This window comes from Phenylobacterium sp. Root700 (genome assembly GCF_001429025.1).
Taxonomy (GTDB): Bacteria; Pseudomonadota; Alphaproteobacteria; order Caulobacterales; family Caulobacteraceae; genus Phenylobacterium.
The window spans coordinates 105151-160429 of record NZ_LMHT01000009.1 but is presented as its reverse complement, the minus strand read 5'-3'; the positions used below and the strand labels follow the sequence as shown (position 1 = coordinate 160429).

Below are 55279 nucleotides of genomic sequence, written 5' to 3'. Positions count from 1 at the left end.
TGCGTCGAGGCCGCCGGCCCGGTCACCCATGTGGTGCGGATCAAGGGCGACTCGCCGTTCGTCGATCCGGCCGTCATCGACGCCGCCGTCCAACTGGCCCTGACCACCGGCGCGGCCTACGCCTCCAACCGGGTGCGGCGCTCCTATCCGAAAGGCCTGGAGGTCGAGGTGGTCACGGCGGCGGCGCTGAGTTCGTCGACGGCGCAGGCCGATCCCCAGGTCGCGGCCACCACCTCGCCGTTGGCCCAGATCCGCGCCCAGCCCGACCGCTACAGCCAGGCTCACTGCCTGGCCCCGCGCGACCTTTCTGGCCTGGACTGGCGGGTGAAAACGCCTGCCGACTACGCCTTCGTCAAGGCCGTCTACGCCGCCCTGCATACTGCCGATCCGGGCTTCAGCATGCAGGACGTGCTGGACATCATGCAGGGCCGCCAGGACCTGGCCCGCTGGGCGGCGTGACCTAGGCTCGTCATCCTCGCCCGCTGTCATCCCGGTTTGCGAAGCAAGACCGGGACCCATTGACGCCGCTTTAGCTGGCCCGCGCGCAGCGTGGCCGCACCCCGTTCTGCACGATCAGGTGTTCATGGGTCCCGGACAAGCGCTTCGCGCTTTCCGGGATGACACGGCGTATCACCGCTTCGCCCAGACGCCGAAGACGTCGACGAAGTCCTTGCCCAGCGCCTCGGCCACGGCCGGGTGGGTCACCTCGCCCTTCAGCACGTTGAGGCCCTTGGCCAGGTGCGGGTTGTCGCGCAGCGCTTCCAGGCCCCGGTCGGCGATGGCCAGCCCGAACGGCAGGGTGGCGTGGACCAGGGCCTCCGACGAGGTGCGCGGCGCGGCGCCGGGCATGTTGGCCACGCAGTAGTGCACCACCCCGTCGACCACATAGGTCGGGTCGGCGTGGGTGGTCGGATGCGAGGTCTCGAAGCAGCCGCCCTGGTCGATCGAGACGTCGACCAGCACCGAGCCGGGCTTCATGCGCTTCAATTGATCGCGGCGGACCAGTTTCGGCGCCGAACCGCCCGGCGTCAGCACCGCGCCGATCACCACGTCGGCCTTCAGCACCTCCTCCTCCACCGCGTCGAGCGTGGAGTAGCGGGTGAGGATGCGGCCCAGGAACATGTCGTCGAGCTGGCGCATGCGCGGGATCGAGCGTTCCAGCACCACGACCTCGGCGCCCAGCCCCGCGGCCATCCGTGCAGCGTTCATGCCGACCACCCCGCCGCCCAGCACGCAGACCCGCGCCGGGGGTACCCCCGGCACGCCGGAGATCAGCAGGCCCATGCCGCCGTTGTGCTTGAGCAGGGTCTCCCCGGCCGAGAACACCGCGATCCGGCCGGCCACCTCCGACATCGGAGCCAGCAGCGGCAGGCCCCCGGCGGCGTCGGTCACCGTCTCATAGGCGATGCCCGCGCAGCCCGAGGCCAGCAGGCCGTTCGCCTGGTCGGGATCGGGGGCCAGGTGCAGATAGGTGAAGAGGATGTGCTGGTCGGTCAGCCGGACCCACTCGGAGCTTTGCGGCTCCTTCACCTTCACGATCAGCTTGCTGTCCCTGAAGATGGCCTCGGCGTCGAGCGTCATCCTGGCCCCGGCCCGCATATAGGCCTCGTCGGCGTAGCCGGCGCCGGCCCCGGCCCCGGACTGCACCAGGACCTCGTGGCCGTGGGTGACGTATTCGCGCACCGCGGTCGGGGTGAGCCCGACCCTATGCTCGTTCGGCTTGATCTCGCTGGGAACGCCGACTTTCATGGGGCCGCCTCCTTGAAGAACGTTCTCAAGCTTGCCGCCATATGAGGGCGTTCGGTCAACCCAGGACGCAGGCCGCCATGCCCTCGCGATTGATGGTCCCGGCCGCCCGGGTGATCTTGCCCGAGCGCCGCTTCACATAGGGGCCCGGCTTGGCCGCGCGCCACTTCAGGGGGCTGGGCAAGATCGCCGCCAGCCGTGCGGCCTGGGCGGGGCTGAGCTGGCTGGCGCTGACCCCGAAGTTCTTCCGCGCGGCGGCTTCGGCGCCATAGACGCCCGGACCCCACTCGATGGAGTTCAGATAGACCTCCATGATCCTTTGCTTGCCCCAGATCACCTCGATCAGGACGGTGAAATAGGCCTCCAGCCCCTTGCGGACATAGGAGCGGCCCGGCCACAGGAAGACGTTCTTGGCGGTCTGCTGGCTGATGGTCGAGCCGCCGCGCAGGGTCCGCCCCTTGGCGTTGCTGGCGTAGGCCTTCTCCATGGCGGCGAAGTCGAAACCGTTGTGGTCGCAGAACTTGGCGTCCTCGGCGGCGATCACCGCGCGCACCAGGCGGGGCGACATGTCGTCGAGCGAGCGCCAGCGCCGATCGAAGCCCTTGCCCTCGAACACCCGCTGAATCATCAGCCAGGTCACCGGCGGCGGCACGAAGCGGTAGATCGCCGTGGTCAGCACCGGGCCGATCAGGCCGAACACCAGGACCAGCATCAACACTCCTCGGACCAGCCGTCCGAAGAAACCTTTTCCAGAAGACGCCTTACCCAAAGCTCTTGCCCTTACCCCACGGCGAGATGGTAGCGATGCGTCGAGCCAGGGCCATGGTCAAGCCGCCGCAAGGACGCAATCTCTTGAACGTCACCCAAGCCGTCGCACGCCGCACCTCGATCCGCGCCTTCAAGCCGGAAACCCCGCCCGCGGCGGTCGTCCGCGAAATCCTCGAAGCCGCCGCCCGCGCCCCATCCGGCGGCAACCTGCAGCCCTGGCGAGTCTACGCCCTGGCCGGCGAGGCGCTGGCCGGGCTGAAGGCCAAGGTGGCGGCCAATCCGTTCGGCGAGGAACCAGAATACGACGTCTATCCGCCCAACCTCTGGGACCCGTTCCGCACGCGGCGCTTCCAGAACGGCGAGGACCTCTATCGGACCATCGATATCCCGCGTGAGGACAAGCCCGCCCGCCTGCGGCAGCTGGCCAAGAACGGCGAACTATTCGGCGCCCCGGTCGGCCTGTTCTTCTGCCTCGACCGCAAGCTGGGGCCGCCGCAATGGTCGGACCTGGGCATGTACATGCAGACGGTGATGCTGCTGGCCGTCGAGCGCGGCCTCGACACCTGCGCCCAGGAATACTGGGCGCGCTATCCCAAGACCCTGGCCGAGGTGCTCGGCCTGCCAGGCGACCACATGGTGTTCTCCGGCATGGCGCTGGGCTGGCGCGACGAAACCGCGCCGATCAACACCCTGCGCTCCAGCCGCGACCCCTTCGAGGTCTGGGCCGAACTTCAGGGGTTTGAGTAGGTTTCAGATCCTCCCCCGCTGGGGGAGGTGGCGCGCAAAGCGCGACGGAGCGGGCGGCGGCCTTTAAGCGTGAGCTCCCCCTCAGCCGGCTGCGCCGACAGCTCCCCCAGCGGGGGAGCATCTACTCAGAATTAGACCTCGACCACGCCGGCGCCGCCGTCCTCGTCGCCCCAGGCCACCCGCTTGCCGTCGGCGCTCATGGTCAGGGCGCTGATCGCCGCGCCCTTCTCGGCCTTCAGGGGCGTGATCCCCGAGGCCGCCAGGTCGCAGACCCAGACCCGGCCGTCGTCCAGGCCCGCGGCCACCAGCTGACCGCCGGGCATGCCGGACACCCGGACCACCATGGCGCTCTCGTCGAAACCGATCTCGGCGGCCTGCTTGCCCATCGGCCCGGTGGCGCCGGCGAACGGCCAGACCACCACGCCGTTGGCGCCGGAGGTGGCCAGCAGCTGGCCCTTGGCCAGGAAGGCCATGCTCTTCACCTTGGCCGGATAGCCGCCCATCTTCAGGTTCTTGTCGTCGGCGACCCGCCAGCCGTGCAGCTGGTTTTCCTGCATGGCCGACATCAGGAACTTGCCGTCGGCGCTCCAGGCCAGGCCCACATGGCTGCCGGCCCACTTCAGAATGTAGGGCTTCTGCTCGGCGATCTTGGCGTACCAGAGCCAGGCGCCGTTATAGGTGGCGACCGCGATCCGCCGCCCCTTGGGGTCGAAGGCGACGTCGGCCACCGACTTCTCATGGACGAAGACTCGGGAAAACTTCGGATCGGTGGTGTCGCGCACGTGCAGTTCGCGGCCCGCCCCGAAGGCGATCAGCTTGGATTCAGCCGAGGCGGCGACCGCGTCGATCCAGCGGCCGGGGATCTTGGCGATCTCCTCGGCGCCCGAGACCCGCGACCAGACGACGCGGCCGTCGTCGCCGCCGGTGACCACGCCATCGCCGCTCGGATGGGTGCAGGCCGACAAAATCGCCCCGTCATGGGCTTCGATGACCTCGCCGGTCTCGAATCGAACTGTGCCGTCCCCGAGGGTGAAAGCGGCCTTTCCGGCCTTTCCGAAAAGGGCCGAGGTGACATAGGCGTCGTATTGGAAGGTCATAACGCGGTCTTACCTGCCTAACGTTGGTTTTGGCGAGAGCCGGATTCGACGCAAAAAGCGCCCTTCAGACAGGCGCCGTGAAAACCCTGACCCTCGGCGGGCGTCGCTTTGAAGGTTCGGGCTTTACAATCGCTTTCTGTTTAGCGATGGGTGTCGGTGACTTTACGGCGGCCCTGATCAAGGGGCCCTCAGGGGAAGAAATATCTATGGGTGCGAAGCTGGGTGGCGGAGGCGGCGGCAAGTTCGACCTCGGCCAGAACAACGACATCAACGTCACGCCGTTCGTGGACGTGATGCTGGTGCTCCTCATCATCTTCATGGTGTCGATCCCCGCGGCGACAGTGTCGATCAAACTCGACCTGCCTCCGGCGATCCCGCCGCCCCCCGGCTCCAAGGTTGAAGAGCCCACGCTCATCAACATTCAGCAGGGTGGCAAGGTCTTCATCGGTGAAACCCCGACCAGCCTGGGCACTCTCCCGGCCGACCTGACCCGCATCCTGAACAAGCCCGAGCCGACCGAAGAGCGCGTCTACATCCGCGCCGACCGGACCGTGCGCTACGGCGACTTCATGGCTGTGATGAACATCTTGCAGGGCAACGGCTTCTTCCAAGTCGCCCTGATCAACGAAGAGCTCTAAGCCGAGCCCCTTCGACCGATACGAAAAGGCCCGCCCAGGGAAACCCGGGCGGGCCTTTTTCGTTGGGCGTTTGCAAACCCGCTTCGTCATCCTCCGGTCAGCCGCAGGCTGATCCGGGGATGACGAGCGTGGAGCGGCCTTATGCCGCGCAGGCCTCGAAGCCTTCGCGCAGCTTGGCCTCGTCGAGATTGCGGCCGATGAACACCAGGCGGCTGTAGCGGTTGTCGCCTTCCTTCCAGTCGCCCTGGAAGTCGCCCTCGAGGATCATGTGCACGGCCTGGAACACCAGGCGGCGGTTCTCGCCGGCCACATCCAGGATGCCCTTGGCGCGCAGGATGTCGGGCCCCTGCTCTTCCAGCACCTTGTTCAGCCAGGCGGTGACGCGCTGACCGTGGATCGGCTTGTTCAGCGTGAGCGAGATGCCGCGTATACCCGCCGCAGCCGCATGGTCTTCGTGATCATGATGATCGTGGCCGTGGTGATCGTGGTCGCCGTGATGATGATGGTCGTGATCATGGTCGTGGTCGCAATCCTCATCGTGGACATGCCCCGGCTCGCCATGAACCGGATTCAGGAACTCGGGCTGCACCTCGACGATGCGGGCCAGATCAAAGCCCCCACGGCCAAGGATGGCGTCCAGCGGGACGTTCGAGCGCTGGGCGCGGTGAATGGGGGCCAGCGGGTTCAGCCGGCGGATCGCGGCCTCGACGCTCTTCAGCTCGGCCTCGGTGACCAGGTCGGTCTTGTTCAGCACGATCTGGTCGGCGAAGGCGATCTGCTCGACCGCCTCGCGGGAATCGGCGAGCCGCAGCGGCAGGTGCTTGGCGTCGACCACGGTGGTGACGCTGTCGAGCACGGTGCGGGCCTTGACGTCGTCGTCGACGAAGAAGGTCTGGGCCACCGGGCCGGGATCGGCCAGGCCCGTGGTCTCGATGATGATGGCGTCGAACTTGCCCTTGCGCTTCATCAGGCCCGACAGAACCCGGATCAGGTCGCCGCGCACCGTGCAGCAGACGCAGCCGTTGTTCATCTCGAACACTTCTTCGTCGGCCCCGACGATCAGGTCGTTGTCGATGCCCACCTCGCCGAACTCGTTGACGATCACGGCGTACTTCTTGCCGTGGTCCTCGGTGAGGATCCGGTTGAGGAGCGTGGTCTTGCCTGCGCCGAGGTAGCCGGTGAGGACGGTGACGGGTGTCTTGTCGGTCATGGACGTCATCTAGTCATTGAAAGGGAACAAGCCAACAGGCTGGGAAAGGGAACAAGCCAACAGGCTGGGAAAGGGAACAAGCCAACAGCCTGGCGCCTTCGATCGCTTGACCGCAGCATACTGTTATCGAATAACACTGAACCACGGCTGCCGCCGCCATACATAAAGAGACCTTGTGACCGCCTCCGCGCCCGAACGACAAGGACAGATGGACGCCTTCCGGGCCGACCGGGTCTATCTGGGCGCCGACCATGCGCATAATGAGCGGCGCACCTGGATCGTCACCGGGATCTGCGTCCTCACCCTGGCCGCGCAGTTGGCCGGCGGGCTGGCCTTCAATTCCATGGCGCTGATCGCCAACGGCCTGCACATGGGCGCCCACGTGGCGGCCCTGGTGGTCGCCGCCGCGGCCTACCGGCTGGCGCGCAAGTTCGCCGACGATCCCCGCTTCTCCTTCGGCACCGGCAAGCTCGGCTACCTGGCGGGCTTCGCCAACGCCGCGGTGCTGGCGGTCAGCGCCGTGCTGATCGCTATAGAGAGCGGCCATCGCCTGCTGGCCCCGGCCGAAGTCGCCTATGACGGCGCCCTGGCCCTGGCGGTCGGAGGCCTGGTGGTCAATCTGATCTGCGTCTGGCTGCTGCGGCCCATTCACAAACACGCCCACGATCGCGACGGCGACCTGAACCTCTCGGCCGCCCACCTGCACCTGGCCGGCGACGCCGTGGTCTCGGCCCTCGCCATCCTGGGGCTGGGGCTCGGGCGGATGTTCGGCTGGGCCTGGGCCGACAGCCTGGCGGGCCTGGCCGGCGCGATCCTGCTCGCCCACTTCGCCTGGCGGCTGTTGCGCCGAACCGGCGCGGTGCTGCTGGACATCAATCCCTCGCCCGAGCTGACCGCCGAAATCCGCGAGCGGCTGCAGTCCGAAGGCGAGCGCCTGCTGGATCTGCACCTCTGGCGCCTGGGCCCTGGCCATCACGCCGCGATCGTCGTGGTGGCGTCCGCCAACCCCCAACCGGCCGAAATCTACCGCGCCCGTTTGGCTGGATTACCCGGATTGAGTCATGTAACCGTTGAAACACGGCAGGCGCGTTGACTCCTACGGGTCCCTCTGTATAAGTCCGCGCCTCTCGCCCGCGGGCTATCTCGCGGGCGCAATCCATTTTGCTACAGTCTCAAGGCGCTAACCATGTACGCGGTGATCAAAACCGGCGGAAAGCAGTACCGGGTCCAGGCCGGCGACCTGCTGGTTGTCGAAAAGCTCGACGGTGAACCCGGTGCGGAGGTCGCCTTCGGCGACGTCCTGATGCTGGGTGATGGCGAGGCCATCACGCTGGGCGCTCCGCTCGTGGACGGCGCTCAAGTGTCGGCGACCCTGATCGAAACCCGCAAGGGCGAGAAGGTGAAGATCTTCAAGAAGATCCGCCGTCAGGGCTATCGTCGCACGAAGGGCCACCGTCAGCACGAGACGGTCCTGCGCGTCACCTCGGTCGCCGGCGCTGGCAAGACCGACAAGTGGGACGGCACCGTCGACCTCACCCCGAAGGCCCTGCTGGACGCTCGCGCCCGCAACCTGAAGCACGTGATCGCCGAACTGGAAGCCGCCGCCCCGGCTGCTCCGGCCAAGGCGAAAGCCAAGGTTGCTCCGAAGGCCGCTGCCGCGACCGACGAAGCGCCGGCCAAGAAGGCTGCGCCTAAGAAGGCCGCCGCCAAGTCGTCCGACGACGCCGCCGAATAAGCAGCGTCTAGAGAGTTAGGAGAGAGCTATGGCTCACAAGAAATCTGGCGGCTCTTCGCGCAACGGTCGCGACTCAGCTGGCCGCCGCCTCGGCGTGAAAAAATTCGGTGGTGAAGCTGTCGTCGGCGGCAACATCATCGTGCGCCAACGCGGCACCAAGTTCTTCCCGGGCGACAATGTCGGCATCGGCAAGGACCACACCCTCTTCGCGACCGCCGCCGGCGCCGTGAAATTCATCACCAAGCGCGACGACCGCACCTACGTAAACGTGGTCGTGGCTCAAGCGAACTAAGGCGAGCCTCATCACCCGGGCTCGCCGTTAGGCGGACCGGGCAGAGAACTTCCGAGGGGGAGTCCGGTCGCCGGACTCCCCCTTGTCGTTTTCTAAGGGCCCCGAGAGAGGGCCGGGAGGTAGACCATGTGCGCTATCGACTTCGAGCCGGTCATCGCGACCGAGCGTCTTCGGCTACGCAAGCCCCGCAAGGCCGACACCGCACGGCTGGCCCAGCACGCCAACGACTTCGACGTGGCGCGCATGACCACCGGCATGCCCTATCCCTACGGTCTCGAACACGCCGAGGGCTTCCTCGCCCAGGTGAGCGAGCAGGACCCGGGCCGCGAGGCGGTCTTCGTCATCGAGCACCCTGAGCACGGGGCCATCGGCGTCATGGGCTTCGACGGCGCCAAGACCGACGAGACCGAAATCGGCTACTGGCTGGGCCGGCCCTATTGGGGCCTTGGCTACGCCACCGAGGCCGCGCGCGGCGCGTTGATCTGGGCCCACAAGACCTGGGGCCGGCGCTACCTGCGCGCGGGCCACTTCGCCGACAACCCCGCCTCGGGCCAGGTGCTGACCAAGGCCGGCTTTCTCTATACCGGCGAGGTCCGGCAACGCCCCTCGGTCGCCCGCGGCGGTCGCCCGGCCCCAACCCGCATGATGGTTTGGCTGGCTTGAAGTTCACGGCGTCATCCCGGCCGGCCCGCCAGGCCGGGCCTGGGATGACGTGCGCGAAACCCTCACCTGCGCGGGAATCGACGCCACTACGCTCGACCTACGCCACTCTGTGCTACAAAAGGCCCCGATGAAGTTTCTCGACCAGTGCAAAATCTACATCCGCTCCGGTAACGGCGGCGGCGGCGCTGTGTCGTTCCGTCGGGAGAAGTACATTGAGTACGGCGGTCCCGACGGCGGCGACGGCGGGCGCGGCGGCGATGTCTGGGTCGAGGCCATGGACGGCCTCAACACCCTGATCGACTTCCGCTACGCCCAGCACTTCCGCGCCGAGACCGGCATCCACGGCATGGGTCGCAACCGTCACGGCGCCGCCGGCGCCGATGTCGTGCTGTACGTCCCGGTCGGCACCCAGGTGCTGGACGAGGACAAGGAAACCCTGATCGCCGACATGGACAAGCCCGGCAAGCGCGTCCAGCTGCTGAAGGGCGGCAACGGCGGCTGGGGCAACGACCGTTTCAAGGGTCCGATCAACCAGGCGCCCAAGCACGCCAATCCTGGCCAGGACGGCGAAGAGCGCTGGATCTGGCTGCGACTGAAGCTGATCGCCGACGTCGGCCTGGTCGGCCTGCCCAACGCCGGCAAGTCGACCTTCCTGGCCGCCGCCAGCGCCGCCAAGCCGAAGATCGCCGACTATCCGTTCACGACCATCGCCCCGAACCTGGGCGTGGTGGATCTGTCCGCCAACGAGCGCTTCGTGATCGCCGACATCCCCGGCCTGATCGAGGGCGCCTCCGACGGCGCGGGTCTGGGCACCCGCTTCCTTGGCCACGTGGAACGCACCGCCACCCTGATCCACCTGGTCGACGCCACCCAGACCGACGTGGTCGAGGCGTGGAAGACCGTGCGGATCGAACTGGAAGCCTATGCCGACGAGCTGGGCGACAAGGTCGAGATCCTGGCGCTGAACAAGATCGACGCCCTGGACGAAAGCACCGTCGAGATGCAGCGCGAGGCGCTGGCCGAGGCTTCGGGCGCCGAAGTGCGGCTGGTCTCCGGCGTCTCTGGCAAGGGCGTGACCGAACTGCTGCGCGAGGCCTACGCCCTGGTGCGCGAACGCAAGTCCGCCGCCGCCCAGGCCGACCCGGAGGACGAAACCAACACCGGCTGGATCCCCTGATGAGCGGCCTAGCCACCGCCAAGCGGATCGTCGTCAAGCTCGGCTCGGCCCTGGTCGCCGGCGAGAACGGTCCTGATTCAGCCTGGCTGGCGGCTTTCGCCACCGACCTCGCGCGCCTGCGGGCGAGAGGCCAGCAGGTGCTGGTGGTCTCCTCGGGCGCCGTGGCGCTCGGCCGCCGCCGCCTGAAGATGGGCCGCCGCGCCCTGACCCTGCCCGAGAAACAGGCCTGCGCCGCGGCCGGGCAGTCGGCCCTGATGCGGGCCTGGGAAGAGGCGCTGGAGCCGCACGAGATTTCGGCCGCCCAGGTGCTGCTGACCCGCGACGACACCGAGATCCGCCGACGCTGGCTGAACGCCCACGCCACGCTCTCGACCCTGCTCGACCTGGGCGTCGTGCCGGTGGTCAACGAGAACGACACGGTCGTCACCGAGGAAATCCGCTACGGCGACAATGATCGGCTGGCGGCCCGCGTCGCCCAGATGATCGGCGCCGACGTGCTGGTGCTGCTGTCGGACATCGACGGCCTCTACACCGCCGATCCGCGTCATGACCCCGCCGCCCAGCACATGCCGCGCATCAGCCAGCTGACGCCGCAGATCGAGGCCATGGCCGGCGGCGCCAACGCCAGCGCCGGGGTCGGCACCGGCGGCATGGCCACCAAGATCGCCGCCGCGCGCATCGCCCAGTCGGCCGGCTGCACCACGGTGATCACCCTGGGTCGCCGCCCCGCCCCGCTCGCCGCCATCGAGGCCGGCGAACTGGCCACGGTGATCGAACCCTCGGTCTCGGTCGCGGCCGCCTACAAGGCCTGGATCGCCGGCTCGCTGGCGCCGTCCGGCGCCCTGGTCGTCGATGACGGCGCGGCCCGCGCGCTCGCCACCGGCAAGAGCCTGCTGGCCGCCGGCGTGCGCGCCGTCGAGGGCCGGTTCGGCAAGGGCGACGCCGTCGTGGTCGCCGACCAGACCGGCCGGGAGATCGGCCGCGGCATCGCCCGCTACGACTCCAGCGACGCCGAACGCATCCGCGGCCTGAAGTCCGACGCCATCGAGGCGGTGCTGGGCTTCACCTCCGGCCCGCTGATCCACGCCGACGACCTGGCCCTGAGCCCGGTGGTCGCGCCGGCCTGATCGGCGATTTGCGAGCCGGCCCAAAGGGGCCTACTAAACCTCAAACTGAGCATTAGGGCGCAATGGACGACGCGACGGCGAGAACCAAGGTTGAGGCGGGCGCAAGGACGGCGCGGCTGGAGGCGCTGGTCCCCGGCATGCCGATTCCGTTCGGCGGCGACCGCGTGGCCTTGGTGTCCGAAACCCTTGCCGCCGCCTTCAAGTCCGGCGACCGCCTGGTGGTCGTGCAGGAAACCGGCGACCTGCTGCACATCCCCGCCGCGGTCCAGGCGATAGCCGACGACGCGGTCGGCCGCGCCCACGCCGCCTTCGACGGGCTGGCCAAGGTTTCCGACGCCGCCATCACCCAATTCTTCGAGGCCTTCGCCGCCAATCTGGCCGACGACGCGGTCTGGAGCGCGATCGCCCAGGCCAACGCCCAGGACGTCGCCCGCGCCCAGGCGCGAGGCCGCTCCACCACCCGCCTGATGGTCAGCGACGCCATGCGCGCCGACATGATCGCCGGCCTGCAGGTCTGGCGCGACGCCAAGGCCGCGCGGGGCCGGGTGGTCGAGCGTGTGGACCATGCCGGCTGGAGCGTCGAACAGGTCGCCGCCCCGCTCGGCGTGGTCGGCTTCATCTTCGAGGGCCGCCCCAACGTCTTCGCCGACGCCACCGGCGTGCTGCGCACCGGCAACACCGTGGTGTTCCGCATCGGGTCGGACGCGCTGGGCACCGCCCGCGCCATCGTCACCTACGCCTTGGATCCAGCCCTGAAGACCGCCGGCCTGCCTGAAGGCGCCGCGGCCCTGGTCGACAGCCCCGAGCACGCCGCCGGCTGGGCGATGTTCTCCGACAAGCGGCTGGCGCTCGCCGTCGCGCGCGGTTCGGGCCCCGCCGTCGCCCAGTTGGGCGCCATCGCCCGCCAGGCCGGCGCCCCGGTCAGCCTGCACGGCACCGGCGGCGCCTGGATGGTCGCCGATGTCACCGCCGACGCCGCGCGCTTCAAGGCCGCCGTCTATCACTCGCTGGACCGCAAGGTCTGCAACACGCTCAATGTCTGCGCCATCGTCCGTGAACGGGCCGCTGACCTGGTTCCCGCCTTCCTTCAAGCCCTGACCGCCGCCGGCCAGCGCCGCAGCGGCGTGAAGCTGCATGTGGTCGAAGGCTCCGAGGCCGTCCTGCCCGAGGCCTGGCGCTCGGCCCGGGTCACGGTCGGCCGCGCCGAAGGGCCGGTCGAGGAGCCCCAGGTCGAACTGTTGCCGGAAACCCAGCTTGGCCATGAGTGGGAGTGGGAGGAAACGCCCGAACTCACCCTGGTGGTGGTCGAGACCGCCGCGCAGGCCGTGGCCCTGTTCAACCGCTACAGCCCGCAGTTCGCCGCCAGCCTAATCGCCGAAGATCCGGCGGCGCACGAGGCGTTCTACGCCGCGGTCAACGCCCCCTTCGTCGGCGATGGCTTCACCCGCTGGGTGGACGGCCAGTTCGCCCTGAACCGCCCCGAACTTGGCCTCTCCAACTGGGAACATGGCCGGCTGTTCGCGCGCGCCGGGGTGCTGTCAGGCGACGGCGTCTTCACCGTGCGCGCCAAGGTGCGCCAGACCGATCTCGATCTCGACCGTAATCCTGGCACGGCCAGGCCGCTTTGAGCCCACGAGGACCCCGTGTGGTTCGCCGGCGCGGCTAGGCGCCGGCCAATGGCGGGCCGTCCGGCGGCCCTGCAGCTCGGCTTCGATTTGCAGCCGGGCATGCGCGTGGGCCTTTATGGGGGCTCGTTCAACCCCGCCCATGAGGGCCACGCCCACGTGGCCGAGACCGCGCGACGACGGCTGGGCCTGGACCGGGTTGTCTGGCTGGTCTCGCCGCAGAACCCGCTGAAGTCATCGCGTGAGACCGCCGGCCTGGCTGAGCGCATGGCGGGCGTGCGCCGCGTGGTCAGCGGCCGCAGCATGATCGTCAGCGACGCCGAGACCCGCTTTGGCTCGCAATACACCGTCGACACCCTGCGGGCGCTGAAGGCGCGGTTCCCGGGCGTCCATTTCGTCTGGATCATGGGCGCCGACAGCCTTGCGACATTCCACCGCTGGCGTGGCTGGACCCAGATCATGGCCGAGGTTCCGGTGGCCGTCGTTTCGCGTCCCTGGATCTCGCTGAAGAGCCGGTTCTCGCCGGCCGCGCGGCGGTTCGCCCATGCCCGCGTACCGTCCCAGCAGGCCATGCTGCTGCCCGGCGCCGACCCGCCCCGTTGGGTGTTCCTGACCGGACCGCTTAATTATCAATCCTCTACCGCACTGCGGGAACGGATGCGCCAAGGCGGCGCTTAAGAGCCATTTCAGCGACTTTGCGAGGTTGGGCTGACCGATCCGTCTTCTTGTGATATGTCTCCTCTAGCGAGGCAACAAAGGAGCGACCCCGCTGAGCCCTGACCCCGCGCCTAGTGCGCACGAAGCCCCGTTTAAACCGGCTTCTCCCGAAACCGAGGCGAAGATCGTCGCCCTCGGAGATCTCATTCTGGCGCGTCTCGATGACGACAAAGCCCAGGATGTCGTTTTCATCGACCTGAAAGGCAAGAGCGCCGTAGCTGACGGACTTATCGTCGCGTCGGGCCGCTCGCATCGTCACGTCGGCGCGCTGGCTGATCACCTGCTGCGCGCCCTCAAGGAAGCCGGATACGGCAAGGCTCGCGTTGAGGGTCTGCCGCACTGTGACTGGGTGCTGATCGATACGGGTGACATCATCATCCATCTGTTCCGCCCCGAAGTGCGCCAGTTCTACAACATCGAGAAAATCTGGTCGGTCGACGCCCCGCACCGGACGCAGGCCTCCTGAAGATAGCCATTCTGGCCGTCGGGCGGCTGCCACGCTCGCCCGAGGTCGACCTCGTCAAACTCTACGTGGATCGCGCGACCGCTGCTGGCCGCTCGCTGGGCCTCGGCCCGGTCGAGGTCATCGAGGTCGAGGCGAAGAAGCCGGGCAAGGCCCCGGAAGCCGAGGTGCTGCGTCCACACCTCGAAGGCGCTTACGTCATCGCCTGCGACGAACACGGAACGGCGAGGGCTTCACGCGCCTTCGCCGCCGAAATCGCACGCCTGCGCGACGACGGGGTGCGCAAGATGGTGTTCGTGATCGGGGGCGCGGACGGGCTGGACCCGTCCCTGCTGGCGCAGGCCAAGGGCAAGCTGGCCTTTGGGCCGCAGACCTGGCCGCACGCCATGGCCCGCGCCATGCTGGCCGAACAGGTCTATCGCGCCGTCACCATCCTGGCCGGCGGCCCCTATCACCGCGATTGAGGGCGATGGCCGCAAGGTCTATCCCAGAACAATGATGCTCCGCCGCGGCCTGGCCCTTCCGGTGACCTGCGCGCTCGCCCTCAGCCTGGGCGCGGCGGCGATCGCCTATGCGGCGGCCGACGACCGGATGCGGCTGGAGCGGCTGAACGTCCGCGAGACGGTGCTGAACGCCGAGCAGGGCCGCAATCTGAACCGCATGGCGCGGCTGCTGACGGCCTTGGCGCAGTTCCGGCGCGATCCACCGCCGGCCCTGCTGGTGAGCCCCCAGGACGCCACGGAGGCCGTCCGCGCGGCCATCCTGGTCAAGGCCATCACCCCTGAACTGCAGCGCCGCGCCAAGGTCTATGCCGGCGAGGCCGTCGAGATCGCCCGCCAGCGCCGGCTGGCCGCCGTGGCCAGCGAGGCGCTGTTCACCAACGACTCCCAACTGGCCGAGCACCGCGAACGCCTGGAAGCGACGCCGCCGGGCGCCGCCCCGCTCGATTTTGGGCCGATCACCCCGCCCATCGCCCTGCTCGCCCCGGCCAAGGGTCCGATCACACATGGTTTCGGCGAGGCCCTGACCGGCGGCGGCGAATCCACCGGGATCATCATCGCCGCCGAGAAGGGCGCCAGCGTCACCGCCCCGGACGCCGGGCTGGTCCAGTATGTAGGCCCCGTTAAGGGCTGGGGGGTCATATTGATCTTGCGGCTGCCCGGTGGCTACCATCTGGTCCTGGCTGGACTGGACCGAGCTACCGTGGGTATCGGACAATCGGTCGCGGCCGGAACGCCTGTCGGGTGGATGACGGATGGACGACAGTCCCCATCTGAACTCTATCTAGAGGTCCGCGAACGCGGTGTTCCCGTCGACCCCGCCAGATGGCTGGGCGGCAAGACGGGGTAGAGCGAACCAATTCCGCCGGAATTGGTATGGAACGTGGGACTTCGAACGCTGTGCGGCGCAGTTCCGCCGCAAGGGAGGCTTAAGGGCCTGATATGCGAAAGTACCTTCTGATCGGGGCGACCGCCTTTGTGCTGGGCGCCGGTTCCATGGCCTATGTGAGCCAGCAGGCCTACGCCTCGGCCCAGCCCAAGGCCAAGACCTACAAGATGCTGGAGCTGTTCGGCGACGTGCTCGACACAGTCGAGCGCCAGTACGTCACCGAGGTCGATGACAAGAAACTGATCGAGGCGGCCATCGACGGCATGCTGACCTCGCTCGACCCGCATTCCGGCTATCTGAATCCCGACAGCTTCGACGACATGCGCGATCAGACGCGCGGCGAATATGGCGGGCTGGGCCTTGAGGTCACCAGCGAAGAAGGCGTGGTCAAGGTCATCTCGCCCATGGACGACACGCCCGCCTTCAAGGCCGGCGTGAAGGCCGGCGACTTCATCACCGCGGTGAACGGCGAAAGCGTGCTCGGCCTGTCGGTCAACGACGCCGTCAAGCAGATGCGCGGCAAGCCCGGCGAGCCGGTCACCCTGACCATCGCCCGCGAAAAGACCGATCCCTTCGACGTGAAGATCGTCCGCGAGATCATCAAGACCAAGTCGGCCAGCGCCAAGATGGAGGGCGACTACGGCTATCTGCGGGTCTCGGCCTTCAACGAGAAGACCACCGACGAGGCCCAGGCGGCCCTGGCCGCCCTGCGCGCCAAGAACCCGAAAATGAAGGGTCTAATCCTCGACCTGCGGAACAATCCGGGCGGCCTGCTCGACCAGGCGGTCGGCATTTCCGACATGTTCCTGGAAGGCGGCGAGGTCGTCTCCCAGCGCGGTCGCGATCCGCGCGATATCGAACGCTATAACGCCAAGCCCGGCGACGACGCCGGCGGCCTGCCGATGGTCGTGCTGGTCAATTCCGGCTCGGCCTCCGCCGCCGAGATCGTGGCCGGCGCCCTGCAGGACCGCAAACGCGCCGAGGTCGTGGGCCTGACCACCTTCGGCAAGGGCTCGGTGCAGACCGTGATCCCGCTGCGCGGCGGCATGGACGGCGCGCTGAAACTGACTACGGCGCGCTACTACACGCCCTCGGGCCGCTCGATCCAGAAGACCGGCATCGAACCCGACCTCGAGGTCGCCGAGAACGGTGAGCAGGCTCAGCGGATCGCCAACAAGGCGTTCCAGTTCTCCGAGGCTTCGTTCCGCAACGCGCTGAACGCCGAGGAAGGCAAGGCCCGCCGCGGGGCCCACGTCCCCGCCGAGGCTCCGCCGGAAGGCTTCGACACCGAAAAGGGCGATTTCCAGCTCGCCCGCGCCAAGGACGTGCTGCGCTATGGCTCGGTGGCGGCGACGCCGAAGCTGCCGAAGCCCGCCCCGAAAATGGCCGCCGTCGTCGCCCCCAAGGGCGCGGCCGCAGCCGCCGCGGCGTCGGCCGGCGCCAAGCCTGTCGAGAAGAAATAACTGAAACTGTCGCGGCCTATTCCTCGCGAGCCCTTGCCTCGCAAGGAATAGGCCAAAACGTTCACTGTATAAGTCGTTTGTTAACCATATTCACGGACGCTCCATTGCCGGAACGTTCCGTGATCATCGATGTTTTCCAGAAAAAACCTGTCTCCCGCGATCGCCGCGCCGTCGCCTGGTCTCCAGGCTCCTGAAGCGCTGCTGCGCGCGCTCGCGAACCCCTATGCCGGGGCCGGAGCCGCGGCAGGGTTGTTCCTGATCGTCCTGCTGATCCTGATCGCCTTGATCGGCGACCCCAAGGCGAGCTCGCCTGTGGTCCGGCTGTCGCTGGCCAAGATGGCGTCGACGGCGGCGCCGGAAGGCTGGCGCGAGGCGCTGGCCAACGGGTCGCCCGCCCCGGCCGTGACCGAGGACATCTTCCGCCTGTCCGAGACCCCGATCGGCGCCGCCGACGCCCTGGGCCAGGCGACGATCACCATGGCCGGCGGCGACGGCTTCCACGCCGCCGATCCCCTGCCCCAGGCGCCGCTGGCCGGCTTCCATATCCAGGGCCCCAGCGGCCCGCTGCCGATCATCGCCGCCAACGGCAAGACCCCGGCCGAGGCCTATGCCCGGCCGTTCGTCTCCAACGGCCGCCCCAAGGTGGCGCTGGTCATCGGCGGGCTGGGCCTGAACGCCACCGCCACCCGCCAGGCCATCGACACTCTTCCCCCCGAAGTGACCCTGTCCTTCGTGCCCTATTCGGACGGCCTGCAGGGCTGGATCGACCTGGCCCGCGCCGCCGGCCATGAAGTGCTGCTGGAAACTCCGATGGAGCCCAGCGACTATCCCGACAACGATCCGGGCCCCTACACGCTAATGGCCGGCGCCCAGGGGTCCGAGACGGTGAAGAAGCTGGAGTGGGTGCTGTCGCGCGCCACCGGCTATTTCGGGGTGACCAACTATCTGGGTTCGCGGTTCCTGACCTCCGAGGGCGGGATGAGCGCCTTCACCGGCGCCCTGCGCGGCCGCGGCCTGGCCTTCGTCGACGACGGTCAGGCGGCGCGGAGCGGCGGGGGGATCCCTCGGGCCTCGGCCCTGCGGGTCATCGACGAACAGCTCTCCGGCGAGGCGATCGACCAGCAGCTGCTGGCCATCGAGGCCGGGGCGCTTCAGCATGGCCAGGCGCTGGGATCGGGCTTCGCCTACCCTGTGACGCTATCGCAGGTCGCAAAGTGGGCTGAATCGGTAGAATCTCGGGGTTATCAGCTCGCGCCGGCTTCCGCTTTGACCCAGCGTCGTTAAATGGATTGAGATGACCGACCTCGCCGCCTATCGCCCGAATGTTGGAGTGGTGCTCTTCCACCCCGATGGCCGGGTGTGGCTGGGGCGGCGGTTCGGCACGACCGGCACGCACAACTGGCAGTTCCCCCAGGGCGGGGTCGACGCCGGCGAAGACCTCTACGTCGCCGCCTGCCGCGAGTTGGTCGAAGAGACCGGCGTGAAGACCACCACCCTGCTCGGCCGCACCGACGGCTGGCTGGCCTACGACTTTCCGCCCGACCATAACGGCTCGAAGATCGCCAAGGGCTGGAAAGGCCAACGGCAGGTCTGGTTCGCCCTGCGCTTCGACGGCGACGAGAGCGAGATCGACCTGTCCGGCCACGGCCACCCTGAGTTCGACGCCTGGCGTTGGGGTCGGCTGGACGAAGCCCCCGACCTGGTGGTGCCCTTCAAGAAGGCGATCTACGAAAAGGTCGTCGTCGCCTTCCAAGATTTCGCGGGCCTGCGCGGCCGCGCAGCCTGACGCCGCGCCCCACACAGCGATTTCCATGACCCATAACCTCCCGCCGATCGTCATGACGCACGGCGCCTTCTGCTGCGGCTGGGCGTTCGAGGACTTCCGCAAGCCGTTCGAGGCCGCCGGCCACACGGTGCTGACGCCCGACCTGCGCGGCCACGGAGCAAGCGACCCGGCGAGCGCCGTCGTCGGCGTCTCGATGACCGACTATGCCCGCGACGTCGCGGCGCTGTGCGCGGCGCAGGAGCAGCCGCCGATCCTGATGGGCCACTCGCTTGGCGGGCTGGTCGCGGCCATGGCGGCCAGGCGCGCGCGGGTGCGCGCGGTGGTGCTGCTGGCGCCGTCCGCGCCCTGGGGCGTGACCTCGTCCTCGATGGAGGAGGCGGCCACCGCCGTCGGCCTGCACATGCTGGGGCCGTTCTGGGCCCAGGGCGTCGCGCCGGACCGCAGCCTGATGCGCCACTACAGCCTGGATCGCATGCCCGAGGCCGGACGCGAGGCCGTGGTCGCGCGCCTACGCCCCGAGAGCGGCCGAGCGCTGTGGGAAACCCTGAACTGGTGGTTGGACCCGTTCATGACCACCAGCGCCGGGGCCGGCGCCCTGGACGCGCCCTGCCTGGTGATCGCCGGCGAGCGCGACGTGGTCCATCCGCCCTCGACCGTCCGTCAGACCGCGACCCGGCTCGGCGGGGCCTTCATCGAGGCGCCTGGCATGAGCCACTGGCTGATCGGCGAACCCGGCTGGGCCGAGATCGCCGAGATCGCCCTCGGCTGGCTGGCCGAACACCGCGAGACCGCCTGATCTCCTCTCCCGAGGGAGATGAGCGCCCTACTTCGCGCCCAGCACCTGCTTCAGAAAAACGATCTCGGTGGCGCGCACCGCCTCGGCGTTCTGCTTCTTGGCGACGCCGTGGCCCTCGTCCTTGGCCAGGACGTACCAGACCTGCGTCCCCTGGGCCCGCAGCCGGGCGACCATCTGCTCGGACTCCGACTGCGGCACGCGCGGATCGTTGGCGCCCTGGTAGATCATCATCGGCTTCTTCATCCGCGCGCTCATGTTGAGCGGCGAGATCTTGTCGAACACCGCGGCCATCTTCGGCTCCCGCTCGTCGCCGTACTCGGCCCGCCGCAGATCGCGGCGATAGCCTTCGGTGTTCTTCAAGAACGTCGTCCAATTGGAGATGCCGTAGAGGTCGATCGCGCCGGCGATGCGGTCATTGTAGTGGGCGGCCACCGCAAGGGCCATGTAGCCCCCGTAGGACTGCCCCACGACCGCCACCCGGCTGGCGTCGAGGTCCGGCTGCTTGGCGATCCAGTCCAGCAGGGCGCCGATGTCCTTGACCGAGTCCTCGCGCTTCTCGGCGTTGTCGAGGTTGAGATAATCCTTCCCGTAGCCGGTGGAGCCCCGGACATTGGGGATGATCACCGCCGCGCCGACCTCGTTGACCCAGGACTGTCGGCGGGGATTGAAGCTGGGCTGCTCCTGGCCTTCGGGGCCGCCGTGGATCTGGATGACGACCGGCAGCTTCTTGCCGGGCTTGGCCGCCGGCTTGTAGATGAAGGCCGGGATCGAGCGCTTGTCGAAGGTCGGGTAGCGGAACAGCGCCGGTTCGACCAGTTGCTGCGGATCAAGGCCGCCCAGTTCGCTCTGCGTCCAGCGGACCAGTTTCTGGTCGGCGAGCGCGAAGCTCCAGACGTCGCCGGCCGAGGTCGAGGTCGAGAGGCTGAAGGCCAGGCTCTTGCCGTCGGGCGAGAAGCCCAGGCCCGTCATGACGCCCAGCGGCAGCTTGGGCGCGGGCAGCAGCTTGCCGGTCGCGACGTCCTTGAGGACCAGGCGCGAATAGCCCTCCTCGTTGACCATGTAGGCGATCACCGCGCCGTCGGGGCTGAGGTCGAAGGACTCGGCCGACCACTTCGCCCCGGGATCGAGATCGCGCATGGCCCCGCCGGCCAGGTCGAAGACCACGGGACGGGCCATGTCGGCGCCGTCGTCCGACAGGGTCACGACACCCCGGCCGTCGTGGGTGAAGGCGCCGCCGCGATAGGCGACCTTGCGGTCCGTGGGGCCGACCGGCCGCACGGCCCCGCTGGCGATGTCGAGCACGAACAGCTCCACGAAGGTCGCGGAGTTGTAGCGGCTGAACAACAGCGACTTGCCGTCCGGAGACAGGTCCAGCGGCGCGTTCGCGCCCTTGCCGTGTTGGATGACCTTGCGGTTCTGCGGGGCGTCGACCGGCGCCAGCATGATGTCGTTGTCGGGATTGCCGGCGGTGACCTGGCTCCAGATCACCTGCTTGCCGTCCGAGGCGAAGACGAAGTCGCTGTTGCGGGTCCCGGGCGTGGTCAGCTGGGTCTCAGGGCCGCTCAGGCCCCGCACATAGGCCTGATAGTACTCCGCCCCGCCGTCGTCGCGCAGATAGACGAAGCGCTCGGCCTTGGGCTGGGCGAGCGCGACGCCGATCGGGTCCTTGAAGAAGGTCAACTGGGTCCGCGCCGCGCCGGGGGCGATCACCCGGTGGATCTGGTTGGTGTCGCCGAAACGGGTGGCGATCAGGATCGAGCCGTCATCCAGCCAATCCTCGAACACCGCCGAACGGGCGTTGTAGTAGGGCGCGATGGCGGCCTGCAGGGCGGGCGGGGTCGGCGGCGTCTGGTCGTAGACGATCTGGCCCACCTCGCGGCGGGAAGGCTCGGCCGCGGGGGCGGCGGCGGCGCAGGCGAAGGCCAGGGCGGTCCCGAGCAGCAGGGCGCGCGTCGTCATCAGGCAGGCTCCGAAACAGTAGCGTTCGGAGGGACCCTGGAGGCGCCGCGCGCCGCCCGTCAATCGGGCTGCGTCACTGCGTCGGGGTCGAGAAGAACTTCAGGCCCAGGATGCCGGCGACGATCAGGCCCACGCAGAGCATGCGCACCACGGTGGCCGGTTCCTTGAAGAGAAAGATGCCGAGGATGACGGTCCCGACCGCCCCGATGCCGGTCCAGACCGCATAGGCGGTGCCCAGCGGCAAGGTCTTCACCGCGATGCCCAGCAGGGCCATCGAGATCACCAGGCTGACGCCGGTGAACACCGTCGGCCACAGGCGAGTGAAGCCTTCAGTGTATTTGAGCCCCACGGCCCAACCGATTTCGCAGATGCCCGCAACGAACAGAACGACCCAAGCCATGGCTCGCGCCTCCTAGCTGATGGGGTCGTCCCCGAGGATGAAGCAAAGGCGCGGGGGTCGTCCCCCGCGCCTGACTTAGATAGGCCGCCGGAAAGGCGGCGCTAGGACTGGTTCTAGAACTTGCGTTCCGAATAGAGGATCTCGGCCTCGTCCCACGCCTTGCCGACCGGCGAACCGTCCGGCTTCTTCAGCTGCAGGAACACCAGGCCGGTCGACTCGTGATCGGTGAAATATTCCCAGGAATTGGTGATGCGCTTGAAGTCGGTGGCCGGCACGAAGTCGTTGCGCTGTTGCAGCAGCTCCGGCTTGTGCAGGAACGAGAAGATGTTCAGGCCGACGATGATCGGCTTCTCTTCGTTGATCCCGTACTTCAGCGTCAAGCGGCAAACGTCCTTGTTGGACCCCTGCGGCCAGATGGTGACGGTGTACGGCTTGGCGACCAGGGTCCCGGTGTAGGTCCCTTCGCGCTTGTTCTTCTTGTAGCCCAGGCCGCCGGCGAGCTGGTCGAGGTTGCCGCCCTTCACCAGGGGTTTGCAGACCCGGTTGATGAGGTCGATGACCTGGCCTTCGGCGCCGGTGGTCGGCAGCACATAGGTCTTTTCTTCAGCGGCCGGCGCGGCGGGCGCGGGCTCGGCGGCGGCGGGCGCCGGAGCCGCGGCGGGAGCCGCTTCAGGCGCGGGTTGAGCATTGGCCGCCGTGGCGAGGCCGGCGAGAGCGATCAGACTGACGATGGCGGTGCGCATGGCAGGGTCCCCTAAACTTGTCGTCGCGCATAACACTCGAAAGTGGCCGCTCCCCGCAAGTAGTCTAGCGAAGCAATCGGCCTCAACGAGGCAAATGCCCGGTGCGCGGCCGGATCGGACGCGCACCAATCTCTTTACCGGCGATCGCCCCGACGCCTAACCGGCGTCGGGTGCAGCCGAATATCAATCCTAAGCCGTAACCTCGTGAGCCTGCTCGGCCAAGATGGTCAGGCCGTCCGGCGTCACGTCGGCGAAACCGCCCTCGATCGCGAAGATCGTGGTGGCGCCGCCGTTGAAAACCGTGACCCGGCCTTCCTTGAGCGTCGTCATGAACGGCGCGTGGTCGGCCAGGACGCCGAAGTCGCCCTCGGCGCCCGGTGCATCGACCTGGTCGACCTGTCCGGAGAACAGTTCGCGCTCAGGCGAGACGAGGGAGAAGTGAAGCTTCCCGGCCATACGCTTTAGGCTTCCGAAGCCAGTTGTTCGGCCTTGGCCACAGCGTCTTCAATGGTGCCGACGTTGTAGAAGGCCGCTTCCGGCAGGTGGTCGAACTCGCCGTCCACAACCGCCTTGAACGAACGGATGGTGTCTTCGAGGCTCACGAACACGCCAGGCATGTTGGTGAACTGCTCGGCCACGTGGAAGGGCTGGCTGAGGAACTTCTGGATCTTCCGGGCGCGAGCCACGGTCAGCTTGTCCTCTTCCGACAGCTCGTCCATGCCCAGGATGGCGATGATGTCCTTCAGGGACTTGTAGGCCTGCAGGGTTTCCTGGACGCGGCGCGCCACGGCGTAGTGCTCTTCGCCGATCACCAGCGGGTCCATGATCCGCGAGGTGGAGTCGAGCGGGTCAACGGCCGGGAAGATGGCCATGGCGGCGATGTCGCGCGAAAGCACGGTGGTCGCGTCCAAGTGGGCGAACGAAGCGGCAGGCGCCGGGTCGGTCAAGTCATCGGCGGGCACGTAGATGGCCTGGACCGAGGTGATCGAGCCCTTCGCCGTCGAGGTGATGCGCTCTTGCAGGTTGCCCATCTCGGTGGCGAGCGTCGGCTGATAGCCCACGGCCGACGGGATACGGCCCAGCAGAGCCGACACTTCGGAGCCGGCTTGGGTGAAGCGGAAGATGTTGTCGATGAAGAGGAGCACGTCCTTGCCCTCTTGGTCGCGGAAGTACTCGGCTTGGGCCAGACCCGTCAGGGCCACGCGGGCGCGGGCGCCGGGGGGCTCGTTCATCTGGCCGTAGACCAGGGTGCAACGGCTGTCGCCGCCGCCGCCGGCCTGGTTCACGTTCGACTCGATCATCTCGTGATAGAGGTCGTTGCCTTCGCGGGTCCGCTCACCAACGCCGGCCAGCACGGAGTAACCACCGTACGCCTTGGCGATGTTGTTGATCAGTTCCTGCATGGTCACGGTCTTGCCGACGCCGGCGCCGCCGAACAGGCCGATCTTGCCGCCCTTGGTGTAGGGGCAGAGCAGGTCGACGACCTTAATGCCGGTGACGAGGATTTCGGCCGACGTCGATTGCTCGGCGAAGGACGGGGCCTCCCGGTGGATCGGAGCGTAGAAGTCGGTGACGATCGGGCCAGCTTCGTCGATCGGATCGCCGATGACGTTCATGATGCGGCCGAGCGTAGCTGGGCCGACCGGCACGGTGATCGCGCGGCCGGTGTCGGTCACCGGAGCGCCGCGGGTCAGACCCTCGGTGGTGTCCATGGCGATCGTGCGCACGGTGTTCTGGCCGAGGTGCTGAGCCACTTCCAACACCAGACGGAAGGGCGCGCCCGTCCGTTGGTCGAAGTTGGTGGTTTCCAGCGCGTTCATGATCGCCGGCAGCTGGCCTTCGAACACGACGTCGACGACGGCGCCGATGATCTGCGAGATGCGGCCCGTGGCGGCGCTCGGCGCGGCGGACTTCTTGGCGGCGGCGGGAGCCTTCGTAGCCTTCGCAGCAGCAGCCTTCGGCGCAGCGGTCGCCTTCGGAGCAGCGGGCTTCTTGGCGGGAGCCTTAGGGGTCGTAGCCATTGTTCAGACTCTTTCGGTTTAGAGCGCTTCGGCGCCGGAGATGATCTCGATCAGCTCCTTGGTGATCTGCGCCTGGCGAGTACGGTTCTTGAGCAGGTTCAGGGCGGCGATCATGTCGCCCGCATTGCGTGTGGCGTTGTCCATGGCCGCCATCTGGGCGGCGTAGAACCCGGCTTGGTTCTCGAGCATCGCCGACATCACCTGGATCGTCAGGTTACGCGGCAGCAGGGTTTCGAGGATTTGCTCCTCGTCCGGCTCGTATTCGTAGGCCGCGCCCTTGAGGTCGATCGTCGCGGCGCCCGCTTCGATCTGGGCCGGGATCAGCTGACGCACAGTCGGGGTCTGGATGACCACCGATTTGAACTGGCTGTAGACCAGGGTGACGACGTCGATCTCGCCGGCGTCGAACAGCTCGTTGATCTTGTCGGCCACCGGCTGAGCGGTCGCCAGCGACGGAACGCCGGCTTCATGCGTCGCCACGAAGCGGTCGCCATATTGGCGGCGCAACAGGTCGCGGGCCTTCTTGCCGAGCGCGATGATCTTCACATCCTTGCCCTCGGCGAGCAGGCTGCGGATGCGTTCGCGGGCCGCGCGCAGGATGGCGGTGTTGAAACCGCCCGCCAGGCCGCGATCCGACGTCGCAACGACGATCAGGTGTTTTTGATCACGCCCGGTGCCGACCAGCAGCTTGGGCGCGCCGTCACCGGACACACCCGCCGCCAGGTTGGCGATCACCGCGGCCATGCGCTGAGCGTATGGCCGGGCGTTCTGCGCCGAGCTCTGGGCGCGCCGCAACTTGGCGGCGGCGACCATCTGCATCGCTTTCGTGATCTTCTGCGTGGATTCCACGCTTTTGATCCGATCGCGCATCTCTTTGACGCTGGCCATCTCCTAATGCTCCAGCGTGCGCTTAGGCGAAGCTCTTGACGAAAGCTTCCAGCGCTTCCTTGAGCTTGGTCTCCGTGTCAGCCTTCAGCTCCTTTTGGGTGCGGATGGTGTCCAGGAGGTCCTGATGCTTGGAGTGCAGGCGGGCCAGCAGCTCGCTCTCGAACCGGCCGACCTGGGCGGTCGGGATGGTGTCGAGGTAGCCACGGGTGCCGGCGTAGATCACCGCGACCTGCTCTTCGACGAGCAGCGGCGAGTATTGGGGTTGCTTCAGCAGCTCGGTCAGGCGTTCACCGCGGGCCAGCTGGCGCTGGGTGGTGACGTCCAGGTCGGAGCCGAACTTGGCGAAGGCGGCCAGTTCGCGATACTGGGCGAGTTCGCCCTTAATCGGACCCGAGGCTTGCTTCATCGCCTTGATCTGGGCCGACGAGCCCACGCGGCTGACGGAGATACCGACGTTCACGGCCGGGCGGATGCCCTGGAAGAACAGATCGGTTTCCAGGAAGATCTGGCCGTCGGTGATCGAAATCACGTTGGTCGGGATGTAGGCCGACACGTCGTTGGCCTGGGTTTCGATGATCGGCAAAGCCGTCAGCGAGCCCGAACCGTTGTCTTCATTCAGCTTCGCGGCGCGTTCCAGCAGGCGGCTATGCAGGTAGAACACGTCGCCCGGATAGGCTTCGCGGCCCGGCGGGCGGCGCAGCAGCAGGGACATCTGACGATAGGCGACGGCCTGCTTGGAAAGGTCGTCATAGATGATGACGGCGTGCATGCCGTTGTCGCGGAACCACTCGCCCATGGCGCAACCCGAGAACGGGGCCAGGAACTGCAGCGGGGCCGGCTCCGAAGCGGTCGCGGACACGACGATGGTGTATTCCAGCGCGCCGCGCTCTTCGAGCGTCTTGACGATCTGGGCGACGGTGGAACGCTTTTGGCCGATGGCGACGTAGATGCAGTAGAGCTTGGCGCTCTCGTCATCGCCGGCGTTGATCGACTTCTGGTTCAGGATGGTGTCGATCGCGACGGCGGTCTTGCCGGTCTGACGGTCGCCAATGATCAGTTCGCGCTGGCCGCGGCCGACGGGGATCAGGCTGTCGATGGCCTTCATGCCGGTCTGCACGGGCTCGTGCACCGACTTGCGCGGGATGATGCCCGGCGCCTTCACGTCCACGCGGCGACGCTCGGCCACGTTCTGGATCGGGCCCTTGCCGTCGATCGGTTCGCCGAGCGGGTTCACGACCCGGCCGAGCAGACCCTTGCCGACCGGCACGTCCACGATTTCCGACAGACGACGCACGTCATCGCCTTCGGCGATCGCGCGGTCGTCGCCGAAGATAACGACACCGACGTTGTCGCTTTCCAGGTTCAGGGCCATGCCCTTCACGCCGGCCTTCGGGAACTCGACCATTTCGCCCGCCTGGACGTTGTCGAGACCAAAGACGCGGGCGATGCCGTCACCGACGGACAGAACCGTACCGACGTCGGAGACATCGGCTTCTTCGCCAAAATTGGCGATCTGCGACTTGAGGATTGCCGAAATCTCGGCGGCGCGGATGTCCATGGCTTACGCTCTCTTCAGGGCGAACTTGAGGGAGTCGAGCTTCGAACGGAGCGAAGCGTCGAACAGACGGGAACCGACCTGCACCTTGATACCGCCCAGAAGGGACGGATCGACGCGGGTCTCGATTTCGGGGTCCTTGCCGAGCGCGGTTCGCAACGCGGCGGCGACACCCTTGGATTGGGCGGCGGTCAGGGGGACGGCCGTCGTCACCTGCGCCGAAACCGCGCCACGCGCGTCCGACGACAGAGTTTCAAAGGCCGTGATCACCGCGGGCAACGCCGAGGCGCGGCCGTTTGCGGCCAGCAACCCCAGGAACTTCCGGGTGACAGGATTCAACTTCGCCTTCACGGCCAAGGCGGCGAGCGCCTTGCCCTTGTCCTCGGCGCTGAACGCCGGGGAGGCCAGCAAAGACCGCAGGTCTTTACTCTCGGCGCTCATAGATTTCAGCGCCTTCAGGTCGGCCTCGACGGCCGCCAGTTTGTTCTCATCGTTCGCGAGATCGAACAGGGCAAGGGCATATCTGCCGCCCACATTCGAAGCCTTGGAATCGTCCGCCACTTATTTATCCGCCCGGTGCGCGCAAAAAGCCGCTGTGAAGGAACTCCTCACCGCGACCTAAAGGCTTGAAAGCGCTTGGAAAAGCACAATGGCCATCGGGACTGGAAAAGCCCCTGGCCCGAAGCCGCGCGCCTGATAGCACGCGTTTTTGGGCGCCGCAACCGAACGGGCCGCGACACCTTGTATTATCCGGCATTGATAACCGGGGCTGGTTTTCGGAACACAGCCGATCCGGTGGCCAGAACCGAGCCGTCCGCGGACAATAGACGCCCATAGGCGAAGACCAGGGTTCGGGTCGCGCGGTCGACATTCGCCTCGACCGTCACCGCCACGCCAGGCGCCGCCGGCGCTCCATAATCAAGCGTCAGGGAGACCGGCTCGGCGCCGGGACCGGCGACCTCGGTCAGCAACGGCTCGATCAGGCTGGCCGCCGCGGCGGGCGCGGCGGGCAAGGTGGTTTGGCGGCGAAGGATGGTCATTACGGGCGGTCTCTTACGTGCACGCGCGCCATAGGCAAAGCGTCAGGGAGCCTCGGCCAAGAAAAAGGCGTCGGAGACATGGCCCCGACGCCCTTGCAGTTGCAGGCTCGACAGTACTAGCGGCTGGGAGGCGCGCCTAGAATGAGCGCGAACCTGGATCCACTAGATCAGCGGTTGGCGACCTGTTGGGCCGGCAGAGCCGCGACGTTGCACTGTTCGAGCTTGTCGGCTTCGAGCTGCTTGCGAGCGCCGCCGAACGAGGCGACGGCCCCGACGGTCTTCGCCAGTTCCTTACAGGTCGAGGTCGCGTAGGTCCGCGAGGACGGAGCCGCGGCCAGGCAGGTGTCGCCTTCGCACATGAAGACAGCGCCGCCGGCGATGAACTTGGTCTTGGCCGCGACCGGGGCTTGCAGCTTTGCGGTGATCGGATCGTCCGCCAACGCCGCGCCGGCGAATGAGACGGAGACAAGGGCGGCGCAGGCGGCCGCAAAGGTACGGAGCTTCATGGAAAGCCCTCCAGCGTTTCGGGGAGAAAAGGCGAACCCGATGAAAGGTCCGGCTCAGCGCCATCCCGGGATCAGCAACCGGTATCCCCACCGACTGCACGAGCTGAACTAAGCAACGCTAAGATAACACTGTTAAGATCACCGGCAACCGCTTTTTTCGCAACCCGGTTATGCGAAAATGAAGAGATGCGGAACGCGTCTCGCATACCCATGTGATCGCAGACTGATGTCGGCCGCGCGGACGAGAAGAGCGCCTCTCGCCTCCCGCCGCCTCCAGGTCAAGCCTTCCGCAAGGTCACCCCGCTTGGACCGCAAGGCCGAAATTTGGCCGCATCCCGCCGTCATTGACGGGCCTCGCTGGTCCGGAAAGCAGAGATTGTTCACTTCTCGTCAATCATGTCGCGCCTCTGGTTCGGCTGAGAGATCCCTCGCCGCAGGCGGGGCGTAAGGCGAACCTTTAGGACGACACATGGCCAAACCAGGACCGGGCCCTCGCCGGCCGGCCCAGCGCACTCCCCTTCAAGCCCTCCTCTATTGGACGGCGGTCCTGGGGGTGTGGGGCCTGATCTTCGTGGCCGCTTTCTTCGCGGTGTTCGCCGTCGATCTGCCGGACACTTCGAAGCTCTATGACGTCGAGCGCCAGCCCTCGATCTCCTATCTCGACCGCTCCGGCGCGATGGTGGCGGTGCGCGGCAGCCAGTACGCGCCGCCGATCGACCTCGACAAGTTGCCGCCCTATGTGCCGAAGGCCTTCATCGCCATCGAGGACCGCTGGTTCTACTGGCACCCCGGGTTCAACCCGTGGGGCATCGCGCGCTCGCAGATCTACAACATGCAGAACAAGGGCGGCCCGCTGCGCGGCGGCTCGACCATCACCCAGCAGCTGGCGCGCAACCTCTTCCTGACGCCCAGCCAGAACTATCGGCGCAAGGCCCAGGAACTGATCCTGGCCATGTGGCTGGAGGCCAAGTTCTCCAAGAAGGAGATCCTCGCCCTCTATCTGAACCGGGTCTATTTCGGCGGCGGCGCCTACGGCATCGAGGCGGCCTCGCAACGCTACTTCGGCAAGCCCGCCTCGCAGCTGACCCTGGGCGAGAGCGCCTTGCTGGCCGGCATGATGAAGGGTCCGAACCGCTATTCGCCGGTCTCGGCCACCGACCGCGCCGAGCGCCGGGCGACCATCGTGCTGGACGAGATGGTCCGCATCGGCGCCATCACCCCGCAGGAACGCGACGCGGCCTTCAAGACCCCGGTCCGGGTCAACCCGACCCTGGCCAACCAGCGCGCGCAATACTTCACCGACTGGGTCGATGATCAGGTCCGCAGCCTGGTCGGCGAACCGACCGAGGATCTGGTGGTCGAGACCACCCTCGACCTGCCGATCCAGGCCGCGGCCGAACAGGCCCTGCGCCGGGGCATCGAGGCCGGCAAGGGCCAGGGCGTGGAGCAGGGCGCGCTGGTCGCCATCGACGGCGAGGGCCGCATCCGCGCCTATGTCGGCGGCGCGAACTACACCGACAGCCAGTTCGACCGCGCCACCACCGCCCGCCGCCAGGCCGGCTCGGCCTTCAAGCCGTTCGTCTATCTCGCCGCCATGGAGGCGGGCCGCACCCCCTCCGACATGGTGGTCGACGAGCCGATCAAGATCGGCAACTGGTCGCCCCGGAACTACACCAACGACTTTCGCGGCCCGATGACCCTGCAGACGGCGCTGGCCCAGTCGATCAACACCGTGGCCGCGCGGCTGGCCAACGAGGTCGGCACCGGCAACGTCGCCGCCGCCGCCCAACGGCTCGGCATCAAGTCCCACATCCAGCTCGATCCCTCCATGGCGCTGGGCGCCGTCGAGGTGAGCCCGCTGGAAATGGCCCAGGCCTATGCACCCTTCTCCAACGGCGGCTTCCTGGCCAAGGGCTACGGCATCCAGCGGATCCGCACCGCCAGCGGCAAAATCCTCTACGACCACAGCGTCGAGAAGAGTGAGCGCCGCCAGGTGATCGGCTCGCCCGCCCTACAATATATGAATCAGATGATGCGCCAGGTGATCAACGGCGGCACCGGCGGCCGCGCCAAGGTCGCCGGCTACGACATCGCCGGCAAGACCGGCACCACCAGCGATTATCGCGACGCCTGGTTCGTCGGCTACACCGGCGGCTTCGTCACCGCCGTCTGGGTCGGCAAGGACAACAACAAGCCGATGAAGCGGGTCACCGGCGGCAACGCTCCGGCCGCCGTCTGGCGCGACTTCATGTCCGCCGCCCTGCCCAAGCTGAAGGCCCAGCCGATTCCCGGCGGAACCGTGGAGCCGCCGCTCGCGGCGGGCGCCGATCCGATCGGGGATCTGGTCGACGGCATCGCCGACGCGATCGGCGGCGGCGGCGGCGGTCAACCCGCCTCGCCGCCCGAGAAGGCCCCGGCGGAAGACGTGCCGTACTGATCCATGCGGGCTGAGCCGGCCTCGGCTCAGTTCCCGATCGGCGGATCTTCCGGCGTTTCGACGGCGGGTTCGGGCTGCGGCGCGGCCCCCTGCTCCACCGGCGCAGCCAGGATCTCGACCGGCGGCGGCGCGATCAACGGCGCGGCCGGGCCGGCGGGAATCGCCTGGGCCGGAACCCTTTTCAGCGCCACGCTCATGAACCCGCGCCAGAGCTCGGCCGGCGCCCCGCCGCCGGTGATCCGCTGCATGGGGGCGGCGTCGTCGCGGCCCATCCAGACCACCGTGGTGAAGCCGCCGCTATAGCCGGCGAACCAGGCGTCCTTGTAGTCGCTGGTGGTGCCGGTCTTGCCGGCCAGGTCATAGCCCGCGATCTTCGCGCGGCCGCCGGTTCCCGAGGCCACGACCGAGCGCAGCATCCGGTTCATGTCGCTGAGCGCCGGATTGGCGATGACCCGCGCCTGGGGCTGCGCCTTGCGCTGATAGATCAGCTGGCCGCCATTGGTGCGGATACGCTCGATGCCGTAGGCCGCGACGCGGGCGCCGCCGTTGGAGAAGGCCGCATAGGCCTGGGTCATCTCCAGCGGCGAGACCAGGGTGGTGCCAAGCGCCATCGCCGGATCGGTGTTGACCGGCGAGGCGATGCCAAGCCGGCGGGCCGTCGCCGCCACATTGCCGCGTCCGACCTCGTCGGCGGTGCGGGCCGCCACCGTGTTCACCGACTGGGCGACCGCCTGCTCGAGCGTCATCTGGCCGAGATAGCCGCCGGCGTAGTTCTGCGGCGACCAGGTCCCGATGGTCAGCGGCTCATCGACCACCAGCATGTCGGGCGTCGCGCCGGCCTCCAGGGCGGTGAGATAGACGAAGGGCTTCCAGGCCGAGCCCGCCTGACGCCGGGCGGTGACCGCGCGGTTGTAGGGGCCGGCCGTATAGTCGACCCCGCCGATCATCGCCCGCACCCGGCCCTGCCCGTCCACCGCGACCAGGGCGGCCTGGCTCACCGACTGGGCCTTGTAGCGAGCCAGCACGGCGCGGGTGGCGTCGGCCGCGGCGGTCTCCATCGGCAGATCGAGGGTGGTCTCGACCACCGTGTCCTGCTTGGGCTGCGGCAAGATCTGGCGGCGCTGGGCGTCCAGCCAGTCGACGAAATACTGGGCCGGCGCGGTCGGCGAGGAGTTCCAGACCTTCAGCGGCGCGGCCATCGCCTTGTTGCGGTCGGCCGGTGTGATGGCGCCGGTGTCGACCATGGCGTCGAGCACCAGGGCGGCGCGCTCGGCGGCGGCCTTGGGCTGCTCGACCGGATTGTAGTTGGTCGGTGATTTCAGCACCCCGGCCAGGGTCGCGGCCTCCCGCAGCGAGAGCCGCGAGGCGGGCTTGTTGAAGTAGCGGCGCGAGGCGGCTTCCAGGCCATAGGCGCCGGAACCGAAATAGACCCGGCTCAGATAGAGCGAGAGGATCTCTTTCTTCGAATAGGTGCGCTCGAGCTGGATCGACCAGACCAGCTCCTTGGCCTTGCGCTCGACGGTGCGGTCGGCGTTCAGGAACAGATTGCGGGCGAGCTGCTGGGTGATGGTCGACGCGCCTTGGGTTGCGCGCCCTTCGCTGACCCCGGCCACGATCGCGCGGCCGATGCCGACCGGATCAAACCCGGTGTGGGTGTAGAACCGCCGATCCTCGATGGAGATGAAGGCGGCGGGCACATAGGCCGGCAGCTTGGCCAAGTCGACCGGCGGGGCGTAGCGCCCGCCGCGAACGCCCAGCACCGCGCCGGAGCGATCCACATAGATGACCTGTGGGTCGCGGCGGATCGGCGGCAGGGGCGGCAACTCGGGGGCGGCCATCGTCAGCGACGTGGCGGCGGCCAGAACGATCACGCGGCAAGCTCCAGGGCGACGAAGGCTTCAGCGCCTGTCCGTCACGCTTTCTTCTGTCGCCTGGACGCGCCGCTGCAAAGATAATTCGCGGTAATCTTGAGGGGCTTAGCGCCCGAAGGCGTGCAACCGCGCGCCCTGCGCCCGCAGCCAGGCGCGGTGCGGTCGCTCGTCGCCGACCAGGGTCTTCACATGACCCCAGAACCGCGGGCCGTGATTGAGTTCCAGCAGGTGGGCGCACTCGTGGGCGGCCACATAGTCGGCGACCTCGAACGGGGCCAAGGCCAGCCGCCAGGAATAGCGGATCGCCGCCGGCTTGCCCGGCAGGCCCGGGCGGCAGGAGCCCCAACGGGCGCGGGCGTCCATGATCGTCACGCTGGGCAGCTTGGCGCCCAGTTGCTCGCAATAGAAGGCGGTGCGCTCGGTGAAGACCCGCAGCGCCTCGCGCCGGATGATCCGCACCACGGCGTTGGCGTAGACCGCGCCCTCGCCGCGCGCGGTGATCCGCATCGGGATTTCGCCGGTGGCGAGATGCAGGCGCGCCGGCTTGTCGCTGGCCTCCAGGCTGCACGGCTCTCCAAACAGGTGGATGGTCATGCCAGGCGCCACCGCCTCGGCCTGCGGCAGCTCGGCCAGCCGCTCGGTGATCCAGGCGGCGCGGTCACGCGCGAAGGCCGCGGCCTCGGCCAGCCGCCGCTGGGTGGGCGCGGTGGCGACGATCTCGCGCTTGGTGCGATCCAGGCGCAGGGAGACCCGGCGCGCACCGCGGTGAACCTTGAGGCGGACGACGGCTCCAGCCACTTCCAGCCGGTCGCCGTCCGCGAGCGCGCGGCCGAAAAGACTCATGACGCCAATTTAGGCTGCGTCGCGGTCCTTTTCGAGGCCTGCTTCCTGGCGACGGATGAAGGCCCGCACGCGGGGATAGATCTCCTCGCGGAAACGGCGGCCGTTGAAGACCCCGTAGTGGCCGACATGCGGCTGCACGTAGTCTTCCTTGAAGTCGTCCGAGAGCCCGGTGCAGAGCGTGTGCGCCGCCTGGGTCTGGCCGATGCCCGAGATGTCGTCGTTCTCGCCCTCGACGGTCAGCAGGCCGATGTCGCGGATCGAGCCCGGCTGGATCGGCCGGCCGCGATGGACCAGCTCGCCCTTGGGCAACAGATACTGCTGGAACACGTAGTCGATGGTCTGAAGGTAGAATTCTTCAGGCAGGTCGAGGACCGACAGGTACTCGTCGTAGAATTCCAGGTGCTTTTCGGCGGCGTCGCCGTCGCCCTTCATCAGGTCTTCCAGGTACTGCTTGTGAGCGTCCTGGTGCTTCTCAGCGTTCATCGACATGAACGAATAGAGCTGCACGAAGCCCGGATAGACCCGCCGGCCCATGCCCGGATAGGGCGCGGGCACCGAGTCGATCATGGTCGACTTGAACCAGGCGAAGGGTTTTTCCTCGGCCAGCTTGTTGGTGACGGTCGGCGACAGGCGCGCATCGATCGGCGAGCCCATGATGGTCATGGTGCCGGGGCGCGACTCCTCGCCGTCCTCGGCCATCAGCGAGGCGGCGGCCAGCACGGCCGGGCCTGGCTGGCAGACGGCGACCACATGCGGGCGCGGACCCAGCTGGCGCAGCATCTCGCGGACATGATCGACGAAGTCGTGGAAGTCGAAGCGGCCCTGCATCAGGGGCACGTCGCGGGCGTTGGACCAGTCGGTGATGAACACCTCATGGTCCTGCAGGAAGGCTTCGACCGTGCCGCGCAGCAGGGTGGCGTAGTGGCCCGACAACGGGGCCACGATCAGCACGGCGGGCTCCAGCTCACGGCGGCCGGCCCGGCGCATGTCGGACATGTCGCGGGTGAAGTGGGTGAGCTTGACCCACGGGCTCGACCAGACCTCGGTCTGGCGCACCCGGACCGGTTGACCGTCGATCTCGACGGAATCGATGTTCCAGGCCGGGCGCCCGTAGCGGCGCGTCAAATTGGCGAACAGATCGGCGTTGGCGAACAGGCGGCGCCCAAGATCGGTGTCCTTGGCGGCGTTCAGCGGCGATGACCAGAAATCGCGGGTCGCCCGCGCGGCGAACCGCAGCGGGGTGGAAGCGTAGTAGCTGGCCTCGTAGAGCGAGTAGAGCATCCGAGAGTCCTCTTTGCTGCGGCGCAACATAGCACGTCGGATATTAAGAGAGTCCAGAGCTAAGCTGTTTCGCCGCGGCGGTTCGACGCGCCGCCCGCCGATCGGGCGCCTAGCGCATCGCGTCGGAAATCTGCCGCGCGATCTCCTCGGGCGAGATCCCGTACGGAATCACCCGGTCGAACCGTCCCTTGGGGTCCATCAGATAGGCGGCGGTCGAGTGATCGACTAGGTAGTCGGCCCCCTCGCCGTTCTTCTTGTAATAGACCCGGTAGGCCTTGGCGGCGGCGTCCACCTGCTCGGGCGTACCCGTCAGGCCAATGGTCCCTTTCGGGAAGATGTCGGAGCCGAGATAGGTCTTCAGCTGCGCGGGGGTGTCGCGCGCCGGGTCCAGTGACATGAAGACCACCTGCATCTGGTCGGCCTTGGGACCCAGCTGCTGCTGGGCCGCGCCCAGGGCCTGCATCGTCGTCGGGCAGACGTCAGGGCAGTAGGTGAAGCCGAAGAACACCACCGTCCACTTGCCCTTGAGGATGCTCTCGTCGGTCGGCTTCCCGTTCTGGTCGATCAGTTGGAAGGGCCCGCCGACCGCGGCCTGCGGCGGCCGGTCGAAGACGCCGGTCTTCCAGGCCACCGCGCCCAGGAAAATCAGGCCCACCACGCAGGCTGCGATCAGGATCGGAACGTGGCGGGGCATGGGAAAACAACCTTTGGGCTCGTCAGGCGCGGCGTTAGGCGCGATGCTCGCCGGATGATGGCCTCCCTGAGGAACCCGTCGCCGGCGAAACCGTCGCCCGGTCTCGATAGGCAAAGCCCCGAGCGCATGCAAGGCGTCGCCGATTGGGGTGTCGCCGGCTGGGACGGCGTGAGCGAACGCAGCGGGCGGCTGCGGCTGCGCACCCTGGTGACCTTACGGTGGATGATCATCGCCGGCGAGGCGCTGGTGTTCCTGGCCGCCGGCCTGATCCTGGGCTTCGACGCGCCCTACGCCCTGTGTTTCGCGGTGATCGGGGCCTCGGCCTGGGTCAATCTGCTGACCGGCGTCGCCTCGCCGGGCCAGCGGCTGATCAGCGGCTGGGAGGCGGTGGCACAGCTGGGGTTCGACCTTGGCCAGATCTCGGTGCTGCTGTTCCTGACCGGCGGCACCGCCAATCCGTTCATCCTGATGCTACTGGCGCCGGTGACCCTGGCGGCCGCCACCCTGACGGCCCGGTCGGTGACCGTACTGGCGGCGGCGTCAATCGCCGTCTCGATCCTGCTGGCCTTCGTTCACCTGCCGCTGCCGGCCATGGGAGCGATGGGCTTCGCCCCGCCATTGACCTTCATGATCGGCTGCGCGGTCGCCAACATCGCCGGCATCATCGTCATCACCGGCACGGTGCGGCAGGCGGCCGAGGAATCCTCCCGCATGGCGCTGGCGCTGGACGTGACCCAGGCGGTGTTGGCGCGCGAGCAACGGCTGTCGGCCCTGGGCGCGCTGGCCGCCGCCGCCGCCCATGAACTGGGCACGCCGCTGGCCACCATCTCCATCGTCGCCAAGGAGCTGGCGCGCGAGGCCCCGACCGCCAGCGTCAAGGAGGACGCCGACCTGCTGATCGCCCAGTCGGAGCGCTGCCGCGAGATCCTGCGCCGGCTGACCGACGCCCCGGCCGCGGCCTCCGACGAGATCCACGAGCGGATGAGCCTGCTGCAACTGGTCCACGAGGTGATCGAACCCCACGCCGAGGTGAAGGGCGTGCGGGTCGAGGCCATCGTCTCCGGCGCCCCGGGCGTCGCCGCCCCCGACATCTGGCGGATGCCGGAGGTTCTGCACGCCATGACCTCGTTCATCGAGAACGCCGTCGACTTCGCCGCCTCCGAGGTGCTGGTCACCGTCAGGTTCGACACCGAAAGCGTCGGGATCGAGGTTCGCGACGACGGCCCTGGCTTCGCGCCGGAGGTGCTGGCCAAGCTGGGCGAGCCCTATGTGACCAGCCGCGCGGGCGTCGCAGGCGGGCGAACCGGCCATGTCGGCATGGGTCTGGGCTTCTTTATCGCCAAGACTCTGCTGGAACGGACCGGGGCTGTTGTGACTTTCCAGAACGGGAGGCCGCGCGGCGCCGTCGTCGCGGCCCGCTGGCCGCGCAAGCGCATCGAAGTGAAGGATGCGAACGGGCACGCGTGAAGACACTTGCGGATCGGCCGCAAGCAGCGACATGATGCCGCAGGAGGCGTTACTGCGAAACGCCCCTATCGGAGATTGCGAATGACCGATCTCTCCGCCGATATCGCCGCCCTGCCGGACAAAAGCTTGCTTGTCCTAGATGACGACGCCCCGTTGCGCACCCGGCTCGGCAGAGCCCTGGAGCAACGTGGGTTCGAACCCACGCTGGTCGGCAGCGTCGGCGAAGCCCTGGCCGCCGTGAAAGCCCACCCTCCCGCCTACGCCGTGCTCGACATGCGGCTGGAGGACGGCACCGGCCTCAAGGTGGTGGAAGCCGTCCGCGAGGCCCGGCCCGACGCCAAGGTGATCATGCTGACCGGCTACGGGAACATCGCCACGGCGGTCGCCGCGGTGAAGTCCGGCGCCATCGACTATCTTTCCAAACCCGCCGACGCCGACGACGTCGCCCGCGCCCTGCTCGCCCGCAAGGACGAGGTCCCGGCCCCGCCGGAAAACCCGATGAGCGCCGACCGCGTGCGGTGGGAACACATCCAGCGGGTCTATGAGCTCTGCGGCCACAACGTCTCGGAGACCGCCCGGCGCCTGAACATGCACCGCCGGACCCTGCAACGGATCCTGGCCAAGCGGGCGCCGCGGTAACTCCCCGGTTCGTCATGGCCGGCCGCTTGCGCCGGCCACCCATAGACTCCGCGTGCGGGACTTTCCTGCGAGGTTCCGTGCGTATGGATCCCCGGGACAAGCCCGAGGATGACGAACCAAGTTGGGTAGGGTTCTACCCCTCCAGTTGCGTCACCAGGACACCGGCCGCACGCATCGCCGCCATGCGTCCAAACGCGATGGTCAGGGCCTTGCGCCGCGCCGGCGCCAGGGGCGTCAGCGGCGGATCGCGCAGCACCGCCCCGCCGAACCCGTCGCAGATCATCAGGCCGGGCTCGTCGGGCAAGATCTCACGCGGGAATTCCGGGGCCACGGCGAAGGCGAAGCTGTCGCAATAGGGCAGGTATTCATGCCACTTCCGATCCACGCGGAAGTCTTCCAGGCTGGACTTCACCTCGACGATGGCGATTTCGCCCTTGCGCCCCAGCGCCATCAGGTCGGCGCGCCGTCCATTGGGCAGGGTCACCTCGGCCAACGGCGCATAGCCAAGGTCCGTCAGCAGCCGGGCCGCGCCGCGCGTGACGTTGGTGGTGATTTCCGGTCGGCTGACCGTGACGATGGTGACGTCCATGCCGAAACCATGTTCCGGTTTCGTTCAGGAGGCAAGAGGCCGAAACCGCAGGCCCTGGCCTCAGTTCCTGGCCGGTTGTGGGAATTCCAGGCGGCTGACGTCGTAGCCGAGTTGCTTCACACGGGCGATGGCCTGGGCCTTCACCGCGGCCGACAAGGTCGGACGCTGGGACATCAGCCACATCGAGCGCCCGCCGGGGGTGCCCAGGATCAGCCAGCCCTGGTCGGGGCGGTGCTCCAGCACCCAGTATTCCTGGCGGACCAGGCCGTTGAAGAAGGTCATCTGCAGCTTGGCGTTGGTCGAGCCGTCCAGGACCTTGGCTCGCGCCTTCCATTCCGTCACCGGCGCGGCGAGCGAGCCCTTGTGACAGGCCTGGATCACCGCATAGCCCTCGCCGGTCTTCTGCCAGTCGGAGGTCCCGCCTTGGCAGCCGGTCTGGATCTTGTTGGGCAGGCGCGCCACCTCGTACCAGCGGCCCATCATCTTGCTGAGCTCGATCCGCTGGGTCGGCGCGGTCGGCGCCGCCATAGCGGGAGCCGCCGTGAGAACGGCGGCGGCGGCGAGAATAGCGGTGGCCAGTGTGCGCATGGTCGAAACGAAGGTTGCTGTCGCCAGAATTGAAGATGCCCACGGGAGCTACCCGTGGGCACATGAACGGGATCGGAATAAAATGGGGCTATTCGGCGGCGATCGAAACCTGCCGCGACGATCGGTCCTTGAAATTTATCTCCTGCAGATAGCGGATCCCGTCCTCGGCGATGTCGTCGCCGACCATCCGCTCGCCCTCCGCCGCCAGCTCATCCATGTCGACATAGATGGCGTAGAAGCCCCGCGTCCGCTCGGTGATCAGGCCCGCGTTCAGCAGGGTCTTGATGAGCACCCGGAAGATATTGGTCTCGCCGCGCATCTTGCGGTTCGGATCGCGTGACTTCCGCCGCTCCATGATGTCGGCGACCACCCGCTCCGGATCGAGACCGAACCGCGAATAGATCGCCTGCTGCTGGGTGGGCGAGCCCTGGTTGAACAGCAGCGACTGGGCGCAGTGGGCGGCCCAGTCCTCCATGATGTCGCGCTCGGCCTGGCTCATCTCCGGCACCGTGCGATCGGCCCAGATCTTCCCGAACTTGTGGTGGAAGGCCTCGTCGGTCATCACCAGCTGGAACAGCTTCTTGGCCAGCGGGTCGCGGTTGTGCTTGTAGCCGTTGGCGAAGGCGCCCATGGCCAGCCCCTCGACCAGCATCTGCATGCCGATGATCTTTTTATAGACCTCCGGCGCCTCGATGATCTCGACCAGCAACGCCTTCAGCGCCGCGCCGCACTCCACGGGTCGGCCCCAGCGGGCCTTGATGTACTTGGCGAAGGCGGTGACGTGGCGCGCCTCCTCGCGGGTCTGGTTGGCGGCGTATTCCTGCGCGCCCTGGTCCAGCAGGACGTGGCAGAGCGAGGCCGAGAGGTTCAACGCGCCCTGCTCGCCATGCAGGATCGAAGAGAAGTTCCACAGCTGCATGTGGTTGATGAAGGCGATGCGCTGCCTCGGGTCGGTCAGGGTCTGGGCCACATAGGGCAGCTTCAGGACCGGGCTCAGCTCCTCCGGGATCATCGCGACATTCTCGATGTCGAACGGCTCGTCGAAGTCGATGTACTTCTTGTCGAGCGGATCCCAGAAGTGGTCGTGAGTGGCCGAGATGATCTTGTCGAAGGCGGTCGAGCGCGCGTTGTAGCGGTCGAGATCGAGCATGGACTCAAAGTCGTCCGGCGCCACCGCGCCATACATGACGTGCTTGGTGATGTTGCCGTCAGCCATCGGGAATCCTCCGCGAAATATCGGCCGCCCATCGTCAGCAGGCGCTTGAATATGTGGAAGGATCGCGCCGAACCGGGTTCTCGTCAAAGAAATTGACACCAGCGTCAGTATTCGAACTTTGTTTGGATGGCGGCCCGATCACTCCGCTCATCCCGGCGAAAGCCGGAATGAGCGGGTTTGATGCAGCCTACTCGGCCGCGATCGAGACATTGGCCGCGACGCGGTCCTTGAAGTTGATCTTCTGGAGGTACTTGATCCCCTCCTCGGCGATGTCGTCGCCGACCATCTTGTCGCCTTCGGCCTTCAGCTCCTCCATGTCGACATACATGCCGTAGAAGGCGCGGGTGCGGTCGGTGATGATGCCGGCGTTGAGCAGGGTCTTGATCAACACCCGGAAGATGTTGCTCGCCTCCTTCATGTCCTGGCGGCGGGCCTCGTCGGTGGCGATCAGCTGGATCTCCTCCAGGACCCTGGCCGGATCGAGATCGAACTCGGCGTAGAGGGCGACCTGTTCCGAGGGCGAGACCAGGTTGAACAGCACCGCCTGGAAGCAGTGGGCGGCCCAGTCCTCGACAATCTGGTGCTCGGCCTCCGAGAGCTTGGGAATGGTCCGGTCAGCCCAGATTTTCCCGAACTTGTGGTGGAAGGCCTCGTCGGTCATCACCAGCTGCATCAGTTGACGCCCCAGCGGGTCGTTGAGCTTCTGATAGAAGGTGGCGAAGGCGCCCATGGCCAGCCCCTCGACCAGCATCTGCATGCCGATGATCTTCTTATAGACCTCCGGGCTGGCGATGATGTCGACCAGCAGGTCCTGCAGGACCTTGGAGCATTCGATCGGCCGGCCCCAGCGGGCCTTGATGTACTTGGCGAAGGCCGTGACGTGACGGGCTTCCTCGCGGGTCTGGTTGGCGGCGTATTCCTGCGCGCCCTGGTCCAGCAGCACGTGGCAGAGGCTGGCCGAGAGGTTCAACGCCCCCTGCTCGCCGTGCAGGATCGAGGAGAAGGAATAGAGCAGCGACTTGTTCACGAACTGAGCGCGCAGCTCGGGGGTGTTGAGCTTGTCCTTGACGTAGTCGGTCTGCAGGGCCGCGACCAACTCCTCGCCGACCAGCGGCTGGGTCGCCATGTCCCAAGGGGCCGAGTAGTCGATATACTTCGGGTCCAGCGGATCCCAGAAATGGTCGTGGGTCGCCGAGATGATCTTATCGAAGGCGGTCGAGCGGTTGTTGTAGCGGTCGAGGTCCAGCATGGACTCAAAGTCGTCCGGCGCCACCGCGTCGTAGATCAGGTCCTTGGTGATGTTGCCGTCAGCAGACATGGCAGGTCTCCGATGTTCCGAGCTTTGCGAAACTCCAACACCGTTACGCCAGGGGGTCAAAGAAAAATGACGACCCCGTCAAATTTGTAATGAACGGCGATAACTCACCCGCTCGCGCCGGCGAAAGCCCGGGCCGAAGCGGAGCCGCCAAACGAAAAGCGGCGCTCCAGCAAGCTGAAGCGCCGCCTGGGTCCCGGCTTTCACCGGGATGAGCGGTGGTCCTACTCGGCGGCGATCGAGATCGCCTGGCCGATGCGGTCCTTGAAGTTGATTTCCTGGAGGTACTTGATGCCCTCCTCGGCGATGTCGTCGCCGATCATCTTGTCGCCTTCGGCCTTCAGCTCCTCCATGTCCACATAGGTGGCGTAGAAGGCCCGGGTCCGGTCGGTGATGATGCCGGCGTTGAGCAGGGTCTTCACCAGCACGCGGAAGATGTTGGACTGCTCCTTCATGTTCTCGCGGCGGGTTTCGTCGTTCATGTTCGCCGCCATCTCGGCGATCACCCGGTCCGGGTCGAGGCCGAATTCCTCATAGAGGTCGCGCTGCTGGGTGGGGGCCACCAGGTTGAACAGCAGGGTCTGGAAGCAGTGAGCCGCCCAGGTCTCGATGATTTCGTGCTCGGCCTCCGACAGCTTGGGGATGGTCCGGTCGGCCCAGATCTTCCCGAACTTGTGGTGGAAGGCCTCGTCGGTCATCACCAGCTGCATCAGCTTCTTGCCGAGCGGATCGCGGATGTTGTTGAAGAAGGTGGCGAAGGCGCCCATGGCCAGGCCTTCCACCAGCATCTGCATGCCGATGATCTTCTTGTAGACCTCAGGGCTGCCGATGATGTCGATCAGCAGGGCCTTGAGCGTCGGGCCACATTCCACCGGCCGGCCCCAACGGGCCTTGATGTACTTGGCGAAGGCGGTGACGTGCCGGGCTTCTTCACGGGTCTGGTTGGCGGCGTATTCCTGCGCGCCCTGGTCCAGCAGCACATGGCACAGGCTGGCCGACAGGTTCAGCGCGCCCTGTTCGCCATGCAGGATCGAAGAGAACGAACGCAGCGCCGACTGATTGGCGAAACGGACGCGGGTCTTCCAGTCGCTGAGGTGGTTCGACACATAGTCGGTCGACAGCGAGATGATCATCTCCTCGGGGAGGAGCATCTCGTTTTCCATGTCGAAGGGCTCGTCGAAGTCGATGTACTTCTTGTCGAGCGGATCCCAGAAATGGTCGTGGGTGGCCGAGATGATCTTGTCGAAGGCGGTCGAGCGGTTGTTGTAGCGGTCGAGGTCAAGCATGGACTCGAAGTCGTCCGGCGCCACGGCCTCATAGATGATGTCTTTGGTGATGTTGCCGTCGGCGGCCATGGGTCGTCCTCCTCGACAGGGCGCGGTTGTGCACCCGCTGCTTCCTCGTGGCCGTCACCCTTTCAACAGAACAATGATCAGTCAAGAAAAATGACGGGGGCGTCATCTTTGGACAGGCGTCAACTTGGCGGCTTCGAACGGTTAAGCAGCAGCGCCCCGCGCCGCCGGGCCTCGGCCTCGTCGCAAGGCGAGGCGGCGAGCTCTGGTCGCGACTCCAGCAGCACCTTGGTCGGCAGTAGGTTCTCCCAACGGGTGCGGGCGACACAGACTGCGCCGTCAGGGCCCCAACCCGCCTCGAACCGCCAGGCGGGATCGCCGTCGGAGGCGCCGGTGATCACCCCGGCGACGTCGCCCATCTCGATCCTGGTGCCGTTGCGGGTGTGGGCTGCGCCCTGGCCCTCATAGTCGGCCCGCACCATGTGCTGGCAGGCCTGGTAGAACGGCGCGAGGTCAGCACCGCTTTCGGAGCGGCGGAACGGACTGTAGCCCCAGAGGATGCACTTGCCCTGCGAGCCGGAGGTGCAGGCCAGGAACCAACTCCCCTCGTCCTTCACATAGCGGCCCTGCGCGTCCCAGCGCCCGGAGACCGGAAAGCCGGCGCGCCGGCCATAGCCGTCGGCCTGGCACATCGGCTTCCAATCGCCGTCACGGTCGCGAACGCCGAAGCGATGCAACAGGATGGTTGGGTCCTCGGCGGCTGGTTCGACACCGTCCAACCTGGCGGTGAAGACCGTCCCGTCGAAATCGCCGATCTCCATCACCGCCCCGACAAGCTCTTGCGACCCCAGACGCAGTCCCTCCGGCGTTGTCAGCTCGAACCTGGTTTCACGCACCCGCATCGCCGCGAAGGCCGGCGGAACCCCGAACGCCAGGGCGATGCAGACGGCGAAGGCGAGACGCTGGAGCATGGCTTGCGGTCCGGCTTTGCGGAAAACGCGGCGCCCCGTTGGAACGCCGCGCCTGGACTTAGCGGCTGACCGCGTCGGCCTTGGTCGGAAGCACCACCGACAGCACCTTCATGCTGGTCCGCGACGGGCAGACGGACGGCTTCCGGGACGCACAGGCGTCGATCTGACCGACGGTGGCGAGGCCCGCCTGCGAGACGCCGTTCACGCCGCCCGTACCCTTGGTGGATCCGCCGGCCCGCTCGGCCGTGAGGCCGGTCTGGGCGACGCCGTTGAGACCACCGGTCCCCTTGGTCGAACCGCCGGCGGCGGCGGAGGTGGCCGAGGCGATGACGGCGACGCTGGCGAGGACGAAGAGGGTCTTGTTCATGGGGAGGAGCTTTCTTTCAGGCTGGGTGGGCGGCGCATTGGGCGACCGCCGTTCTGCGCGGCCTTGTAGCCGCCCGCCTGATGCACCGAGGTGCAGCGCCATGCACCGCACGTCGCCCAAACCCCTATTCGGCCCCAGGCAGGCTCTGGGCGCACTCGACCACCGTGGTCGTCGCCGGGCGCGGCGAAAAGCCGAGGACGCGCCGCGCCTTCTCTGAACTGAGGCCCATCTTGCGGCCGAGCTCGGGCGTGAAGAACCGCAGCTGCGGGGTGAACCGCGAGGCCAGCCTGAAGGCGAAGTCCGGCATCCGGCGGGTCGGAACCTTGGCCGCCGCTGGACCGAGCGCGCTTCGCAACGCCTTGGCCATGTCGTCCATCCACATGTAGTCGCCCGCCGCGATGAACCGCTGCCCAGCGGCGTCGGGCGAGGTCATGGCGCGGATATGGATGTCGGCCAGGTCGCGGACATCAACTACCCAGAAGCCCAGGCGCGGCAGGCGGGCGGGACGTCCCTGCATGATCCCCTGGATGATCCGGACCGAGCCCAGGTTCTCCTTCGACAGCACCGGCCCGAAGACCGCGCTGGGCAAGACCGTGGTCAGGGTCGTGACGCCCCCAGCGCTCGCCATGAAGTCCCAGGCCGCGCGTTCGGCCAGGATCTTGGAGCGCCGGTAACCGTCGAACTGCGGATCGGCGGGATCGGCCCAGACGCTTTCGTCGCTGTCCTTGCCGGAGTCGCGGGGCGGCCTGGCGGTGGCGGCGGCCGAGGTCATCACCACCCGCTTGACGCCGGCTGCGACCGCCGCGCGCAGCACCCGCAAGGTCCCGTCCCGCGCCGGCCCGATCAGGGCCTCGTCGTCGACGCCCCCGCCCAGCGGCGAGGCGACGTGCAGGACATAGTCGCATCCGGCCATCGCCGCGCCCCACCCCTCATCGCTGGTCAGGTCGGCGATGAAGACCGCCAGCCGCTCGCCGGCTGGGCCTTCAGCCCCGACCGCGGCGCGAAGGGCGGGCTCTTTCGAAAGGCTGCGTAGCGTGGTGCGCACGGCGTAGCCGCGCTCCAGCAGCTCGCGGATGCACCAGCCGCCGACAAATCCCGTCCCGCCGGTCACAAGCACAGTCTCGACCATGGAATACCTCCCGCGCCCAGCTCGGCGCTCGCATATTGCCGCCCAATATCTACACATGTATACATAACCCATCACCGCAAGTCTACAAGTGAAGAATTGTGAGCATGACGTGACGATCAAGCCCCCCGCACGAACCCGAAACGCCGCCGCCACCCGACTGGCGATCCTGCGCTCGGCGCGCGCCGCCTTCGCGCGCTCAGGCTATGACGGGGTGGGCGTGCGCGAGATCGCCAAGGGCGCGGGCGTCACCGCCATGCTGATCAATCGCTATTTCGGATCGAAGGAGCAGCTGTTCGCCGAGGTGGTCGTCGACACAATGGCGCAGCCGGTGATCCTGACCAGCCAGAACCTGGAGGCCGCCAGCCTCAGCGACAGCATGGCCAGCGCCCTGGTCGAGCTGACCACGCCGGGCGCGGCCCCGCTGGACGGCTTCATGATCATGTTCCACTCGGCGTCCAGCGCCAGGGCCGCCGAGATCGCCCGCGACCAGATCGAACGCCATCATCAGGGCGTGATGGCCAGCGCCCTGCAGGGCGACATGGCGGCCGAACGCGCGGCCCTGGTGCTGGCCGTGGTCGCCGGGGTCCAGGTCATGCGGCAGATGATCGGCCTGTCGGCGCTGACGCAGGTCGATCCGCAGGCGCTGCAAAAGCTCCTCGCGCCGCTGCTGCGCGGGCTGATCGAGGGCCAGCCGCCGCCCTGCGACGCTAGGTAAGCCCCTAGTCCGCGGCGGCCTCGATCGAGTCGATGTCAGGGTCCGACAGGCCAAAATGGTGGCCGATCTCGTGGACCAATACGTGGCTGACCAGTTCGGCCAGGGTGACGTCGCCGCGCTCGGCCCACTCGTCCAGGATCGGGCGGCGATAGAGGAACACCCGCGAAGGCCCCGGGGTGGGATCGAAGACCGAGCGGTCGGCGAGGTTCACGCCCTGATAGAGGCCGGTCAGCTCGAAGGCGTCCTCGATGCCGAGATCGTCAAGCACGTCACCCGCCGCGAAGTCGTCGACGCGGAACACCACCTCCCCGGCCATGGCGCGGAAGCCCTCCGGAAGGGCGGCGAAGGCGGCCTCGGCCAAGGCGGCGAGGTCGTCGAGGGACGGGGCGCGTCCGGCGTAGGGGTCACTCATCAGGCACGACTATATGGGGAGACTCCGGCAGCCGCCGCTCGAAAAGCCCAATGTCGAGCGGTTGCTGGGGCTTCACCGGCAGCAACGGTTGGCGGGTGTAGGCGCGCAGGGTGTCGGAATCGACGGGATCGCGGCCGCGCTTGCGGGCGTGACGGGCCTGCGGGCCGCCGACCTTCAGCACCGGCGCCGCGCCGATCCGCCAATAGGAAATCATCACCCGCCAGACGGTGGCCGGGCGCTCGCCGGGCGTCGGCCAGCGGTGGCCGTCCGTGAAGGTGGGCGCGACCGGCGGCGGCGCGCGAAGGCGGCCCGCCCGCGGCGCCACCTGTTCGACCAGCCGCAGGATACGATCCTCGCTGGGCAGCGACACCGTGCGGCCGGGGCGATCATCCTCGATCTGGCCGGGATAGGCGTCGAGGGCGGCGTCGCGCGTCGCATAGGCCGGTCCGAGCGGCTCGGTCACAAAGGCGACAGCCTCGCCTGCGATCTCCAGCGCTTGGCGTTCACGGGCCGCGCGGCCACGCGGCGCCGACAGCGCGAGGGTGGCCTCCGCGGCCACGGGATAGAGGATCGCGGTCATGGGGGGATCATCGCCGAAATGCGCGGACCAAACTATGGTCATTGAGATGATTCGCCGCCTGCAAGGAACGGCGGCGATGGAGCGCGGATGAGCGAGCAACAACTGATCCTGGGAGCCGCCGCCGGCGCGGTGCTGCTGGCGCTGTGCGCCATGGCTTGGCTGGTGGACCAACGGCGGCGCAACGACGCGCGCATGGATGTCCTGAACGCCCGGATCGCCGAGCTGGAAGTCGGGGCGGAAGCCTCGCAAGCCTCGGCCGAAGCCTTTGATTCCGCCCTGCTCTCGGTCCAGGACGGTCACGCCATGCTGGCCTCGGGCGAAGAGAGCCTGGCGCTGTGCGCCGAAGCCCTGGGCCTGTCTCACACCGATCCGCAGGCCGTGGTCTCGGCGCTGATGCGCGCCGACCCGGACCATGCCAGACGCCTGCGGGCGCTGTTCGAACGCGGCGAGGCCTGCGCCTTCGACGTGCAGGGCGCCGGCGGACTGGTCGCCGTGGAAGGCCGAGCAGCCGGCGCGCTCGCCTGGCTGCGGCTCTCGGCGGTGATGGGCGAGGAGGTCGGACTGCCGACCGCGCCGCGTTTCGCCGCCTTCCTGGACGCCCGCCGCTCGCCAGCCTGGATCGCCGCGGCCGACGGCAGCCCGGTCTGGGTCAACGCCGCCTGGCTGACGGCCGCCGGGGTCGCGACCCTGGACGAGGCCGCCGCCCTGGGCGCGTCCTTCGACAAGAACGCCGACAGCCTGGCCAGCGAAGCGGCCAATCTGGGCCTGAGACGCGAGACCCTGCGCTGGACCACCTTCGGCGGCCGTCGCCGCGCCTTCCAGGTGATCGCCCAACCGCTGGAAGGCGGCGGGGTCGGGGTCTGGACCGAGGACCTCACCGAGACCGAGGAGCTGCGCGAGGCGCTGAAGCGCCACGTCGAGGCCCACGACGAGACCCTCAACCACATTGCCGACGCGGTCGCCATCTTCGGCGAGGGCAAGCGGCTGATCTTCCACAACACCGCCTTCGCCGAGTTGTGGAGCCTGGAACCGGCCTGGTTGGCCGAGCGCCCGACACATGGCGAGATCCTCGACCGCCTGCGCCAGCGCCGGCGGCTGCCGGAGACCGTCGACTACGCCAAGTGGAAGGCGGCCGAACTCGACCGCTACGAAGACACCGCCTCGGGCCCCGACGACCTCTGGAGCCTGCCGGAAGGCCGGACCCTGAAGGTCGGCCGCCAGCCCCACCCGATGGGCGGGGTGGTGCTGCTGTTCTCCGACATCACCGGCGAGCTGCGCCTCAAGGCCCAGTACAACGCCCAGATCCAGGTGCAGCAGGCCACGCTCGACAAGCTGAACGACGCCGTCGCGGTGTTCGGCTCCGATGGCCGCCTGCGCCTGCACAACGAGGCCTTCGAGCGGTTCTGGAACATCACCGACGCCCAGCTGGAACAGGCCCACGATTTCGAAGGCGTGGTCGATCTCTGCGTACCGCGTCTGCACGATATGGGCTTCTGGCGCGAGCTGAAGGGCCGCGTCGCCGATCCTGATCCGCAGGCCCGCGCCCCGATCTCCGGCGAGGTGAAGACCTCCGACTCCCGGATCGTGGTCTATCAGTCGCGGCCCCTGCCCGACGGCGCGACCCTGATCGCGTTCGGCGACGTCACCGACGCGCGCAAGCTGGAGCGGGCCCTGGCCGACCGCTCGGCCGCCCTGGCCGAGGCCGAGCGCCTGAAACGCGACTTCGTGGGCAACGTCTCCTACGAACTGCGCACCCCGCTCACCACCATCATCGGCTATTCGGAACTGCTGGAACGCTCCGGCGAGAACCTGTCCGAACGCGGTCGCGGCCACGCCGCGGCGGTGCGCACGGCGGCGACCCAGCTCGCCCGCTCGATCGACGACGTGCTCGACATGGCCCAGATCGACGCCGACGAGATGGCGCTGGACCTCGAGGACGTTCACGTCGCCGAGCTGCTGACCCAATCGGCCGAGCGCTGGGCCAAGGACGCCGAAGCCGCCGGCGTGACCATCAAGGTCGAGCATCCCGACGACATCGGCCTGATCCGCGGCGACATCAAACGCTTGACCCAGACCCTGGACCACCTGACCGAGAACGCCGTGCGCCAGACGCCGGCCGGCGGCCTGGTCACCATCGCCGCCCGCCGGGCCCTGGGCGAGATCCAGCTGCAGGTGACCGACACCGGCCGCGGCATCCCGTTCCACGTCCAGGCGCACATCTTCGATCGCTTCATCGGCCGCGAGCGCGGCGGGCCGGGCCTGGGCCTGGCCCTGGTCAAGGCGCTGGTGGAGCTGCATGGCGGCTGGGTGGCCCTGGAAAGCGAGCCTGGGGCCGGCGCGACCTTCACCTGCCACCTGCCGGAAGCGGCCCAGGGCGCGGCGGGACACCCGGAGCTTAGCTTTTAACCATCCAAGCGGAGCCTTTCGGCCGCGGGAGCGTTTAGTACCCTGAGGGGTGCGCAACACCCCGGCTTGAATGAAGGTGACCGATGTCTAACCAGGCAAGCGCGGACGACATTTTCAAAACCGAACTGACCGGGCTGATCCCGCAGATGCGCGCCTTTGCGCGCTCGCTCTGCCGTGACGCGGTCGCCGCCGACGACCTGGCCCAGGACGCTCTTCTGAAGGCCTGGAACAACCGCACCAGCTACCAGCCCGGCACCAACATGAAGGCCTGGACCTTCATGATCCTGCGCAACCAGTTCTATTCGGACAAGCGCCGCTCGTGGCGCTCGACCCAGCTCGACCCGGAGGTCGCCGAACGGACCCTGGTCGCCGCCTCCAACCCGATGGCCAGCCTGGAGCTGGACGAGGTGCGCCGCGGCCTGGCCATGTTGCCCGAGGACCAACGCGAGGCGCTGATCCTGATCGGGGCCGGCGGACTGTCCTACGAGGAGGTCTCGGAGATCTGCGGCTGCGCCATCGGTACGATCAAGAGCCGCGTCAGCCGCGCCCGCGACCGTCTGGCGACCATCATCGAAACCGGCGCCTACGACCAGGACGACATCCTGCCGTCCAGCGCCATGGAAACCCTGATCGCGCAGCTTGAATCGCTGCGCGGCGCCGCCATCGCCGCCTAGGCCAACCTCACCGGAGCGCTCGGCGCGACCATCCCGAATAGGTGAAGGTCGCGGGCTCCGGGGCTCGGGCGTAGCAATAGCCCGTCAGCCCAGAACTGCTCTGCAGATGCGCCCGCACGGTGGCGCCCGCCTGCGCCTGATCCCGGGATAGCCGGAACGACCAGCCGACCGGCGCATTGGCCGAGCCTGGGAAGTGTTTCAACACGTCGGGCCGCTCGATCCCCGGAACGACTGACAGCACCGGAGCGCCGCCCACGTGGACGCTGACCTGCGAGATCGTCGCCCCCGGCGTGCGCTCGATGGCCCAGCCCGAGAACTCCAGGTCGCCGTTCGACAGGGTCGCCACGCTCTCGAAGCCGCCCATGGGCGAGCTCGCCAGCGTCAGGCCCGACAGGTCCACGCCCGGCGCGCCGACCACGTAGAGGTCCTGGTTCTCATAGAGCCCCTTGGGGAACCGCCGCCAGCTGAGGCCCGGCGCCAGCCGCGCGATGGCCGCGCCGACAAAGGCCTCGGTGACATAGGACATGCCGTAGATGTCGAGATCGAGCGAGCTGCTCTCGCTGAAGCGCAGATAGTGCAGGCCCGAGGCGTCCATGACCTCGCCGGCCGGCAGGATCGCCTCGTCGTGGACGCTGAAGGCCAGCACGCCGCGCGGCCCGACCAGGCGGTACAACCGCTCCAGCCACTGGTGGAACAGCTCGGTCGGCAGGTGGGAGAACATCGAGCCGACCAGCACGATGTCATGCTTGCCGGCATGATCGAATACGGCCGGATCCTTGGCCGAGTGCACGCCGTTGACCCCGAAGGTGGCGACCTGCCAGTCGATGGCCTGGTGATAGATGTCGGCGACGTAGATCTGGTCGGGACGCAGGCGCTGCTCCAGCAGGCGCGTCAGCCGGCCCCAGCCCGAGGCGAAATCGAGCACGGTGCCTAGCTTGTCGAAGCCGCCGAACACGCCCTCCGCGATCTGGCGATAGGCCTCACCCAGCCGCATCGCCGACTCGACGAACTTGAACGCCGAGATCGAGCTGTCGAACTCGTAGTTCGGCAGGATGGCGTTGAAGAACATCTCGTCCTGGCCGGGCAACGGCTTGCAGAACTTGACGGGGTCCACGCCGTGGAGCCGCAGATAGTCCTCGATGAAGGCCCGATAGACGGGGTCCACCTGCTCAAAGGAGAGATCAGGCGAGGGGTGCTCTGCAGTCACGCTGGCGGTCTCCCGGAGCCATGCGAAAGGCTCGATTCCAAGGGCGGCGACGCGCCAACGCGTCGCGGGCCCCGGCTATAGCACCCGCCACAGCGCGAGGCAGCCACAACGCGCGTCATCCTCCGGGCTCGCGCAGCGAGATCCGGGGGACCCAAGCTGAATCTCGGGATAGAGCAACGACCGCTTGGGTCCCCCGGATCGTCTTGCAGACGACCGGAGGATGACGAAGCGGCGGCGACGCCAACCAGGCGTCGCCCTTGAAAGCCTTAGTGCTGGCTTTCCGGCATCCGCACGACGAGGCCGTCGAGCGCGTCGCTGACCTTGATCTGGCAGGACAGGCGGCTGTTCGGCTCAACGTTCTCGGCGAAGTCGAGCATGGAGTCTTCCATGGCCGAGGTCGAACCGGTCTTGTCCTGCCAGGCGGCGTCCACATAGACGTGGCAGGTCGCGCAGGCGCAGGCTCCGCCGCAGTCGGCGTCGATGCCCGGGACGTTGTTCTTCACAGCGCCTTCCATCACCGTCAGGCCATTCTTCACGTCGATGACGTGTTCGGTGCCGTCGTGCTCGATGTAGGTGATCTTGGCCATTTACTCCCCTTCGCCGCTTGTTATGCAGCGACCTCTTTCATGGATACGGACGTGTCGGCAAGCCGCTCGAGATTGACCGGCTTGCGGTTGGCGATGAGCTGTTTGCCCATCATGAACTCCGGGGGCGAGTTGATCGCCTCCACGGCTTGGACCTGATCGCCCTTCAGGTGAAAGACTGCGAACTTGGCGCTGGCCGGGTCGCCGCGCAGCAACACGCGGTCGGCGTCGAACGGCAGGCCGGCGATCTGGAGCTTCAGATCGTATTGATCCGACCAGTTCCAGGGCACCTCGGGAGTCGGCGCCGCGCGGCCAGTGATGGCCGAGGCCGCCTGCTTGGCCTGTTCCAAGGCGCTGGGCACGCTCTCGGGGCCGAACATCCGGTCGTAGTGCGGCATCGGCCGGTGAGTGACGTCGCCGATCGCGAAGACGCTGGGATCGGCCGTGCGGGCTTCCAGATTGACCACCACGCCGCGGGCGCATTCCAGGCCGGCGTCGCGGGCGATCTCGTCATTGGGGGTTGCGCCGACGCCCAGCAGCACGACGTCGCAGGCGACGATCCGGCCGTCGGCCAGACGCACGCCGCTGACCTTGCCGCCCTCGCCGATGAAGCCGCTGACGCTGGCGCCCAGCACGAACTCGACGCCGCGGGAGATGTGATAGTCACGGAAGAAGTTGGAGAGCGGCTCGCAGGCGCTGCGGGCCAGGATGCGCGCCTCGCGTTCCAGCACCACCGCCTCGGCGCCGAGCGCGCGAGCCGAGGCCGCGACCTCCAGGCCGATATAGCCGCCGCCGACGATCACCAGCCGCTTGCCAGGACCGAGCGCCGCCTTGATCGCCTCGGCGTCGGCGGCCGAGCGCAGGGTGAGTACGCCGGGCAGATCCGCGCCTTCGATCGGCAGCCGGATCGGCCGCATGCCGGTGGCGATGATCAGGATGTCGTAGCTGAGGGTCTCGCCGTTGGAGAGCGAGACGCTCTTGTCCGAGCGGGCCAGCTTCTCGGCGCGGGTATTGGGCCGGAAGTCGATGTTGTGGTCGGCGTAGAACTCCAGCGGCTTCAGCGCCAGGGAATCGGCGTCGGCCTCACCCTTCAGCCAGGCCTTGGACAGCGGCGGCCGCTGATAGGGCGGGATCGGCTCCTCGCCCACCAGGGTGATGAGTCCGGTGTGGCCATACTGGCGAAGCAAGGCCGCAGCCGTGCCGCCGGCGTGGCCTGCCCCGAGGATCACAATATGCGCGTCCGATTGGCTCATAGAAGCCCCATGCAGAAAAGTGACGGCGCCGTCAACTTTCCAAACGCCGTTCGGATTAGATCGTAGACCAGCAGACCGCGATCAGACGACGCGGTCCACCAGCATCTTCTTGATCTCGCCGATGGCCTTGGCCGGATTCAGGCCCTTGGGACAGACCTGCGCACAGTTCATGATCGTGTGGCAGCGATAGAGCTTGAAGGGGTCCTCCAGCTCGTCCAGGCGATCGCCGGTGGCCTCGTCGCGGCTGTCGATCAGCCAGCGATAGGCGTGCAGCAGAGCCGCCGGGCCCAGGTACTTGTCGCCGTTCCACCAGTAGCTGGGGCACGAGGTCGAGCAGCAGGCGCACAGGATGCACTCATAGAGGCCGTCCAGCTTTTCCCGGTCTTCCGGGCTCTGGCGCCACTCGGTCTGCGGTTCCGGCGTCGTGGTGTGCAGCCAGGGCTCGATCGAGGCGTACTGAGCGTAGAACATGCTCATGTCCGGGATCAGGTCCTTGATCACCGGCATGTGCGGCAGCGGGCTGATCTGGCAGTCCTTGCCGGGCACTTCTTCGTGGCCATGGGTGCAGGCCAGCGTGTTGCGGCCGCCGATGTTCATGGCGCAGGATCCGCAGACCCCCTCGCGGCACGAGCGGCGGAAGGACAGCGTCGGGTCGATGTCGTTCTTGATGTGAATCAGAACGTCCAGGACCATCGGACCGCAGGCCTCGACGTCGACGTCATAGGTGTCCCAGCGCGGGTTCTCGGTCCCCTCGGGATCGTAGCGATAGATCTTGAAGGTCTTCACCTTCTTGGCCCCGGCGGGCGCGGCGTGGTGCTTGCCCTTCTGGACGCGGGAATTCTTGGGCAGAACGAGCTGGACCATCAGACGCTTTCCTTAAGCGAGGACGCGTTAAACGAGGAAATCAAGGAAGCCATCACCGGTCCTAGTACACCCGCGCCTTGGGCGGGATGTAAGCGATGTCGTTGGTCAGGGTGTAGCTGTGCACCGGCCGGTAATCGATCGCGACCTTGCCGGTCTTGTCGTCGAACCAGGTCAGGGTGTGCTTCATCCAGGTTTCGTCGTTGCGGTCCGGGAAGTCCTCGTGGGCGTGGGCCCCGCGGCTTTCGGTGCGGTTGTGGGCGCCGGCCACCGTGGTGATCGCCTGGCCGACCAGGTTGTCGAACTCCAGGGTCTCCAGGAGGTCGGTGTTCCAGATCATGCCGCGGTCGGAGACCTTGAGGTCCGGGCGCTTGGCGTGGACGGCGGCGAGCCGCTCGACGCCGGAGGCCAGGCTCTCGCTGGTGCGGAAGACGGCGGCGTCCTCCTGCATCGCCTTCTGCATTTCGAGGCGCAGGGTGGCGGTGGTGGTGCCGCCCGAGGCGTTACGGAACTTGTCGAAGCGGGCCAGGTGACCATCGGTCATGGCCGGCTTCAGCTCCGGCTGGGTCGCGCCGGCCTTGATGGTGTCGGCGCAGCGCAGGGCGGCCGAGCGGCCGAACACCACGAGGTCGATCAGCGAGTTGGAGCCCAGGCGGTTGGCGCCGTGCACCGAGACGCAGGCCGCTTCACCCACGGCCATCAGGCCCGGAACCACCTTGTCCGGATCGTCGCCCAGACGGGTCACGACCTCGGAGTAGAAGTTCGTCGGGATGCCGCCCATGTTGTAGTGCACGGTCGGCAGGACCGGGATCGGCTCCTTGGTCACATCGACGCCGGCGAAGACCTTGGCGCTTTCCGAAATGCCCGGCAGGCGTTCGGCTAGCATCTTCGGATCCAGGTGATCGAGGTGCAGGAAGATGTGGTCCTTCTTCGGACCCACGCCGCGGCCTTCGCGGATTTCGATGGTCATGGCCCGGCTGACCATGTCGCGCGGAGCCAGGTCCTTCACGGACGGCGCATAGCGCTCCATGAAGCGCTCGCCCTCGGAGTTGGTCAGATAGCCGCCCTCGCCGCGCGCGCCCTCGGTGATGAGGCAGCCCGCGCCATAGATGCCGGTCGGGTGGAACTGGACGAATTCCATGTCCTGCAGGGGCAGGCCGGCGCGCAGCGCCATGCCGCCGCCGTCACCGGTGCAGGTGTGGGCGCTGGTGGCCGAGAAGTAGGCGCGGCCGTAGCCGCCGGTCGCCAGGATGACCTGCTGGGCCTGGAAGCGGTGCAGGGTGCCGTCGTCGAGCTTCCACGCGGTCACGCCGCGGCAGACGCCTTCGTCCATGATC

57 protein-coding genes (2 of these 57 running past the window's edge) are annotated in these 55279 nt (G+C 67.6%); 24 read left to right on the top strand and 33 right to left on the bottom strand.

Annotation, left to right across the window (positions count from 1 at the left end):
- Positions 1-459: the 3' portion of a cytidylyltransferase domain-containing protein gene (locus tag ASE02_RS04745; protein WP_056731658.1), read on the top strand. The gene continues 249 nt to the left of window position 1, outside the view; the window shows 459 of its 708 coding nt (coding positions 250-708); its start codon lies beyond the left edge, outside the window; its stop codon occupies positions 457-459.
- 171 nt (positions 460-630) lie between these two features.
- Here ASE02_RS04745 and ald read toward each other — a convergent pair whose 3' ends face one another.
- A complete protein-coding gene (gene ald / locus ASE02_RS04740; RefSeq protein ID WP_056731656.1) occupies positions 631-1749 on the bottom strand; it encodes an alanine dehydrogenase in 1119 nt (372 codons plus the stop codon).
- Positions 1750-1804: 55 nt separating this feature from the next.
- A complete protein-coding gene (mtgA, locus tag ASE02_RS04735) occupies positions 1805-2458 on the bottom strand; it encodes a monofunctional biosynthetic peptidoglycan transglycosylase (RefSeq protein ID WP_056731654.1) in 654 nt (217 codons plus the stop codon).
- Between the two features lie 92 nt (positions 2459-2550).
- Between mtgA and ASE02_RS04730 the strand changes: the two genes are divergently transcribed.
- Positions 2551-3261, top strand: coding sequence for a nitroreductase (locus tag ASE02_RS04730; protein ID WP_235536611.1), 711 nt, complete (start codon positions 2551-2553; stop codon positions 3259-3261).
- A 131-nt stretch (positions 3262-3392) separates the two neighbouring features.
- On the opposite strand, the gene ASE02_RS04725 is transcribed toward ASE02_RS04730, so the two are convergent.
- On the bottom strand, positions 3393-4358 hold the full coding sequence (locus ASE02_RS04725) for a WD40 repeat domain-containing protein (protein ID WP_056731653.1): 966 nt from the start codon (positions 4356-4358) through the stop codon (positions 3393-3395).
- 77 nt (positions 4359-4435) lie between these two features.
- Here ASE02_RS04725 and ASE02_RS04720 point away from each other — a divergent pair, with 77 nt between their 5' ends.
- Complete coding sequence (locus tag ASE02_RS04720; protein WP_366932419.1) at positions 4436-4996, top strand: biopolymer transporter ExbD; 561 nt, start codon at positions 4436-4438, stop codon at positions 4994-4996.
- Positions 4997-5135: 139 nt separating this feature from the next.
- On the opposite strand, the gene ASE02_RS04715 is transcribed toward ASE02_RS04720, so the two are convergent.
- The gene (locus tag ASE02_RS04715; protein ID WP_056731649.1) at positions 5136-6215 is read right to left on the bottom strand and encodes a GTP-binding protein; all 1080 of its coding nucleotides are present in this window, start codon (positions 6213-6215) and stop codon (positions 5136-5138) included.
- Positions 6216-6381: 166 nt separating this feature from the next.
- Between ASE02_RS04715 and ASE02_RS04710 the strand changes: the two genes are divergently transcribed.
- From ASE02_RS04710 to ASE02_RS04640, 15 genes are all read left to right on the top strand, one after another.
- Complete coding sequence (locus ASE02_RS04710; RefSeq protein WP_200957609.1) at positions 6382-7299, top strand: cation diffusion facilitator family transporter; 918 nt, start codon at positions 6382-6384, stop codon at positions 7297-7299.
- Positions 7300-7392: 93 nt separating this feature from the next.
- Positions 7393-7941 carry a 50S ribosomal protein L21 gene (rplU, locus tag ASE02_RS04705; RefSeq protein WP_056731645.1) on the top strand — a complete coding sequence of 183 codons (549 nt, stop codon included), beginning with the start codon at positions 7393-7395 and terminating at the stop codon, positions 7939-7941.
- Positions 7942-7969: 28 nt separating this feature from the next.
- Positions 7970-8233: a 50S ribosomal protein L27 gene (gene rpmA, locus ASE02_RS04700; protein WP_056731643.1), complete on the top strand. Its 264-nt coding sequence runs from the start codon at positions 7970-7972 to the stop codon at positions 8231-8233.
- 126 nt (positions 8234-8359) lie between these two features.
- Entirely contained in the window at positions 8360-8896 is a 537-nt protein-coding gene (locus tag ASE02_RS04695) for a GNAT family N-acetyltransferase (RefSeq protein ID WP_056731641.1), read from the top strand.
- Between the two features lie 127 nt (positions 8897-9023).
- Positions 9024-10073: a GTPase ObgE gene (gene obgE, locus ASE02_RS04690; protein ID WP_056731639.1), complete on the top strand. Its 1050-nt coding sequence runs from the start codon at positions 9024-9026 to the stop codon at positions 10071-10073.
- Complete coding sequence (proB, locus tag ASE02_RS04685; RefSeq protein ID WP_056731637.1) at positions 10073-11200, top strand: glutamate 5-kinase; 1128 nt, start codon at positions 10073-10075, stop codon at positions 11198-11200. The genes obgE and proB overlap by 1 nt, the downstream gene beginning before the upstream one ends.
- Before the next feature lie 62 nt (positions 11201-11262).
- Positions 11263-12828 carry an aldehyde dehydrogenase family protein gene (locus ASE02_RS04680; protein ID WP_056731635.1) on the top strand — a complete coding sequence of 522 codons (1566 nt, stop codon included), beginning with the start codon at positions 11263-11265 and terminating at the stop codon, positions 12826-12828.
- Between the two features lie 15 nt (positions 12829-12843).
- Positions 12844-13503 carry a nicotinate-nucleotide adenylyltransferase gene (locus ASE02_RS04675; RefSeq protein ID WP_056731633.1) on the top strand — a complete coding sequence of 220 codons (660 nt, stop codon included), beginning with the start codon at positions 12844-12846 and terminating at the stop codon, positions 13501-13503.
- A gap of 91 nt (positions 13504-13594) precedes the next feature.
- The gene (gene rsfS, locus ASE02_RS04670) at positions 13595-14008 is read left to right on the top strand and encodes a ribosome silencing factor (protein WP_200957611.1); all 414 of its coding nucleotides are present in this window, start codon (positions 13595-13597) and stop codon (positions 14006-14008) included.
- The gene (gene rlmH, locus ASE02_RS04665; RefSeq protein WP_056731629.1) at positions 14005-14469 is read left to right on the top strand and encodes a 23S rRNA (pseudouridine(1915)-N(3))-methyltransferase RlmH; all 465 of its coding nucleotides are present in this window, start codon (positions 14005-14007) and stop codon (positions 14467-14469) included. Before rsfS ends, rlmH begins: the two co-directional genes overlap by 4 nt.
- Positions 14470-14500: 31 nt before the next feature.
- Positions 14501-15355, top strand: coding sequence for a murein hydrolase activator EnvC (locus ASE02_RS04660; protein WP_056731625.1), 855 nt, complete (start codon positions 14501-14503; stop codon positions 15353-15355).
- A 92-nt stretch (positions 15356-15447) separates the two neighbouring features.
- Entirely contained in the window at positions 15448-16857 is a 1410-nt protein-coding gene (locus ASE02_RS04655; RefSeq protein ID WP_056731623.1) for a S41 family peptidase, read from the top strand.
- Between the two features lie 129 nt (positions 16858-16986).
- Complete coding sequence (locus ASE02_RS04650) at positions 16987-18141, top strand: divergent polysaccharide deacetylase family protein (RefSeq protein WP_056731622.1); 1155 nt, start codon at positions 16987-16989, stop codon at positions 18139-18141.
- A gap of 10 nt (positions 18142-18151) precedes the next feature.
- Positions 18152-18643 (top strand): RNA pyrophosphohydrolase, encoded by a 492-nt coding sequence (locus ASE02_RS04645; RefSeq protein ID WP_056731620.1) that lies wholly within the window; start codon positions 18152-18154, stop codon positions 18641-18643.
- A gap of 25 nt (positions 18644-18668) precedes the next feature.
- Positions 18669-19439: an alpha/beta fold hydrolase gene (locus tag ASE02_RS04640; RefSeq protein WP_056731619.1), complete on the top strand. Its 771-nt coding sequence runs from the start codon at positions 18669-18671 to the stop codon at positions 19437-19439.
- Between the two features lie 27 nt (positions 19440-19466).
- Here the strand turns inward: ASE02_RS04640 and ASE02_RS04635 are convergent, their stop codons facing one another.
- The 10 genes from ASE02_RS04635 to ASE02_RS04590 form a co-directional block, all read right to left on the bottom strand.
- On the bottom strand, positions 19467-21398 hold the full coding sequence (locus ASE02_RS04635; RefSeq protein WP_056731617.1) for a S9 family peptidase: 1932 nt from the start codon (positions 21396-21398) through the stop codon (positions 19467-19469).
- Between the two features lie 73 nt (positions 21399-21471).
- A complete protein-coding gene (sugE, locus tag ASE02_RS04630) occupies positions 21472-21798 on the bottom strand; it encodes a quaternary ammonium compound efflux SMR transporter SugE (RefSeq protein ID WP_056731615.1) in 327 nt (108 codons plus the stop codon).
- A gap of 113 nt (positions 21799-21911) precedes the next feature.
- A complete protein-coding gene (locus ASE02_RS04625) occupies positions 21912-22541 on the bottom strand; it encodes a hypothetical protein (RefSeq protein WP_056731613.1) in 630 nt (209 codons plus the stop codon).
- 189 nt (positions 22542-22730) lie between these two features.
- Entirely contained in the window at positions 22731-22997 is a 267-nt protein-coding gene (locus tag ASE02_RS04620; RefSeq protein ID WP_056731611.1) for an ATP synthase F1 subunit epsilon, read from the bottom strand.
- Between the two features lie 5 nt (positions 22998-23002).
- Positions 23003-24562, bottom strand: a complete 1560-nt coding sequence (atpD, locus tag ASE02_RS04615) for a F0F1 ATP synthase subunit beta (RefSeq protein ID WP_056731609.1) — start codon at positions 24560-24562, stop codon at positions 23003-23005.
- Between the two features lie 18 nt (positions 24563-24580).
- A complete protein-coding gene (locus tag ASE02_RS04610) occupies positions 24581-25450 on the bottom strand; it encodes a F0F1 ATP synthase subunit gamma (RefSeq protein WP_056731607.1) in 870 nt (289 codons plus the stop codon).
- Positions 25451-25472: 22 nt separating this feature from the next.
- Complete coding sequence (gene atpA / locus ASE02_RS04605) at positions 25473-27008, bottom strand: F0F1 ATP synthase subunit alpha (RefSeq protein ID WP_056731605.1); 1536 nt, start codon at positions 27006-27008, stop codon at positions 25473-25475.
- A 3-nt stretch (positions 27009-27011) separates the two neighbouring features.
- On the bottom strand, positions 27012-27566 hold the full coding sequence (locus ASE02_RS04600) for a F0F1 ATP synthase subunit delta (RefSeq protein WP_056731603.1): 555 nt from the start codon (positions 27564-27566) through the stop codon (positions 27012-27014).
- A gap of 185 nt (positions 27567-27751) precedes the next feature.
- On the bottom strand, positions 27752-28045 hold the full coding sequence (locus tag ASE02_RS04595) for a PaaI family thioesterase (RefSeq protein ID WP_056731601.1): 294 nt from the start codon (positions 28043-28045) through the stop codon (positions 27752-27754).
- A 167-nt stretch (positions 28046-28212) separates the two neighbouring features.
- Positions 28213-28551: a hypothetical protein gene (locus ASE02_RS04590; protein WP_056731599.1), complete on the bottom strand. Its 339-nt coding sequence runs from the start codon at positions 28549-28551 to the stop codon at positions 28213-28215.
- Between the two features lie 469 nt (positions 28552-29020).
- Here ASE02_RS04590 and ASE02_RS04585 point away from each other — a divergent pair, with 469 nt between their 5' ends.
- Positions 29021-30988 carry a transglycosylase domain-containing protein gene (locus tag ASE02_RS04585; RefSeq protein WP_082601874.1) on the top strand — a complete coding sequence of 656 codons (1968 nt, stop codon included), beginning with the start codon at positions 29021-29023 and terminating at the stop codon, positions 30986-30988.
- Between the two features lie 26 nt (positions 30989-31014).
- Here the strand turns inward: ASE02_RS04585 and ASE02_RS04580 are convergent, their stop codons facing one another.
- The 4 genes from ASE02_RS04580 to ASE02_RS04565 form a co-directional block, all read right to left on the bottom strand.
- Positions 31015-32859 (bottom strand): transglycosylase domain-containing protein, encoded by a 1845-nt coding sequence (locus tag ASE02_RS04580; protein ID WP_082601873.1) that lies wholly within the window; start codon positions 32857-32859, stop codon positions 31015-31017.
- Positions 32860-32964: 105 nt separating this feature from the next.
- A complete protein-coding gene (locus ASE02_RS04575; RefSeq protein ID WP_056731597.1) occupies positions 32965-33702 on the bottom strand; it encodes a M48 family metallopeptidase in 738 nt (245 codons plus the stop codon).
- Between the two features lie 9 nt (positions 33703-33711).
- Positions 33712-34983, bottom strand: a complete 1272-nt coding sequence (locus ASE02_RS04570) for a polyhydroxyalkanoate depolymerase (RefSeq protein WP_056731595.1) — start codon at positions 34981-34983, stop codon at positions 33712-33714.
- 109 nt (positions 34984-35092) lie between these two features.
- Positions 35093-35677 carry an SCO family protein gene (locus ASE02_RS04565; RefSeq protein ID WP_056731593.1) on the bottom strand — a complete coding sequence of 195 codons (585 nt, stop codon included), beginning with the start codon at positions 35675-35677 and terminating at the stop codon, positions 35093-35095.
- Between the two features lie 126 nt (positions 35678-35803).
- Here ASE02_RS04565 and ASE02_RS04560 point away from each other — a divergent pair, with 126 nt between their 5' ends.
- Together ASE02_RS04560 and ASE02_RS04555 are read left to right on the top strand one after the other, a co-directional pair.
- Entirely contained in the window at positions 35804-37144 is a 1341-nt protein-coding gene (locus ASE02_RS04560) for an ActS/PrrB/RegB family redox-sensitive histidine kinase (RefSeq protein WP_235536610.1), read from the top strand.
- An 81-nt stretch (positions 37145-37225) separates the two neighbouring features.
- The gene (locus ASE02_RS04555; protein ID WP_056731591.1) at positions 37226-37783 is read left to right on the top strand and encodes an ActR/PrrA/RegA family redox response regulator transcription factor; all 558 of its coding nucleotides are present in this window, start codon (positions 37226-37228) and stop codon (positions 37781-37783) included.
- Between the two features lie 133 nt (positions 37784-37916).
- Here ASE02_RS04555 and mmcB read toward each other — a convergent pair whose 3' ends face one another.
- The 8 genes from mmcB to ASE02_RS04515 form a co-directional block, all read right to left on the bottom strand.
- Positions 37917-38372, bottom strand: coding sequence for a DNA repair putative endonuclease MmcB (mmcB, locus tag ASE02_RS04550; RefSeq protein ID WP_056731589.1), 456 nt, complete (start codon positions 38370-38372; stop codon positions 37917-37919).
- A 60-nt stretch (positions 38373-38432) separates the two neighbouring features.
- On the bottom strand, positions 38433-38960 hold the full coding sequence (locus ASE02_RS04545) for a lipocalin family protein (protein WP_082601872.1): 528 nt from the start codon (positions 38958-38960) through the stop codon (positions 38433-38435).
- Positions 38961-39048: 88 nt separating this feature from the next.
- Entirely contained in the window at positions 39049-40176 is a 1128-nt protein-coding gene (locus tag ASE02_RS04540) for a ferritin-like domain-containing protein (protein ID WP_056731585.1), read from the bottom strand.
- 187 nt (positions 40177-40363) lie between these two features.
- Positions 40364-41494, bottom strand: a complete 1131-nt coding sequence (locus ASE02_RS04535; RefSeq protein WP_056731584.1) for a ferritin-like domain-containing protein — start codon at positions 41492-41494, stop codon at positions 40364-40366.
- Between the two features lie 221 nt (positions 41495-41715).
- Entirely contained in the window at positions 41716-42846 is a 1131-nt protein-coding gene (locus ASE02_RS04530; protein ID WP_056731582.1) for a ferritin-like domain-containing protein, read from the bottom strand.
- A 119-nt stretch (positions 42847-42965) separates the two neighbouring features.
- Positions 42966-43754, bottom strand: coding sequence for an ADYC domain-containing protein (locus ASE02_RS04525; RefSeq protein WP_056731581.1), 789 nt, complete (start codon positions 43752-43754; stop codon positions 42966-42968).
- Positions 43755-43812: 58 nt separating this feature from the next.
- Complete coding sequence (locus ASE02_RS04520; RefSeq protein WP_056731579.1) at positions 43813-44121, bottom strand: hypothetical protein; 309 nt, start codon at positions 44119-44121, stop codon at positions 43813-43815.
- 124 nt (positions 44122-44245) lie between these two features.
- Positions 44246-45250: an NAD-dependent epimerase/dehydratase family protein gene (locus tag ASE02_RS04515; protein ID WP_056731576.1), complete on the bottom strand. Its 1005-nt coding sequence runs from the start codon at positions 45248-45250 to the stop codon at positions 44246-44248.
- 109 nt (positions 45251-45359) lie between these two features.
- Here ASE02_RS04515 and ASE02_RS04510 point away from each other — a divergent pair, with 109 nt between their 5' ends.
- Positions 45360-45965: a TetR/AcrR family transcriptional regulator gene (locus tag ASE02_RS04510; protein ID WP_056731573.1), complete on the top strand. Its 606-nt coding sequence runs from the start codon at positions 45360-45362 to the stop codon at positions 45963-45965.
- Between the two features lie 4 nt (positions 45966-45969).
- Here the strand turns inward: ASE02_RS04510 and ASE02_RS04505 are convergent, their stop codons facing one another.
- Positions 45970-46377: a metallopeptidase family protein gene (locus tag ASE02_RS04505; RefSeq protein ID WP_056731571.1), complete on the bottom strand. Its 408-nt coding sequence runs from the start codon at positions 46375-46377 to the stop codon at positions 45970-45972.
- Entirely contained in the window at positions 46370-46957 is a 588-nt protein-coding gene (locus tag ASE02_RS04500; protein ID WP_056731569.1) for a hypothetical protein, read from the bottom strand. Before ASE02_RS04500 ends, ASE02_RS04505 begins: the two co-directional genes overlap by 8 nt.
- A gap of 87 nt (positions 46958-47044) precedes the next feature.
- On the opposite strand from ASE02_RS04500, the gene ASE02_RS04495 reads away from it, so the two are divergent.
- Together ASE02_RS04495 and ASE02_RS04490 are read left to right on the top strand one after the other, a co-directional pair.
- A complete protein-coding gene (locus ASE02_RS04495; protein ID WP_056731567.1) occupies positions 47045-49363 on the top strand; it encodes a PAS domain-containing sensor histidine kinase in 2319 nt (772 codons plus the stop codon).
- Positions 49364-49446: 83 nt separating this feature from the next.
- Positions 49447-50037 (top strand): sigma-70 family RNA polymerase sigma factor, encoded by a 591-nt coding sequence (locus ASE02_RS04490; protein ID WP_056731565.1) that lies wholly within the window; start codon positions 49447-49449, stop codon positions 50035-50037.
- A gap of 7 nt (positions 50038-50044) precedes the next feature.
- Here ASE02_RS04490 and ASE02_RS04485 read toward each other — a convergent pair whose 3' ends face one another.
- The 5 genes from ASE02_RS04485 to sdhA all read right to left on the bottom strand — a co-directional run.
- Entirely contained in the window at positions 50045-51244 is a 1200-nt protein-coding gene (locus ASE02_RS04485; RefSeq protein ID WP_156405906.1) for a class I SAM-dependent methyltransferase, read from the bottom strand.
- Positions 51245-51510: 266 nt separating this feature from the next.
- Positions 51511-51831 carry a 2Fe-2S iron-sulfur cluster-binding protein gene (locus ASE02_RS04480; RefSeq protein ID WP_056731560.1) on the bottom strand — a complete coding sequence of 107 codons (321 nt, stop codon included), beginning with the start codon at positions 51829-51831 and terminating at the stop codon, positions 51511-51513.
- Positions 51832-51851: 20 nt separating this feature from the next.
- Entirely contained in the window at positions 51852-53081 is a 1230-nt protein-coding gene (locus ASE02_RS04475) for an NAD(P)/FAD-dependent oxidoreductase (RefSeq protein WP_056731559.1), read from the bottom strand.
- Positions 53082-53162: 81 nt separating this feature from the next.
- A complete protein-coding gene (locus ASE02_RS04470) occupies positions 53163-53945 on the bottom strand; it encodes a succinate dehydrogenase iron-sulfur subunit (protein WP_056731557.1) in 783 nt (260 codons plus the stop codon).
- A 61-nt stretch (positions 53946-54006) separates the two neighbouring features.
- On the bottom strand, positions 54007-55279 hold the 3' portion of the coding sequence (gene sdhA / locus ASE02_RS04465; RefSeq protein WP_056731555.1) for a succinate dehydrogenase flavoprotein subunit. It continues 515 nt past the right edge of the window; only the last 1273 of its 1788 coding nucleotides appear in the window; its start codon lies beyond the right edge, outside the window; the stop codon is at positions 54007-54009.

Coding starts and splice junctions, on each gene's coding strand:
- ASE02_RS04525 (WP_056731581.1), bottom strand. CDS start 43,754: ATGCTCCAGCGTCTCGCCTTCGCCGTCTGCATCGCCCTGGCGTTCGGG.
- rpmA (WP_056731643.1), top strand. CDS start 7,970: ATGGCTCACAAGAAATCTGGCGGCTCTTCGCGCAACGGTCGCGACTCA.
- ASE02_RS04725 (WP_056731653.1), bottom strand. CDS start 4,358: ATGACCTTCCAATACGACGCCTATGTCACCTCGGCCCTTTTCGGAAAG.
- ASE02_RS04715 (WP_056731649.1), bottom strand. CDS start 6,215: ATGACGTCCATGACCGACAAGACACCCGTCACCGTCCTCACCGGCTAC.
- atpD (WP_056731609.1), bottom strand. CDS start 24,562: ATGGCTACGACCCCTAAGGCTCCCGCCAAGAAGCCCGCTGCTCCGAAG.
- mtgA (WP_056731654.1), bottom strand. CDS start 2,458: ATGCTGGTCCTGGTGTTCGGCCTGATCGGCCCGGTGCTGACCACGGCG.
- ald (WP_056731656.1), bottom strand. CDS start 1,749: ATGAAAGTCGGCGTTCCCAGCGAGATCAAGCCGAACGAGCATAGGGTC.
- ASE02_RS04560 (WP_235536610.1), top strand. CDS start 35,804: ATGCAAGGCGTCGCCGATTGGGGTGTCGCCGGCTGGGACGGCGTGAGC.
- ASE02_RS04475 (WP_056731559.1), bottom strand. CDS start 53,081: ATGAGCCAATCGGACGCGCATATTGTGATCCTCGGGGCAGGCCACGCC.
- ASE02_RS04620 (WP_056731611.1), bottom strand. CDS start 22,997: ATGGCCGGGAAGCTTCACTTCTCCCTCGTCTCGCCTGAGCGCGAACTG.
- atpA (WP_056731605.1), bottom strand. CDS start 27,008: ATGGACATCCGCGCCGCCGAGATTTCGGCAATCCTCAAGTCGCAGATC.
- ASE02_RS04470 (WP_056731557.1), bottom strand. CDS start 53,945: ATGGTCCAGCTCGTTCTGCCCAAGAATTCCCGCGTCCAGAAGGGCAAG.
- ASE02_RS04645 (WP_056731620.1), top strand. CDS start 18,152: ATGACCGACCTCGCCGCCTATCGCCCGAATGTTGGAGTGGTGCTCTTC.
- ASE02_RS04535 (WP_056731584.1), bottom strand. CDS start 41,494: ATGTCTGCTGACGGCAACATCACCAAGGACCTGATCTACGACGCGGTG.
- proB (WP_056731637.1), top strand. CDS start 10,073: ATGAGCGGCCTAGCCACCGCCAAGCGGATCGTCGTCAAGCTCGGCTCG.
- ASE02_RS04730 (WP_235536611.1), top strand. CDS start 2,551: ATGCGTCGAGCCAGGGCCATGGTCAAGCCGCCGCAAGGACGCAATCTC.
- rplU (WP_056731645.1), top strand. CDS start 7,393: ATGTACGCGGTGATCAAAACCGGCGGAAAGCAGTACCGGGTCCAGGCC.
- ASE02_RS04635 (WP_056731617.1), bottom strand. CDS start 21,398: ATGACGACGCGCGCCCTGCTGCTCGGGACCGCCCTGGCCTTCGCCTGC.
- ASE02_RS04625 (WP_056731613.1), bottom strand. CDS start 22,541: ATGCGCACCGCCATCGTCAGTCTGATCGCTCTCGCCGGCCTCGCCACG.
- ASE02_RS04695 (WP_056731641.1), top strand. CDS start 8,360: ATGTGCGCTATCGACTTCGAGCCGGTCATCGCGACCGAGCGTCTTCGG.
- ASE02_RS04505 (WP_056731571.1), bottom strand. CDS start 46,377: ATGAGTGACCCCTACGCCGGACGCGCCCCGTCCCTCGACGACCTCGCC.
- ASE02_RS04655 (WP_056731623.1), top strand. CDS start 15,448: ATGCGAAAGTACCTTCTGATCGGGGCGACCGCCTTTGTGCTGGGCGCC.
- ASE02_RS04585 (WP_082601874.1), top strand. CDS start 29,021: ATGGCCAAACCAGGACCGGGCCCTCGCCGGCCGGCCCAGCGCACTCCC.
- ASE02_RS04515 (WP_056731576.1), bottom strand. CDS start 45,250: ATGGTCGAGACTGTGCTTGTGACCGGCGGGACGGGATTTGTCGGCGGC.
- ASE02_RS04490 (WP_056731565.1), top strand. CDS start 49,447: ATGTCTAACCAGGCAAGCGCGGACGACATTTTCAAAACCGAACTGACC.
- ASE02_RS04555 (WP_056731591.1), top strand. CDS start 37,226: ATGACCGATCTCTCCGCCGATATCGCCGCCCTGCCGGACAAAAGCTTG.
- ASE02_RS04650 (WP_056731622.1), top strand. CDS start 16,987: ATGTTTTCCAGAAAAAACCTGTCTCCCGCGATCGCCGCGCCGTCGCCT.
- ASE02_RS04545 (WP_082601872.1), bottom strand. CDS start 38,960: ATGCGCACACTGGCCACCGCTATTCTCGCCGCCGCCGCCGTTCTCACG.
- ASE02_RS04570 (WP_056731595.1), bottom strand. CDS start 34,983: ATGCTCTACTCGCTCTACGAGGCCAGCTACTACGCTTCCACCCCGCTG.
- sugE (WP_056731615.1), bottom strand. CDS start 21,798: ATGGCTTGGGTCGTTCTGTTCGTTGCGGGCATCTGCGAAATCGGTTGG.
- obgE (WP_056731639.1), top strand. CDS start 9,024: ATGAAGTTTCTCGACCAGTGCAAAATCTACATCCGCTCCGGTAACGGC.
- ASE02_RS04575 (WP_056731597.1), bottom strand. CDS start 33,702: ATGAGTCTTTTCGGCCGCGCGCTCGCGGACGGCGACCGGCTGGAAGTG.
- ASE02_RS04595 (WP_056731601.1), bottom strand. CDS start 28,045: ATGACCATCCTTCGCCGCCAAACCACCTTGCCCGCCGCGCCCGCCGCG.
- ASE02_RS04480 (WP_056731560.1), bottom strand. CDS start 51,831: ATGGCCAAGATCACCTACATCGAGCACGACGGCACCGAACACGTCATC.
- ASE02_RS04530 (WP_056731582.1), bottom strand. CDS start 42,846: ATGGCCGCCGACGGCAACATCACCAAAGACATCATCTATGAGGCCGTG.
- ASE02_RS04660 (WP_056731625.1), top strand. CDS start 14,501: ATGATGCTCCGCCGCGGCCTGGCCCTTCCGGTGACCTGCGCGCTCGCC.
- ASE02_RS04565 (WP_056731593.1), bottom strand. CDS start 35,677: ATGCCCCGCCACGTTCCGATCCTGATCGCAGCCTGCGTGGTGGGCCTG.
- ASE02_RS04540 (WP_056731585.1), bottom strand. CDS start 40,176: ATGGCTGACGGCAACATCACCAAGCACGTCATGTATGGCGCGGTGGCG.
- ASE02_RS04495 (WP_056731567.1), top strand. CDS start 47,045: ATGAGCGAGCAACAACTGATCCTGGGAGCCGCCGCCGGCGCGGTGCTG.
- ASE02_RS04610 (WP_056731607.1), bottom strand. CDS start 25,450: ATGGCCAGCGTCAAAGAGATGCGCGATCGGATCAAAAGCGTGGAATCC.
- ASE02_RS04520 (WP_056731579.1), bottom strand. CDS start 44,121: ATGAACAAGACCCTCTTCGTCCTCGCCAGCGTCGCCGTCATCGCCTCG.
- ASE02_RS04500 (WP_056731569.1), bottom strand. CDS start 46,957: ATGACCGCGATCCTCTATCCCGTGGCCGCGGAGGCCACCCTCGCGCTG.
- ASE02_RS04590 (WP_056731599.1), bottom strand. CDS start 28,551: ATGAAGCTCCGTACCTTTGCGGCCGCCTGCGCCGCCCTTGTCTCCGTC.
- ASE02_RS04680 (WP_056731635.1), top strand. CDS start 11,263: ATGGACGACGCGACGGCGAGAACCAAGGTTGAGGCGGGCGCAAGGACG.
- ASE02_RS04640 (WP_056731619.1), top strand. CDS start 18,669: ATGACCCATAACCTCCCGCCGATCGTCATGACGCACGGCGCCTTCTGC.
- mmcB (WP_056731589.1), bottom strand. CDS start 38,372: ATGGACGTCACCATCGTCACGGTCAGCCGACCGGAAATCACCACCAAC.